At 65.4% G+C, this 57671-nt stretch carries 54 protein-coding genes, 1 tRNA gene and 2 pseudogenes; 23 read left to right on the forward strand and 34 right to left on the reverse strand.

Going from position 1 to position 57671, the window contains the following annotated elements:
• Nucleotides 1-2195 (reverse strand): annotated as a pseudogene (locus M2432_RS19075) (hypothetical protein); the annotation flags it as partial.
• Nucleotides 2196-2297: 102 nt separating this feature from the next.
• A complete protein-coding gene (locus M2432_RS19080; RefSeq protein WP_280828400.1) occupies nucleotides 2298-2654 on the reverse strand; it encodes a hypothetical protein in 357 nt (118 codons plus the stop codon).
• Nucleotides 2655-2862: 208 nt separating this feature from the next.
• Here M2432_RS19080 and M2432_RS19085 point away from each other — a divergent pair, with 208 nt between their 5' ends.
• The 7 genes from M2432_RS19085 (at nucleotide 2863) to M2432_RS19115 (ending at nucleotide 11514) form a co-directional block, all read left to right on the forward strand.
• Nucleotides 2863-3540 (forward strand): RDD family protein, encoded by a 678-nt coding sequence (locus M2432_RS19085; protein WP_280828401.1) that lies wholly within the window; start codon nucleotides 2863-2865, stop codon nucleotides 3538-3540.
• Entirely contained in the window at nucleotides 3540-7985 is a 4446-nt protein-coding gene (locus tag M2432_RS19090) for an FtsK/SpoIIIE domain-containing protein (RefSeq protein ID WP_280828402.1), read from the forward strand. The genes M2432_RS19085 and M2432_RS19090 overlap by 1 nt, the downstream gene beginning before the upstream one ends.
• Before the next feature lie 13 nt (nucleotides 7986-7998).
• Nucleotides 7999-8265 (forward strand): WXG100 family type VII secretion target, encoded by a 267-nt coding sequence (locus tag M2432_RS19095; protein WP_280828403.1) that lies wholly within the window; start codon nucleotides 7999-8001, stop codon nucleotides 8263-8265.
• 261 nt (nucleotides 8266-8526) lie between these two features.
• A complete protein-coding gene (locus M2432_RS19100) occupies nucleotides 8527-9309 on the forward strand; it encodes a hypothetical protein (protein ID WP_280828404.1) in 783 nt (260 codons plus the stop codon).
• Nucleotides 9310-10224, forward strand: a complete 915-nt coding sequence (locus M2432_RS19105) for a DUF6777 domain-containing protein (RefSeq protein WP_280828405.1) — start codon at nucleotides 9310-9312, stop codon at nucleotides 10222-10224.
• Nucleotides 10225-10358: 134 nt separating this feature from the next.
• Complete coding sequence (locus tag M2432_RS19110) at nucleotides 10359-10631, forward strand: WXG100 family type VII secretion target (protein ID WP_280828406.1); 273 nt, start codon at nucleotides 10359-10361, stop codon at nucleotides 10629-10631.
• 40 nt (nucleotides 10632-10671) lie between these two features.
• Nucleotides 10672-11514 carry a CHAP domain-containing protein gene (locus M2432_RS19115; protein WP_280828407.1) on the forward strand — a complete coding sequence of 281 codons (843 nt, stop codon included), beginning with the start codon at nucleotides 10672-10674 and terminating at the stop codon, nucleotides 11512-11514.
• 37 nt (nucleotides 11515-11551) lie between these two features.
• Here M2432_RS19115 and M2432_RS19120 read toward each other — a convergent pair whose 3' ends face one another.
• The 3 genes from M2432_RS19120 to M2432_RS19130 are packed head-to-tail and all read right to left on the reverse strand — an operon-like array spanning nucleotide 11552 to nucleotide 14612.
• The gene (locus tag M2432_RS19120) at nucleotides 11552-12907 is read right to left on the reverse strand and encodes a hypothetical protein (protein ID WP_280828408.1); all 1356 of its coding nucleotides are present in this window, start codon (nucleotides 12905-12907) and stop codon (nucleotides 11552-11554) included.
• The gene (locus M2432_RS19125; RefSeq protein WP_280828409.1) at nucleotides 12904-13914 is read right to left on the reverse strand and encodes a PP2C family serine/threonine-protein phosphatase; all 1011 of its coding nucleotides are present in this window, start codon (nucleotides 13912-13914) and stop codon (nucleotides 12904-12906) included. The genes M2432_RS19120 and M2432_RS19125 overlap by 4 nt, the downstream gene beginning before the upstream one ends.
• Nucleotides 13911-14612, reverse strand: coding sequence for a VWA domain-containing protein (locus M2432_RS19130; RefSeq protein WP_280828410.1), 702 nt, complete (start codon nucleotides 14610-14612; stop codon nucleotides 13911-13913). Before M2432_RS19130 ends, M2432_RS19125 begins: the two co-directional genes overlap by 4 nt.
• A 233-nt stretch (nucleotides 14613-14845) precedes the next feature.
• On the opposite strand from M2432_RS19130, the gene M2432_RS19135 reads away from it, so the two are divergent.
• Nucleotides 14846-15205 carry a hypothetical protein gene (locus M2432_RS19135; RefSeq protein WP_280828411.1) on the forward strand — a complete coding sequence of 120 codons (360 nt, stop codon included), beginning with the start codon at nucleotides 14846-14848 and terminating at the stop codon, nucleotides 15203-15205.
• A 105-nt stretch (nucleotides 15206-15310) separates the two neighbouring features.
• Entirely contained in the window at nucleotides 15311-17029 is a 1719-nt protein-coding gene (locus tag M2432_RS19140; RefSeq protein ID WP_280828412.1) for a hypothetical protein, read from the forward strand.
• Between the two features lie 52 nt (nucleotides 17030-17081).
• Here the strand turns inward: M2432_RS19140 and M2432_RS19145 are convergent.
• Nucleotides 17082-17264: pseudogene (locus M2432_RS19145) on the reverse strand (DDE-type integrase/transposase/recombinase); the annotation flags it as partial.
• Nucleotides 17265-17829: 565 nt separating this feature from the next.
• On the opposite strand from M2432_RS19145, the gene M2432_RS19150 reads away from it, so the two are divergent.
• The gene (locus M2432_RS19150; protein ID WP_280828413.1) at nucleotides 17830-18246 is read left to right on the forward strand and encodes a tyrosine-type recombinase/integrase; all 417 of its coding nucleotides are present in this window, start codon (nucleotides 17830-17832) and stop codon (nucleotides 18244-18246) included.
• 40 nt (nucleotides 18247-18286) lie between these two features.
• Here the strand turns inward: M2432_RS19150 and M2432_RS19155 are convergent.
• A tRNA-Tyr gene (locus M2432_RS19155) sits at nucleotides 18287-18369 on the reverse strand.
• A gap of 114 nt (nucleotides 18370-18483) precedes the next feature.
• Here M2432_RS19155 and M2432_RS19160 point away from each other — a divergent pair.
• Together M2432_RS19160 and M2432_RS19165 are read left to right on the forward strand one after the other, a co-directional pair.
• Complete coding sequence (locus M2432_RS19160) at nucleotides 18484-18975, forward strand: YajQ family cyclic di-GMP-binding protein (protein WP_280828414.1); 492 nt, start codon at nucleotides 18484-18486, stop codon at nucleotides 18973-18975.
• 64 nt (nucleotides 18976-19039) lie between these two features.
• The gene (locus tag M2432_RS19165; protein WP_280828415.1) at nucleotides 19040-20065 is read left to right on the forward strand and encodes an NAD(P)H-dependent glycerol-3-phosphate dehydrogenase; all 1026 of its coding nucleotides are present in this window, start codon (nucleotides 19040-19042) and stop codon (nucleotides 20063-20065) included.
• 23 nt (nucleotides 20066-20088) lie between these two features.
• Here the strand turns inward: M2432_RS19165 and M2432_RS19170 are convergent, their stop codons facing one another.
• From M2432_RS19170 to M2432_RS19185, 4 genes are all read right to left on the reverse strand, one after another.
• The gene (locus M2432_RS19170; protein ID WP_280828416.1) at nucleotides 20089-20634 is read right to left on the reverse strand and encodes a hypothetical protein; all 546 of its coding nucleotides are present in this window, start codon (nucleotides 20632-20634) and stop codon (nucleotides 20089-20091) included.
• A 67-nt stretch (nucleotides 20635-20701) separates the two neighbouring features.
• On the reverse strand, nucleotides 20702-21016 hold the full coding sequence (locus tag M2432_RS19175; protein ID WP_280828417.1) for a hypothetical protein: 315 nt from the start codon (nucleotides 21014-21016) through the stop codon (nucleotides 20702-20704).
• Nucleotides 21017-21166: 150 nt separating this feature from the next.
• Nucleotides 21167-22693 (reverse strand): HAMP domain-containing sensor histidine kinase, encoded by a 1527-nt coding sequence (locus M2432_RS19180; RefSeq protein ID WP_280828418.1) that lies wholly within the window; start codon nucleotides 22691-22693, stop codon nucleotides 21167-21169.
• Between the two features lie 29 nt (nucleotides 22694-22722).
• Entirely contained in the window at nucleotides 22723-23505 is a 783-nt protein-coding gene (locus M2432_RS19185) for a response regulator transcription factor (protein WP_280828419.1), read from the reverse strand.
• Nucleotides 23506-23967: 462 nt separating this feature from the next.
• Here M2432_RS19185 and M2432_RS19190 point away from each other — a divergent pair, with 462 nt between their 5' ends.
• Complete coding sequence (locus M2432_RS19190; RefSeq protein WP_280828420.1) at nucleotides 23968-26145, forward strand: bifunctional SulP family inorganic anion transporter/carbonic anhydrase; 2178 nt, start codon at nucleotides 23968-23970, stop codon at nucleotides 26143-26145.
• Nucleotides 26146-26339: 194 nt separating this feature from the next.
• Here M2432_RS19190 and htpX read toward each other — a convergent pair whose 3' ends face one another.
• Both htpX and grcC1 read right to left on the reverse strand, forming a co-directional pair.
• Complete coding sequence (gene htpX, locus M2432_RS19195; protein ID WP_280828421.1) at nucleotides 26340-27203, reverse strand: zinc metalloprotease HtpX; 864 nt, start codon at nucleotides 27201-27203, stop codon at nucleotides 26340-26342.
• 76 nt (nucleotides 27204-27279) lie between these two features.
• Entirely contained in the window at nucleotides 27280-28287 is a 1008-nt protein-coding gene (grcC1, locus tag M2432_RS19200; RefSeq protein WP_280828422.1) for a nonaprenyl/(2E,6E)-farnesyl/geranylgeranyl diphosphat synthase, read from the reverse strand.
• 21 nt (nucleotides 28288-28308) lie between these two features.
• Between grcC1 and menJ the strand changes: the two genes are divergently transcribed.
• Nucleotides 28309-29529 (forward strand): menaquinone reductase, encoded by a 1221-nt coding sequence (gene menJ, locus M2432_RS19205; protein WP_280828423.1) that lies wholly within the window; start codon nucleotides 28309-28311, stop codon nucleotides 29527-29529.
• 77 nt (nucleotides 29530-29606) lie between these two features.
• Here menJ and M2432_RS19210 read toward each other — a convergent pair whose 3' ends face one another.
• The 3 genes from M2432_RS19210 to M2432_RS19220 all read right to left on the reverse strand — a co-directional run bounded on the left by M2432_RS19210 (nucleotide 29607) and on the right by M2432_RS19220 (nucleotide 31574).
• On the reverse strand, nucleotides 29607-29888 hold the full coding sequence (locus M2432_RS19210) for a pyrimidine/purine nucleoside phosphorylase (RefSeq protein WP_348536320.1): 282 nt from the start codon (nucleotides 29886-29888) through the stop codon (nucleotides 29607-29609).
• A 61-nt stretch (nucleotides 29889-29949) separates the two neighbouring features.
• Nucleotides 29950-30891 carry a GTP-binding protein gene (locus tag M2432_RS19215; RefSeq protein ID WP_280828425.1) on the reverse strand — a complete coding sequence of 314 codons (942 nt, stop codon included), beginning with the start codon at nucleotides 30889-30891 and terminating at the stop codon, nucleotides 29950-29952.
• On the reverse strand, nucleotides 30888-31574 hold the full coding sequence (locus M2432_RS19220) for a demethylmenaquinone methyltransferase (protein ID WP_280828426.1): 687 nt from the start codon (nucleotides 31572-31574) through the stop codon (nucleotides 30888-30890). Before M2432_RS19220 ends, M2432_RS19215 begins: the two co-directional genes overlap by 4 nt.
• Nucleotides 31575-31659: 85 nt before the next feature.
• Here M2432_RS19220 and M2432_RS19225 point away from each other — a divergent pair, with 85 nt between their 5' ends.
• On the forward strand, nucleotides 31660-32484 hold the full coding sequence (locus M2432_RS19225) for an SDR family oxidoreductase (RefSeq protein WP_280828427.1): 825 nt from the start codon (nucleotides 31660-31662) through the stop codon (nucleotides 32482-32484).
• A gap of 1429 nt (nucleotides 32485-33913) precedes the next feature.
• Here M2432_RS19225 and M2432_RS19230 read toward each other — a convergent pair.
• The 11 genes from M2432_RS19230 to M2432_RS19280 form a co-directional block, all read right to left on the reverse strand.
• Entirely contained in the window at nucleotides 33914-35041 is a 1128-nt protein-coding gene (locus M2432_RS19230) for a glycosyltransferase family 1 protein (RefSeq protein WP_280828428.1), read from the reverse strand.
• Nucleotides 35042-35103: 62 nt separating this feature from the next.
• The gene (locus M2432_RS19235; RefSeq protein WP_280828547.1) at nucleotides 35104-35550 is read right to left on the reverse strand and encodes a DUF3592 domain-containing protein; all 447 of its coding nucleotides are present in this window, start codon (nucleotides 35548-35550) and stop codon (nucleotides 35104-35106) included.
• Between the two features lie 56 nt (nucleotides 35551-35606).
• Complete coding sequence (gene menD, locus M2432_RS19240; RefSeq protein ID WP_280828429.1) at nucleotides 35607-37253, reverse strand: 2-succinyl-5-enolpyruvyl-6-hydroxy-3-cyclohexene-1-carboxylic-acid synthase; 1647 nt, start codon at nucleotides 37251-37253, stop codon at nucleotides 35607-35609.
• Nucleotides 37254-37265: 12 nt separating this feature from the next.
• The gene (locus M2432_RS19245; RefSeq protein ID WP_280828430.1) at nucleotides 37266-38051 is read right to left on the reverse strand and encodes an alpha/beta hydrolase; all 786 of its coding nucleotides are present in this window, start codon (nucleotides 38049-38051) and stop codon (nucleotides 37266-37268) included.
• 80 nt (nucleotides 38052-38131) lie between these two features.
• A complete protein-coding gene (locus M2432_RS19250; protein ID WP_280828431.1) occupies nucleotides 38132-38845 on the reverse strand; it encodes a DJ-1/PfpI family protein in 714 nt (237 codons plus the stop codon).
• 10 nt (nucleotides 38846-38855) lie between these two features.
• Nucleotides 38856-39824 (reverse strand): GlxA family transcriptional regulator, encoded by a 969-nt coding sequence (locus tag M2432_RS19255; RefSeq protein ID WP_280828432.1) that lies wholly within the window; start codon nucleotides 39822-39824, stop codon nucleotides 38856-38858.
• Nucleotides 39825-40074: 250 nt separating this feature from the next.
• Entirely contained in the window at nucleotides 40075-41217 is a 1143-nt protein-coding gene (locus M2432_RS19260) for a glycoside hydrolase family 18 protein (RefSeq protein ID WP_280828433.1), read from the reverse strand.
• A gap of 212 nt (nucleotides 41218-41429) precedes the next feature.
• Nucleotides 41430-42392, reverse strand: a complete 963-nt coding sequence (locus M2432_RS19265; RefSeq protein ID WP_280828548.1) for an o-succinylbenzoate synthase — start codon at nucleotides 42390-42392, stop codon at nucleotides 41430-41432.
• Nucleotides 42376-43941, reverse strand: coding sequence for a long-chain-fatty-acid--CoA ligase (locus M2432_RS19270; RefSeq protein WP_280828434.1), 1566 nt, complete (start codon nucleotides 43939-43941; stop codon nucleotides 42376-42378). The genes M2432_RS19265 and M2432_RS19270 overlap by 17 nt, the downstream gene beginning before the upstream one ends.
• A 29-nt stretch (nucleotides 43942-43970) precedes the next feature.
• A complete protein-coding gene (locus M2432_RS19275) occupies nucleotides 43971-45590 on the reverse strand; it encodes an amidohydrolase (RefSeq protein ID WP_280828435.1) in 1620 nt (539 codons plus the stop codon).
• Nucleotides 45591-45598: 8 nt separating this feature from the next.
• Complete coding sequence (locus tag M2432_RS19280) at nucleotides 45599-45835, reverse strand: hypothetical protein (protein ID WP_280828436.1); 237 nt, start codon at nucleotides 45833-45835, stop codon at nucleotides 45599-45601.
• 159 nt (nucleotides 45836-45994) lie between these two features.
• On the opposite strand from M2432_RS19280, the gene fadD8 reads away from it, so the two are divergent.
• Complete coding sequence (gene fadD8, locus M2432_RS19285; protein ID WP_280828437.1) at nucleotides 45995-47605, forward strand: fatty-acid--CoA ligase FadD8; 1611 nt, start codon at nucleotides 45995-45997, stop codon at nucleotides 47603-47605.
• A gap of 87 nt (nucleotides 47606-47692) precedes the next feature.
• On the opposite strand, the gene M2432_RS19290 is transcribed toward fadD8, so the two are convergent.
• On the reverse strand, nucleotides 47693-48364 hold the full coding sequence (locus M2432_RS19290; protein WP_280828438.1) for an FCD domain-containing protein: 672 nt from the start codon (nucleotides 48362-48364) through the stop codon (nucleotides 47693-47695).
• A 167-nt stretch (nucleotides 48365-48531) separates the two neighbouring features.
• On the opposite strand from M2432_RS19290, the gene M2432_RS19295 reads away from it, so the two are divergent.
• Nucleotides 48532-49674 (forward strand): MFS transporter, encoded by a 1143-nt coding sequence (locus tag M2432_RS19295; protein ID WP_280828549.1) that lies wholly within the window; start codon nucleotides 48532-48534, stop codon nucleotides 49672-49674.
• Here the strand turns inward: M2432_RS19295 and M2432_RS19300 are convergent.
• Complete coding sequence (locus tag M2432_RS19300) at nucleotides 49671-50414, reverse strand: hypothetical protein (protein WP_280828439.1); 744 nt, start codon at nucleotides 50412-50414, stop codon at nucleotides 49671-49673. The genes M2432_RS19295 and M2432_RS19300 overlap by 4 nt on opposite strands.
• 66 nt (nucleotides 50415-50480) lie before the next feature.
• Between M2432_RS19300 and M2432_RS19305 the strand changes: the two genes are divergently transcribed.
• Complete coding sequence (locus tag M2432_RS19305) at nucleotides 50481-50933, forward strand: nitroreductase family deazaflavin-dependent oxidoreductase (protein WP_280828440.1); 453 nt, start codon at nucleotides 50481-50483, stop codon at nucleotides 50931-50933.
• Here M2432_RS19305 and M2432_RS19310 read toward each other — a convergent pair.
• Nucleotides 50930-51187: a hypothetical protein gene (locus M2432_RS19310; protein WP_348536321.1), complete on the reverse strand. Its 258-nt coding sequence runs from the start codon at nucleotides 51185-51187 to the stop codon at nucleotides 50930-50932. The two genes, M2432_RS19305 and M2432_RS19310, sit on opposite strands and share 4 nt — an antisense overlap.
• Before the next feature lie 28 nt (nucleotides 51188-51215).
• On the opposite strand from M2432_RS19310, the gene M2432_RS19315 reads away from it, so the two are divergent.
• A complete protein-coding gene (locus tag M2432_RS19315; protein WP_280828442.1) occupies nucleotides 51216-52133 on the forward strand; it encodes a 1,4-dihydroxy-2-naphthoyl-CoA synthase in 918 nt (305 codons plus the stop codon).
• On the opposite strand, the gene modA is transcribed toward M2432_RS19315, so the two are convergent.
• Entirely contained in the window at nucleotides 52124-52894 is a 771-nt protein-coding gene (gene modA, locus M2432_RS19320) for a molybdate ABC transporter substrate-binding protein (protein ID WP_280828443.1), read from the reverse strand. The genes M2432_RS19315 and modA overlap by 10 nt on opposite strands.
• Nucleotides 52895-53029: 135 nt before the next feature.
• Between modA and M2432_RS19325 the strand changes: the two genes are divergently transcribed.
• The 4 genes from M2432_RS19325 to M2432_RS19340 are packed head-to-tail and all read left to right on the forward strand — an operon-like array spanning nucleotide 53030 to nucleotide 55469.
• Complete coding sequence (locus tag M2432_RS19325) at nucleotides 53030-53506, forward strand: DUF4383 domain-containing protein (protein WP_280828444.1); 477 nt, start codon at nucleotides 53030-53032, stop codon at nucleotides 53504-53506.
• A 20-nt stretch (nucleotides 53507-53526) separates the two neighbouring features.
• The gene (gene bluB / locus M2432_RS19330; RefSeq protein ID WP_280828445.1) at nucleotides 53527-54192 is read left to right on the forward strand and encodes a 5,6-dimethylbenzimidazole synthase; all 666 of its coding nucleotides are present in this window, start codon (nucleotides 53527-53529) and stop codon (nucleotides 54190-54192) included.
• Between the two features lie 10 nt (nucleotides 54193-54202).
• Nucleotides 54203-55075 (forward strand): SDR family oxidoreductase, encoded by an 873-nt coding sequence (locus M2432_RS19335; protein WP_280828446.1) that lies wholly within the window; start codon nucleotides 54203-54205, stop codon nucleotides 55073-55075.
• A 4-nt stretch (nucleotides 55076-55079) separates the two neighbouring features.
• Entirely contained in the window at nucleotides 55080-55469 is a 390-nt protein-coding gene (locus M2432_RS19340; protein WP_280828447.1) for a VOC family protein, read from the forward strand.
• Nucleotides 55470-55554: 85 nt separating this feature from the next.
• Here the strand turns inward: M2432_RS19340 and M2432_RS19345 are convergent, their stop codons facing one another.
• From M2432_RS19345 to M2432_RS19355, 3 genes are read right to left on the reverse strand one after another with little or no spacing between them, the layout of a single operon-like run.
• Nucleotides 55555-55863 carry a DUF3349 domain-containing protein gene (locus tag M2432_RS19345; protein ID WP_280828448.1) on the reverse strand — a complete coding sequence of 103 codons (309 nt, stop codon included), beginning with the start codon at nucleotides 55861-55863 and terminating at the stop codon, nucleotides 55555-55557.
• An 11-nt stretch (nucleotides 55864-55874) separates the two neighbouring features.
• The gene (locus M2432_RS19350; protein ID WP_280828449.1) at nucleotides 55875-56162 is read right to left on the reverse strand and encodes a hypothetical protein; all 288 of its coding nucleotides are present in this window, start codon (nucleotides 56160-56162) and stop codon (nucleotides 55875-55877) included.
• Nucleotides 56163-56213: 51 nt separating this feature from the next.
• Nucleotides 56214-57452, reverse strand: coding sequence for an inorganic phosphate transporter (locus M2432_RS19355; RefSeq protein WP_280828450.1), 1239 nt, complete (start codon nucleotides 57450-57452; stop codon nucleotides 56214-56216).
• Nucleotides 57453-57671 lie beyond the last annotated feature (219 nt).

The following is a 57671-nucleotide window of genomic DNA, read 5'->3' on the forward strand; positions in this document are numbered from 1 at the left end:
TGCTTCTGCTTGTCCTGCTCAGCCTGCTGCTGCGCCGCCTGCTGCTTCTGCTTGTCCTGCTCAGCCTGCTGCTGCGCCGCCTGCTGCTTCTGCTTGTCCTGCTCAGCCTGCTGCTGCGCCGCCTGCTGCTTCTGCTTATCCCGCTCAGCCTGCTTGGCGTCCTCGACCTTCTTGGCGTCCGCTGCAGCCTTGTCGGCGTCGTCGGCGGCCTTCTTCGCATCCGCAGCAGCCTTGTTGGCTTCTTCGGCGGCCTTCCTCGCGTCCTCGACCTTCTTGGCGTCCGCCGCGTTCTTGGCGTCCTCAACAGCCTTGTCGGCGTCCGCGGCAGCCTTCTTGGCGTCCTCGGCGTTCTTGGCCTGCTGTTCGGCCAGCTGCCTCTTGGCCGCAGCGTCGTCGGCAGCCTTCGCATCCTCGGCGGCCTTCTTATCCTTGGCCACTTGAGCCGCGGCTTCCTGCGCCGCCGCAGCGCGCTCCATCGCCTGTTTTGCGGCAGCTGCCTGGTCAGCGGCCGCGCGATCGGCCGCGTCTTTGGCGGCCTGATCCTGTGCCGCAGCCGCGCGCGATGCCGCGTCGCGCTTTGCGTTCAGCTCCTGCAACGCATTCAGGGCATCAAGCTCGGCGCGCGCCCGCTGTTCGCGCATCTGCAGCACTTGGGCCTTGTCCGTGTCAGACAGACCAGCAAGATCGTGGCCGTGTTGTCGCTCGACCCGCACTTCCACGGTCGATCCGAGGGCTCCGGCTCCGCCGGGGACCCCACCCAACGCCATGATGGCGCTCAGGCCTTGCGCTATCTGGCCTGCGGCACCCACGGCGCCGGACACCTGATTGAGGACATCCAACGGATTCGTCGGCGGCCCCTGCAATGGCTCCGACATATCAAGCTGCCCATTGCGCACGAAGGCAATCGGTTCGCCCAGGACCGGACCATCGCCGCCAGCGGCTGACTGCCGATCCATCGCTTCCTCGATGATCCGCGAGTTGTTCTTCCACGGAGAGAACGACAGCGCGCTGCTCCCGTCACCCGCCGCTGACGGCGCGGCGCCGTCCGGTACCCCACTTTGCGATGTGTTGGCCGGTGCGGCCCCCGGCCCGAAATCGTCCGGTTTGACCCCCTGGCCCGGTAGCACCGGCAGATACTTGCCCGAGTTGCTCTCAGCGAGCTCGCGCATTGCGACGGTCTTTGCCGTCGGTCGGTAGTTGACAGCCACCGACACCGCCGCCGCTGAGAACCCGACCACCACCAATGCGGCCGCAGCAGCGCTGCCCAGCAACAGGATTCGTGACCGCGCCGCAGGAGCGGCAACATCATCGAATTCCGCCGCGTCGGGCGTCGCACTCAGCGGCGTCATAGGTGTCTGCATCGGCACCGCATGGCCGTCATCGACGTAATTGCCGGCGTCGACGTAGTTGCCGGCGTCGTGGTCCAGCAGCGCGGAATCGTCGCCGGCATCGGCCAACGAGTACGCGAGATGCGAACCCGCGACCGGGCTGGGTGCTGTCGTCAGCACGTTCGGCGTCAGATCAATGGGCGAGACGGCAGTGGGCCCGGTCGATTCCGGCTGGTTCGAACGAGCCAAGGCGGCACCCAGGGCGATGGCGAACACGGCATCTGCGAGCGGGTGCATCGGAACCGGTGACTGCTGTGCCAGCAGGGTCGCGGCCACGGTGGGCGTTGCCGAGGTGTCCACCAGCACCACCGTCTCAGCCCCGCCCGGCTCCTCGCGCAACCGGTCCATCACCGTGGCACAGGCCGATTCCGCGCTGCCCGCCGCCACCGGCTCCACCGCGACCAGGGACGTCGTCGCCGCGTCAGCGCCCACAATGCTCAGCGCGACTTTCTCATCGGTGACCAACACCAGGGCGGAGGTATCAGCGCCGGTGACACCTCGCGCCAGCGCTGTGGCGGCCTGTGCCTCCGACACCAGGGAAACCCCGACGACGCCTCGCTCCAGCAGCCCCGCCCGAAGCCGGCCCGCGGCTGCCGCATCCTGCCAGCAAATCCGGGTCGCTACCAGGCGGTGACCGGCCTCGGCCAGCTGATGATGCGTGCCGGCGATGGTCGTCTCGAGAAGGTCATCGGCACCGTCGGCGAGGTCAACAACAGATTGGTCGATGACGCTGTTCGAACCCGACGCGTCCACCAGCACCAGTCGCGCGGACGTGCCCACGACCGACACCCCCAGAGCAACGTCCATCAACTTCTCCTTGGTAAACCGCGATCAGCCGGCGGGGAGCCACAGCCTAGCCATCATCACATCCCGATAACGCCGGTTGTATCGACCGTTCGGCTGACACAGTTACCCGGTAAAGACGTACAGCGCCAATACGACAACACCCACGACCAGGTAAATCAGGCTCACAGCCAGCGCCGCGTCGGCCGCCCCGCCATTGCGGTCACCCCCGCGCCTGGCCTGTCCCCGAGCAACAACGGCAAGCGGAATCGTCAGCGGGACAGCAAACAACCCGCAGAAAACCGCCAGCGCGAATGCCACCGACGCCATCAGGTTCGACGATTGCGCCGACGGCGCCGGATACGTTGCCGCACTTGATATTCCACCGATATTCGCCACCGGAACCGCGGCTCCGGACGGTGCCGGACCGCCCGCGGTGTACCCCACACCGAAGCGACTGGGCGGCAGTGCGGGATCAGCCACGGCATCCACCGGCCGACTCGACGTCCATCACGGCACGCTCCTAGATCCGCACGATTGTTGCGCACGACAGCGATCCGATCAATCATCCGTTTGACCGACATCGGTTCAGTGGGCTGAATGGCCCAGCGGTACTAGGGTTTCCCCGCGGGCTCGGGAGTCGACAGCCGTTCCGGCACGTCCCGCATCAGTGGGATGGAGTTTGCGGGTGATGCCTACCGGATCGGCAGCGGCCGGTACATCGTGTCCACAATGCGGGTCGACACTGCGCCCCAACGCTCCCTACTGCCCATCGTGTGGACGCGCCGTCACCAACCGGCAGATGCCCGCCGCCACGGCCCCGCCGGTCACTGCCAAGGCCACGGCGTCACCCGCGCCCGCCCCCGCTGACCACATTGTCGGGGTGCGCCGGGGTGTCCGCTGCTGCGGTTTCCTCCTCGATCTGTCGATCATCGTGAGCCCGGCATTGCCCTTGGCAACTGCCGGCGCAATCCTCGGCGTTCGCGAGGTCGTCCTCATCGTGGTGCCGGTGGCGTGCGTTGCGGTCTGGCTGTGGGTATCGATCTGGCAGGGCTACACCGGACTGTCGTTCGGCAAAGCGATGCTCGGCCTGCGCCTGATCCGAGCCGTCGACCAAAAACCACCCGGGTTCGCGGCCGGCACCCTGCGCAGCCTGATTTTTGCCGGCAGCGCAGGATTCGCCGCACTGCCGGTCATTGCGAGTGCGACACCGTGCGATGGCAGGCACGACAAGTCCTCTGGCCTGACCCTGATCGACGTCACCGTCGGCCACAATCCGCTCGGCGCCCGACAACAGACGGCACTGCGCAGAACCATTGACCGAAGCCTGAACAAAATCCAGTCGCCTGTACCGGTAGGACGCCCCTGATGCAGCTCAAGTTCATCCTGCGCCGAGAAGGCGGGACCGCCGCGCATGTGGCCGTGACCGCCGACGCCACCGCATCGGTCGGCGATCTGGCGATGGCGCTGACCATCGGCGACCCGGACCTGCGCCCGACGCAGCTGCCCACCAACCCCACACTCAAGCTCGAGCACAGCGCTTTCGACAGCGGTACGGCGGGACGCGTCATCGAACCCTCGCGCAGCCTCATCGATTCCGGCATGCGATCCGGCTCGACGGTCAGCCTTGCCCCGGCTACCCGCTCAGCGCTGGCCCCGTCCCGGCGCGGACGCTCCGTTGCCGTACTGCGGGTGTTGAGCGGCCCGGATGCCGGCCGCGAATTTCAGCTTCCGCCAGGCAATTCCGTCGTCGGCACCGCCCTCACGGGTGACGTGGCACTGACCGACCCGGCAGTCTCACCGGTACACGCGGCCATCACGGTCGGCGAAAGCATCGAAATCTCCAGCCTCGCAGGCCCATCCGATGTCGTCGTCAGTGGACGGCCCGTGCAACGCGCGCTCGTGGGCGTCACCGACGTCGTCCAACTGGGCAACACCTCGGTGGCCATAGTCCACACCGTGCGTGCCGGTGCGGCGCCGGCCGACAGCGTCGCCATCGAATTCAACCGCTCGCCGCGCGTCGTATCCCGTTTCCCCGTCAAACAATTCAGCGCACCCAAGCTGCCGCAGCGCCCCGAACCCGCGCATATCCCCTACATCTCGATGCTCGCCCCCCTGGCGCTGGGCGCTGTGATGCTGGTCTTCACACGAAGCCTGATCGCCGTGTTGTTCATCGCACTGAGCCCGCTGCTGATGGTGGGCATGTACGTCGACACCATCATGCAAACCAAGAAGAAGTACAAGCAGGAGGTGGATCGGTTCGCCGACGGCCTGCGCCAGCTGGCTGCCGATCTCACCGCGGCGCAGCGACTCGAGCGCGCCGTCCGCCTGGCGGAAGCACCTGCGCTCGGCGAGACCTTGGACGCCATCCACCGCCTCGGCCCCCTGATGTGGACGCACCGGCCCGAACACGGCGAATTCCTCTGTGTTCGACTGGGTTTGGGTGATGCCGAGTCTCGCTGCCAGATCGAGTCGCAGAACGACTACGACTCCGAAGAGCAGTACACCGACCAGCTGACCGCCCTCAAATCCGAGTTTGAGAACATCACCGAAGTCCCCATCGTCGCGAGCCTGCGCGAGTGCGGTGCACTTGGCCTTTGCGGTCCGCGAGGGGTCATCGACGGCGTGGCCCGCGGGATCATCATGCAACTCGTCGGGCTGCACTCGCCGGCCGAGCTGGCGATCGCGGCATTCGGTTCTCCGCAGTCACGAGCCTCGTGGGAATGGTTGGAGTGGTTGCCGCACGCCGGATCGGCGCACAGCCCGCTCGCCGGAAACCACCTCACCGAAAGCGCGAACAGCGGCATTGCCCTGCTGTCGCGGCTGGAGGAACTGGTCAAGCTGCGCAGCAACGACGACCGGGTGTCGGCCGGCTATGGGCTCATCGCCGCGGACACTACCGCCGAGCCCAACCCGGTCGGCCCATTGCCCGCCGTCGTCGTGCTGGTGGAAGACACCGCGCCGATCGACCGCGCGCGTCTGACCCGCCTGGCCGAACGCGGCGCGCCGGTCGGAGTGCACGTGATCTGGGTGGCCACGCAGGTCAGCAGCCTGCCTGCGGCGTGCCGCACCTACCTGCTGGTCGAGTCCGCATCCACCGGATCGACGGTCGGCGCGGTGCGTCACGGCACGCACAACTACCCTGTCGCATGCGACAGCCTCGACGTACCGGACGCGACACAGGTCGCGCTGCTGCTGGCACCCGTCGTCGACTCAGGGGCAGCGGTCGAGGACGCGACCGACCTGCCCCGATCGGTCAACTACCTCAGCCTCACCGGGACCAGCCTGGCCAGCGAACCGAACGTCATTGCGCGCCAATGGCTCTCCAGCGAGTCGGTCATCGCCAGGACCGGATCACCCAAGCCGCCGTCGGGGCCGGTGGGCCTGCGGGCACTGGTGGGATCGACCGGCACTCACGACTTCCACCTCGACCTGCGCGAACACGGCCCCCACGCACTCGTCGGCGGCACAACAGGTTCCGGCAAGAGCGAATTCCTGCAGACCTGGATCATGGGGATGGCGGCGGCCAGCAGCCCGGACCGGATCAACTTCCTGCTGGTCGACTACAAGGGCGGCACCGCGTTCGCCGAATGCGTCGAGCTGCCCCACACCGTCGGCCTGGTCACCGACCTGTCGCCGCATCTGGTGCGGCGGGCACTGACCTCGCTCGGCGCGGAGATCAAGCGACGCGAACACCTGCTGAACAGCAAGCGGGCCAAAGACCTTGCCTCCCTCGAACAGACCGGTGACCGGGAAACACCGCCCAGCCTGGTGATCATCGTCGACGAATTCGCGGCACTGGCCACCGAAGTGCCCGAGTTCGTCGACGGCGTCATCGATGTCGCGCAGCGCGGACGGTCGCTGGGCCTGCACCTGATCCTCGCGACGCAGCGCCCGGCCGGTGTCATCAAAGACAACTTGAGGGCCAACACCAACCTGCGAATCGCCTTGCGACTCAACGATGTCGACGACTCCGTCGACGTCATCGACGACAAGCAGGCCGCGTACTTCCCGCCCGAGATTCCTGGCCGCGCCGTCGCCAAGACCGGCCCCGGCCGGCTGACGACGTTTCAGTCGGGATACGTCGGTGGATGGTCCGGCGATCAGCCGGACCGTACGCCCATCGACATCTGCGAATTCGCGTTCGGCCGGCGTCGTCCGTGGAACACGACCATGCCCGGCGACCGGCGTAGCGCCGCAACAGGACCGACCGACATCGCTCGCATCGTCCGATCAGTCCGGGCCGCATCCGACAGCCTGCGCATCCCGGCGCCACGTAAGCCGTGGCTGCCGCCGCTGGCCGATGTCTATCCGTTGGAGACGCTGACCCGCCACGCCGCCAACGGCGACCTGGTGATCGGGCGCGCCGATATGCCGGCACTGCAGGCACAACCGGTCGGCGGCTTCAGCCCCGACCGCGACGGCAACATGGCGATCTTCGGCACCGGCGGCACCGGCAAGTCGACAGCCCTTCGCACCCTTGCGATCTCCGCCGCGTTGGCGCCCGGTGACGGTCCCGTGCATGTCTACGGTTTCGACTTCGGCTCGGGCAGTCTCAAGATGTTGGAGCCGCTGCCGCATGTGGGGGCCATCGTCAGCGCGGACGACGACGAACGCCTGGGACGAGTCCTGCGCCGCCTGACCGCGGTGATGGAGGAACGCAGCCGCGCCTTCGCCCGGGTACATGCGTCGAGCATCTCGGAGTACCGGAAGTTGGCCGACCCGGCCGAACCGAGGATTCTGTTGCTCGTCGACGGCATCACGGCATTCCGTGAAGCGTACGAACATATTTCGCACTCGCCGATCTACCCGATGTTCAGTCAACTCGCCTCCGACGGGCGCATGCTCGGCATCCACATCGTCGTCACCGGCGACCGGCCGGGCGCGCTGTCGATCCAGCTCGCCTCGACGATCCAGCGACGCCTGGTCCTACGGCTCGCGTCCGACGACGACTACAGCATGGTCAATGTGCCCAGCGACATCCTCAACGTCAATTCACCATGCGGACGCGGGGTCATGGACGGCCAAGAATTGCAGGTTGCGGTGTTCGGCGGTGATGCCAACGTCGCGGCGCAGGGCCGCGCCATCGAACAGCTGGCGACCGCGATGCGCGAAGCAGGCTTCAACGCCCCGGCGCCCATCGAGCGTCTGCCCGAGAACATTCCTCTCGACGGGCTGCCGGCGTCCGTCGCAGGTGTGCCGTCTGTCGGGCTCGCGTCCGAGACGTTGACTCCGATCGGTGTTGTGCCGCAAGGCGTCCTGATGGTGACGGGTCCGCCTGGCAGTGGCCGCAGCACAGCATTGCTGACATTGGCCGAGGCAGTGCGACGGACCAACCCCGGCATGCGGATCGTGTACATGTCGCCGACCCCGTCGGCGACGGCACGCCGGAGTGTGTGGAGCGAGACCGCGATCGGCCCCTCGGCGGTATACGACCGCGCGAGCAGCGTGATCTCGTCCGTCGAATTCGGGGGCGGCGGAACGAACCTGATGGTCGTTGTCGAGTCCGTGTCTGACTTCAGCGGCACCGAGGCAGAATCCGAGCTCGCCCGCATGGTCAAAACTCTTGCCGACGCTTCGGCTTTCGTGGTCGGCGAGTCGGAGGTTTCCACCTGGAACCAGGCGTACCTGCTGGCCCAGCCATTCAAGTCACCCCGGCGCGGGATCGTGCTGGTACCGGACGGCCACGAGGTGGACTCGCTGCTGAACACCTCCATCGGCATCGTGCGCCAGCGCGAATTCCCGCCGGGGCGTGGCGTTTTCGTGGAGAAGGGCCGAGGCGTATGGCTACAGATGGCACAGCCCGGGAGCTAGGAGAGGAGACGCTGTGGCATACTACGGGATCGAATCCGAGCAGATGGATCAGATGGGCCGACAGTTCGATTCGAAGGCCGCCGAGATTCAGTCGCTGGTCTCGCAACTCGGCCGAGCCCTTGAGGGTGTCGGCTGGTCCGGTCCCGACGCGGACCGCTTCAAAACAGACTGGCAGGGAAAGCACGCGACCGAGCTGAAGGCGGTCAGCGAGGCGTTGCGCACTGCGGCCCAATCCATCCGCCGCAATATGCAAGACCAGCAGTCGGCGAGCAACAGGTAGGTCGCGATGGCATTTTACGGCGCTGATCCCGCATCTCTGAGGCAGCTCGCGGTCCAATTCAACCGCACTGCAACCAATTTTGAAACCACGCTCAAGCCGCTTCAGTCACAGGTCAACAACCACCGCGCCTGGCAGGGCTCCGACGCGGACCGATTCCGATCCGAGTGGACCAACGTGTCACGGCCGCGAATTTCGTCCGCGGTTGACGCACTCCGCCGCGCCGCAGACGCACTGCGGCAGAACGCAGATGACCAGGAGCACGTGAGTAACGCCGGCAACGGTGGTGTGCACAGCACGGCTCCGGTAGGGACCAGCGAGTTGTACCGGCGCATCCACAACGACGACGACGGCACCAAAGACGGCATGCATGTCGAGAAGGTGACCGGCCCCGACGGAAAGACCCGCTTCATCGTCTACTTCGACGGCACCGCCACTCCGCGACACGAATGGTGGCGCAATGCCCCGGATCGCTTGGGGCTGTACGACAAAGACTACGTGCTCGGGCGGATCGACTCCGCGTTACGCGAGTCTGGATACGATCCCGACGGCAACCCCAAACCCGACATGATGCTGGTCGGGTTCAGCCAGGGCGGCATGGAAGCACAATCGGTACTCCACGAAAATCGGTACCACATAACGGATCTGGTGACCTATGGCGCACCGCTGATCTATGACGACAAATCCGGCATCAACACCATCCACCTACGCGCCGACGGCGATAACGTCCCAGGGACCGGAAATGCTCCAACGAGCAGCGTCTACCAAACCGACCCACACACCGGGCTGCCGGCCAACCCGCTCGAGTGGCCCCTGGGAAAACACGGTGATCCAGCCGTTTACACAAATGTCGGCCAGTCATTCGACGATTCGACGGATCCCGGCCTGGTCGAAAAGCAAAAGAGCCTCGAGAAGTTCCATGGAGCGAGCGTGGAGGTCGACGATCCCTACGCCGAGAACCAGGCTGCACAGAATGCCGCTCTGAAAAATGACCACCGCAGTCTCTTGGAAAAGGCCGCATCTCCCGGAACGGAGGTCCAGGCGTAGGTGACCAGTCCCCCGGCCGGCTGGATCGACCCGAATCCACCCAGCACCACCAACCCGCACGCCAAGGTCGTACTGACGATCGCGGGCGTAGCGCTGACGGCGGTCGTCATCGCGACACTCGTCGCCGTGGTCGTTCTCAGCCGGGGCATCTCATCGGACTCCGAATACGGAAGAAACACCGTCGTCCTGATCGGGGTGGATGCGGCGCCACCGGACGCGTTCACACCGTCTGCCGTCGTGGACGCAGTTACCGCGTCGGAGCACGCAGCGTCTGAGATCGCCACAATGACACAGCAATTGCCGACATCGACCGAGCGTGGGGTACGCGTCGTAGCGGGCACCCGGCCGGGCCTGTACGGCGCAACGGACCGAGCGTCCTCCTGCAACGCCGCAGCCGTGGCCAACTACCTGGACAGCCACTCCGATGAGGCACGAGTCTGGTCGCGCACGTTCAGCATTGAGCCGCAACAGGTTCCGGCCTACCTCAACACGCTCACACCGGTCGTCTTGAACGTCGACGCCTGGGTGACCGCGCACCGCTACGCCAACACTGGCAGCGTGCCATTCCAAACCGTGTTGCAGGCGGGCACCCCGGTGATGATCGACCCCGTCGGGGTACCCCGGGTGCATTGCAAGAGCGGCAGCCCCCTGAAGCCGCCTGCCAATACGAACCTCGCCAAACTCGACGACGTGCGGGGGATGGCGTGGCCGAACTATGCGCCGGAGAAAGTGGTTGCCGTCGCATACTCCGCGGGCGGGGCCGGCAGCCCCGTGTCCGAGTTCAGCGTCCTCGACCTGGGCAGTGCCGAGGAGATCATCCGCAAAGTCGGAGGCACCATCGATCTCGGCTCCGCGCCCGACACTGGCCGACTGCCCGATCCCGCAACCATCAACATTCCGACCACAATCCGCTAGGCCGGCTGCCATAGATGGACAACCCCTTGTCGGTTGTTCGGATGAATCGAACCGCGATGCTCGCCGGGGAACGAAGTTTGCCCTAGTGTGCAACACAGCCCACCGTCAGCGCTTCACCACCGGAAGGAAAACCCATGGCCCAGTTGGGAATGGATGCGGATGCAGTCGAAAATGCGGCCCGCCAACTGAAGGCGCAAGCCGACCAGATCGGTAGCCTGCTCGCCCAGATCGACAAGACGGTGAACGGGCTGAGCTCGATCTGGCACGGCCAGGACGCCACCCAGTTCGTCACCCAGTGGTGGCCTCAGCACAAGAAGTCTCTGGCAGCCGCGCAGAGCGCGATCGCCGGACTCGGCCAGTCGGCACAGAACAACGCCACCGAACAGCGCCAGGTGTCCGGCCGCTAACGCCGCACCCGACTACGCGATAGCTCGGAGGGAGTGACCCATGGCCGAACTGGGGATGGACGCGGGCCTCGTCGAACAGGCGGGGCGCCAGCTGAAAAGCCACGCAGCGTCGATCCAGAGCCTGATCGCCCAAGTCGACAAGACCGTCAACGGTCTCGCGTCGATCTGGCAGGGCCAGGACGCCACGCAGTTCGTCACCCAGTGGTGGCCGCAACACAAGAAGTCGTTGCAAGCGGCCCAGCAGCAAGTTGACGGGCTGGGTCAGTCAGCGCTGAACAACGCCTCCGAGCAGCGCCAGGCCAGCAGTGGTGGATCTGGTGGGGCCGTCAGCTCGGCTTCGCCGGCGCATGCCGCCAGCCCGGCGAGTTCCTCCGGCGCTTCCGCTGCCACAGCGGCCGGGTCGACCGCTCCCGCAGCTGGCGCCCGGAGCGAGGCGGTGGACCGCTTCGTCCAATCGCACAAGACCAGGATGGACGCCGACGGCAACGGCGCCTGGTGTTATGACATCTACAAGTACTACAGCCACGACGTGGCTGGGGCTCCCCTGTCCATCGGAAGCGGGACCAGCGCGAACGCGTCCGATATTTACAACATGTACAGCACAAATGGGGCGTCCAAGTACTACGACCAGATTCCGGCCAGTAGCGGGCACCCAGAACCAGGCGACATCATTGTTTATGGTTCGACGAAGGACAACAGCTACGGCCATGTCGCATTGGTGACAGGAGTCGACGGGTCCGGGTATTCCGTTCTGCAACAGGGCAAAGTGGTGAATGGGCAACCCATGCCATCAGACCCCTACACCCAGCGCTATGGCTATAGCAGCACAGCAAGTGGCCCGGTACTCGGGTATTTGCGACCGAAACAGGTCGCCAGCGCATAGGCCGAACACCCTCTATCTGCCAAGGTAATTCAGAGGATCACCCTGGCGTCGGTCCGAACCGTAGTACGCCAAGGGCATGCGCCGCGACCTCAGTCGGCGGCCCACTCAAGATGATCCACACGATGATCGCCGTCACGATCAAAACCGTGACCGCAAAAATCAGCAGCGCGGTGAGTACCACCTTGGGCCGCTGCCACGCGGGTGGCGGCGGCGCGGGCCTGGCCGGCTGCCGAATCGGTCCTGTCGCAGCGGGATTGATCTTCTTCGGCGCGGCCTGACCGCGGTTGGCCGGCAGCGGTCCGGTCCGGTTCGGTGACGCGAGTCGCTGCGGACCCGACGCCCCGGGCGCCCAGGCCTGGCGTTGCCGTCGCGCCTCGCGCTCGTCGTCGATCGCGCACCACGGGCACTGCCCGCAGGACTCGGGAATCTGGTGCTCATTGCGCTGGCACGTCCGCAACCGCATCCGCAGCAACGCCTGCCGCCATTCCCCCGCGGACGGTCGCAGATTGGGATCGGTGAGGCCCATGGTGAACGCGCGGGTGAACAGCTGCTGGATGTTGACGGGCAGAAAACCGATGGGCGGCGCGAGCGGATGAGTGCGGAACAGCGATGCCGGTCCGCCTGCCCAATACCCGGCTTTGGCGAGTGTCAGTGCGTCCGGCTGATCGCCCTCGCCCGTCCACGTTCCGCGCATGAAGGGGTGGTTGCCCGCGAGCAGCAACTGGTGAATGTGGATCGCCAACGCAAAGAGATCCGACGGCTTTTCCCGAGCTTCGGTGCGCAGGTCGCATCCGGCCAACTCCGGCGCTGTGAACTCCGGCCGGCCCACCGCGCACAGGAACTGATCGCCGGAGACATCGGTGAATTGCATTGAGTCGCAGTCGACCAACGTCACCTCGGTGGTGTCGGCCACCAGGATGTTGCGCTCCTGGAAGTCGCCGATCACCGCGTCCACCCGGTGCACGGCCTGCACGGCCAGGCAGAGGTTGGCCGCGACGTTCACCAGGTGTCCCCACGTCGCGTTCTTGGTCCACTGCGGAGCGTTGGGCAGCGGTTCCACCCGGTTCGACGGATTGCTCATGATGTGAATTTCGACCGACGTCGCGGTGTCGATCTTCGGCATGACATAGCCGATGGGCCCACTGTCGTCGGAAATCAGGTGCATCGGCCACGTCAGCACCACCAGACCGTCCGCCTGGACGGCACCCGGTGGGGTCGCATGCACCATGGCGGCAACCTTGCCCAGCTTGGTCGACAGATCAGCCAGGTCCGGATGGAACACCTTGGCGACCCAGCCCGGCTTGCCCGCGACGCCGTACACGGTGCCTTCACCGGCCCGGGCGAGGACCGATGACACCGTCACCGGTTCGCCGGTGTCCAGCCGAACGATCATTTCTGCCGCCGTCCACGAAACCACTGCCGCTTGGTGACGACCGACTCGGTGTCGGTCTGCCTCGGCGTCCGCACAATCCTCGGCGGGGGGCTGGTCGTGATGGGGGTGGTCGTTTCCACGTCATCACTCGGTATCGGCACCGTGCGGTCGGAACTCACCCCCGGGGTGGGCAATCCGCCAGGTACGCGTGAAGCCACTTGTCGCACTTGGGGTTCCAACGCCCGCCCTGGTTCCCGCCGAACCGCTGCCAGCACCATGGTCTTGTCGTCACCGGTCTGATCGTCTTCGATACCGTTGAGCAAAGCCTCGAAATTCGCCGCACTGGCCCCATTACGAACGTGCTCCCACGAACCTCGGAAGAACGGCTCATACGGGTCACCGGTGGCGATGTTGGTGATCTTGTAGCTCATCCCGTCAGTGCTGAGTGCGAACGCGGTAACGCCGGTTTGTGTTGTCGTACGGAAGGATTCGTCGAACGCCCGCTCGGATTGCAGAAACCAAGTGGTATTCGCGTACTCGTCCTTTGGCTCAATCAGCAATGTGGCCACCCGGCCGGCGCTCTCCGAAGCAATGACTCCGTCGCCGATCTGGCCAAAGACCGACAGCCCCCGGTCAGCGATCGCGACCGCCAATGTCGTTGACAGCAGCGAAACGTCGAGTCCGAGCGAGTCCGCCTGGGAGTTCACGCGCTCGACGGCTCCGTCGAACAACCAACGCATCAAGGCCTCACCGCGGTCCGCCTTCCCCGTCCGGAAATCCCTGATGAAACCGGGATCGGAGGCGTCGCGGAGAACGCTCTGACAAGCGGCGTAGGAGCCCCAGGCCGATGTCCCGCTGACCGACCCCGCCCCGTCGGCTACCGCCGCGACGATGAAGTCTCCGGCGACGGCGTAGCCGAACGCGTCGTCGCAGCCGAGTCCTTTGCGCACGTGCATGGACCCGGCCACGGAAGCACCACACGTAGCCCACACCCAGCTGCCGCGTTCGGCGGCGGCGGGTGAACTCACGCGCTGGTCCAGCCGCTGACCGGCGGTAGCGGAATCTGGGTTCCCATCGAGCCCAACGACTCGTCACTGCGGGCGAACTCGGTCGAGTTGGACACATTGCTCAACGACGCAGAAAGCCACTCGAACAGCGCCTCATACTTGAGGCCATCCAGAGGGGCGGGGCTGCGTTGCAACGACATTCGGGTGAGTTGCTGATAGTCGACGTAGGGTCCGGCACCGACGGCGAAAATCGTTACACCGCGCGCTGTTTCGACGGCATTGAGCCGGGCGATGGCCTCGTCGAGGCCCTCGACGTTGGGGCGGCCATCGGTCAGCAGCAGGATCCACGGCCGGTAGTACTGCAATCCGGCCGCCTTGTAGGCGTATTTCCGGTCCTCCAGAATGTCCAACGCCAAATGGACTCCCGCCGCAAGGTTGGTGGTGCCGGCCGCGGTGAACCCGACCGGCTGCAGGCTGCGGGCCTCCTGCATCGGAACCAGCACCGTGGCGACGGTGCCGAACGTGACCACAGCCACCTCAACCCGCTTGCTGGCCAGTGGATCCCGATGCAGGTAATCGGTGAACGCCGCAAACCCGCGCTCCAACGCTGCGATCGGCTCGCCCTGCATCGATCCCGACACATCGGCCAGCACCACGCAGGCGACACGAGGATCGGGGTTGGCGTCGTTCAGCTCGACTGCCCATGCCCAGTCAGACACCTGGCGAAACCTCCTTGACCACGCAGCTGTTGCAACGCGGATTCTCTCATCAGGACGCCTGCGACTCATGCAGAATCCCCGCGCCGTCATTCTGACCGACGCGCGGGACCGCAAACCGTGTCGGTTGAACGTATGAATCGTGAGGGCGTGAACCCTGACACCGGAGGAAAACGATCTACCGTGCCAAGATCACATCTGCAATTCGGGTCGGGGCTCATGAGAGGGCGATTCATTTGCCGGACGCACGTTTCAACCCGCCGCCGAATTGGCCTGTCCCGCTCGGCTGGACTCCCACACCGGATTGGGAGCCCGATCCTGGTTGGCCACCCGCGCCGGCCGGCTGGCAGTTCTGGTTGGCAGCCGAGTCCGAACCGGCGCCGACGCCCATCCCTCCGGTCGAAATCCCGTGGGCGCAGGCGCCTACCCCGCCGCCTGAACAACCCTGGTCGGCAACGCCTGGGCCCGCACCAGAGCAGCCCTGGGCGGCCCGACCGGATCAATCCCGCCGACGCATCGGCCTGCTGATAGCCGCCGTGATCGCGGTGGCAGCTCTGGTCGGGGTGCCGGTCATGGTCAACTACTTCAACCCCTAGGTCGGCCATTCGGACGACATTCCTGATGCCGACAATCGCCGTAGACTCCCCTCGAGCTAACGAGGCGCCTTCTGCGCCGTTGACGGCCAGAGGCAGGTACCGCATATGACTGACATCCACGCTGACGCATCACCGACGGCGACCCCGACGAACCCCGACCGCCGCGCGAACACTGTGTGCGCGGGAGTCGCCGCGGTACTGCTGATCACAGCCCCCATGTTCCCGTGGAACCTGAGGTTCGGGGTCGGCGTGCCCGACAGCGCGGGATCGTTGTTCGTCGGGCTCGCAGCCGTCACCGTACTGGCTCTCGGCGCGGTGACCGCGTCGTTCACCGAACGGCGCACCCGTCAGCTGGCAAAGATTCGTTTGGCTCTGTGCGCTCCATACCTGTTGTTCACAGGCGCGTTCGTCGGTTACGCGATCGTGGAGGCAATCCGCCTGGGCGGCACCGGGACGGTCCCACCTGGCGTCGGCCCCGGCGTATGGATCGGCGCCGCTGGTGCCCTGCTTGCCGCCCAGGCGTGGCCGACAGCCTCCGACGTCAATCACGGTTGGACGCGCGCGGCGCGGATCGTCGGCATCGCGTCGATGGTGTTGGCCGCGCTGGCGGTGGTGTTCAACCTCTACTGGAGCACTCGGTACCTCTTCGACGGTGACTCCGAGTTCGCAGCCGAGCGAATCACAGCGATCACCACCGCGGTGGTTTACGGCATCGTGTCGCTGGTCATCGTGATTGCCGCATCGCGATGGACGTTGAACCCTGATTCCTCATCACGCCTGGCGACGGTTGCGCTGGGCGCCTCCACACTGGCTGCCGGCGCCCTGGTGTGGGGCCTCGACTCCGGCCGCGACATCGACGCCTACCACGGCATCGCGCAACTCACGATGACGACGAAAGTCGGTTTCGAGGGCTATCTTGCCTGGGTTGTTGCCGCCGCGATGTTCGCACCAGTCACCCTGAACATGGTTCTCAGTCACCCCGTCGACCTGACTGCGCTGCGTGAGTCGGCGCGAAAATGCCTGGCACTCATCGCCGTCGGCTGTTTCGGTGGCGCCGTTCTACGCATCGCGGGGGCTGTCGCCGCCCTCAACCTGGACCTGAAGAGCACCACCTACGACACGACTGCATTGGTCATCTTCGACGTCGTCACCGCCGCTCTCGCGCTGTTTCTCCGATTCGGTTTGCGGGATGCCCGGGTGTCCTCGAAACTGACGGTCGGACTCGCCGGAATTCTATTGGCGCTGACCATTTCTCGAGTGATCGTCGGCGTCCTCCTCGTTCCGCGCATCCCGTTCGTCAGCGCGACCAAAGCCGACAACCCGGTGTTCGGTAACACCCTTTCCCAGCAGATAACCAGTACGTTCGACGTCGTCTTGTGCTGGCTGGCGTTCGCGATCGTGATGGCGACCCTCCTCAACAGCCGCAGATTTGCGCCTCGATCGCCTGGTGACTCCGACGCGCCGCCTGCGATCACGGAAGCGCACGCGACCGCCACCGCCGTCATGGCGGCCACTCCGTCGGCTCCGCTGGTCGGCGCGGCTACCACTGATGCGACCCATCCGGTGGCGGTGGCCGGTGCCGCGGCCGGCGCGACGCAGGTGCTTGCGGCACCGACCCAGCAGCTGGCCACCTCCGCACCGCCGCGAATCTTCCGCCAGGAAGCCGAGTCCACCAAACAACTCGATGCCGCGACACCCGGCACCGAATCCACTCAGAAGATCAGGGCAGCCCAGTTACTTGCTGAATCGACGCAGCGATTTGCAGCCGGCACAACGTATTCGGGACCGCGACACTACTCGCACGAGCCATCCCAGGACAACTGACGCCAACCGGTGGATGCAACACCGGTCTTTTGGAGCAACAGTAGATTTTCGTTGAATGATTCAGGGCGGCCACCGCCAGTGAGGACTTCATCCGCGAGTCGATCGAGTAGCCCACGATTCTGTTGGAGTAGACGTCCTTCATCGCGCAGAGGTAGAGCTGGCCTTCATCGGTCCGGTGCTCGGTGATATCGGTCAGCCACACCTGGTCGGCGGCCGATGCGCTGAACTGACGCCTCCATGAGCAAGGCAACGAAGCGTGGAACCGCCTCATCTCAGCCTTCGAGGAACTCGTTCACATGGCGGCACTGTGCGGCCAGCTCCTGGACCGTCAACAGACCAACCAGGCAGAGAACGAGAAAGAGTCCCAGGCATGAAGCGCAATCGCAGGGCCGGGGTCGAGGACCGCTGGACCAAGACCGTGCGCGACGAAGAAGGCAACACACAGAAGGTGCCCAGCGCCAGACACGGCAAGGGACTGCGATGGATAGCCCGCTCCGTGGACGACGAAGGCCGGGAGCATACCAAGAGTTTCGACCGCAAGGTCGACGCGCAGCGGTGGCTCGACAAGCAGGTTTCCGACCAGGTGGCCGGCACGTGGACGGACCCGGCCCTGTCCACAGTGTCGTTCGGGATGATGGCGCAGCGGTGGATGTCCACGAAGGCGACCAGGGCACCCAAGACCGTCGCCGGATACCGGTCTCTACTAGACACCGTGGTGCTGCCACGGTGGAAGAACACGCCGCTCCGCCCGCCGGATAAGGGTCCGCCGGTCGGTCACCTACGTTCGCAAGACCGGTCTGGTGGAAGGCCCGACAAAGAACCACACGGCCCGCACGGTGCCCGTACCCGCATTCGTCGCACGGCTACTCGAAACCGAGGTCGCCGACCGCGAGGGCACCGCGCTGGTATTCGAGTCGGCGCGCGGCGGCGGGTACCTGACGCTCGGGCAGGCACGGCATTCGTTCATCAAGGCGGTGACGGCGGTCGGCGGGGCCGACGGGGTGCGGTTGCACGACCTGCGGCACACCTGCGCCTCGCTGGCGAGCTCGTCGGGCGCGAACATCAAGGTCGTTCAGAAGCTGCTCGGCCACAAATCGGCGGTGCTGACTCTCGACAGATACGGCCAGCTGTTCCCCGACGACCTCGACACCGTGGCCGCCGCTTTCGACGCCGCCGCTGAAATTACTGCGGACTGGCTGCGGACTGGCGTGTCCTGAGACGAAGTCAGGCCCCCTCGAAAGGGGGGCCTGACCAGTGTGGCAGGTACAGGATTCGAACCTGTGTAGGCTTCCGCCGACGGATTTACAGTCCGCTCCCATTGGCCACTCGGGCAACCTGCCGGGTTTGTCACCGCCCCGGTAACCGGGTTTGGCGCGAGTAGCAGAGTACAACGAAGATGTACCGAACACGAAAACGAGTCCCCGACCAGGGGCGCGCACACGGAGGGCAATCCAATGGCGGATTCATCGTTCGACATCGTCAGCAAGGTCGACCGGCAGGAAGTCGACAACGCGCTGAACCAGGCTGCCAAGGAACTGTCCACCCGTTTCGACTTCCGCGGCACCGACACCACCATCGAATGGAAGGGTGACGAGGCCATCGAACTGGTCAGCTCGACCGAGGAGCGCGTCAAGGCCGCCGTCGACGTGTTCAAGGAGAAGCTGGTGCGTCGCGACATCTCGATGAAGGCCTTCGACGCCGGCGATCCGCAGGCCAGCGGCAAGACCTACAAGGTGTCCGGCACCCTGCAGCAGGGCATCAGCAGCGAGCAGGCCAAGAAGATCACCAAGATCATTCGCGACGACGGCCCCAAGGGCGTCAAGGCGCAGATCCAGGGCGACGAGATTCGGGTGTCCAGCAAGAAGCGTGACGACCTGCAGGCCGTCATCGCGCTGCTCAAGGGTGCTGATCTGGACGTGGCGCTGCAGTTCGTCAACTACCGCTGAATCGGCTGCGCGCAACGCAGCAAATCGCCGCGAGTACGAGGCCTCGGCGCATAACCTGATCGCCATGGCAACGGCGCAGCGCGAACCCACGGTAGTCGTCCTCGGCGGAGGGTCGTGGGGCACCACGGTCGCCGCCATCTGTGCGCGCCGCGGCCCGACACTGCAGTGGGTGCGGTCCGCAGAGACCGCTGCCGACATCAACGAAAAGCATTGCAACACCCGGTATTTGGGTAACGAAGTGATGCTGCCCAAGTCCCTGCGCGCAACCACCGACTTCTCCGAGGCAGCCAATCGCGCCGATGTCATCGTGATGGGCGTGCCGTCGCACGGGTTCCGCGGGGTGCTGGTCGAGTTGGCAAAGGAACTGCGCCCGTGGGTACCGGTGGTGTCGCTGGTGAAGGGTCTGGAGCAGGGCTCCAACCTACGCATGAGCGAGATCGTCGATGAGGTACTCCCCGGGCACCCGGCCGGAATTCTGGCCGGGCCCAACATCGCCCGTGAAGTCGCCGAGGGTTACGCGGCGGCGGCGGTGCTGGCCATGCCGGACCAACACCTGGCGGCCAACTTGGCAACGTTGTTCCGTACCAAGCGTTTTCGCACGTACACCACTGATGACGTGGTGGGTGTAGAGATGGCCGGTGCGCTGAAGAACGTGTACGCGATTGCGGTCGGCATGGGCTATTCGCTGGGCATCGGCGAGAACACGCGGGCGTTGGTGATGGCCCGCGCGGTGGCCGAGATGTCCCGGCTGGGCGTGGCCATGGGCGGCAAGCGTGACACCTTCGCCGGACTGGCCGGTATGGGCGATCTGATCGTGACATGCACCAGCCAGCGCAGCCGCAACCGTCACGTCGGCGAGCAACTCGGCCAGGGCAAGACCATCGACGAGATCATCGCCTCGATGAACCAGGTAGCCGAGGGAGTTAAAGCCGCCAGCGTAATCATGGAATTCGCCGACAAACACGGCCTCAACATGCCCATTGCCCGCGAGGTGGATCGCGTGGTGAACCACGGCGCAACCGTCGAAGACGCCTATGCCGGGCTGGCCGCCGAGAAGCCCGGGCACGAGGTACACGGCTCAGGTTTCTAGGCCGTACTAGTTGGCCGCCGGACTCAGTTGGCGAAAGGGCTTCGGTCTTTCGGCCTGTCCAGCAACGGGTTTGACGGGTTGGCGATGAAGCTGCCCGCCGGGCTGAGGACGAACCCGGACTGGTCGAAGCTGTTGACGCAGGCCGTCATGACCCCGTCGGTACCGCAGCTGACGTTGCGGAAGCTGATCCGCGACCCGGCGGGCAACGTTCGCACCGGGCCGTCCATCTCACCCATGTAGATCGGCCGGTCGATGACCGAGAACTGCGGCGCGCCGACCTGGCCTCCGCTGACCATGTTGGCCCCGCCGGGAGCCGCCGGAAGTGCGCCGCTGCAGCCGTATTCACCGCTGTTGCGTCGGATCAGGCAGGTCACTCCGCCAGGAGCCATGAACGTGTAGAAAGTGCCGTCCTTGCCGGCGAAGTCCGAAGGCTTGACCGGCGTGAACCCGTTGAGGTTCGGAGCGGGCGGCGACGGCGGAGGGTCATCCTGCGGGTCAGCACTGGCGACGGCAGGGGCGGTCAGCACCACGCCCGCTGCAACCAGGCCGATCACCAATCTGTTGAGCACAGCCACACCCTAGACCTCACGCGGGCGCCGCACGCGGGTCCGCGATCGGTCCACGCCGAAAATCGGGTCAGCCCTTGCACTCCAGGTCGACGTACACGGTGGTGTAGAGCTTCACCGTTTCGGTGTTGCCGCGCGGCCGGGCCTGCAACTCGGTGATGTCGCGACCCGGGCGCACTGCGCTGACGGTGCACTTGTCGATCGAGCTGTTCCCGACCTTGGACTGGATGACCTTGTAGCCCTCGGACTGCAGGTGATTGATGGTCTCCACCGCACTGGCACCCGGGGCGACCGCGTGTGGGTAGTCGGCAGCGGCCGGCGCAGCCAGAGCCACACCCACGGAAACTACGGCAGCAATACCGGCACCGATGGCGGCGTTCCTCATGGCTTTTCCTCCGTAAATCCAGGGCCGAATCCGTGCGAATTGGTTAACTCCAGGATAACGAGAGATGACGGCAAGGATCGCCTTCTCATGTCGAACACATACAAATATCCGCATGAATGGCCGGCTGAAACTCAGGCCGTATTCATATATTCATTCCGGCTCGTGCGGCGCATGCAATTCGCTCACCATGACATACTTCCCGGGCTCTCGAACCAGCGGCAGCCGTACGGTGAAAACCGTTCCAGCCGAGTTGGATTCGACAGATACCGTGCCATCGTGCGCGTGCACCACCGAGGCCACGATAGCCAGCCCCAGGCCCGTGCTGCCCAATTCCCGAGAGCGGGATTGGTCGGCACGGACAAATCTGTTGAACAAAATCGGCAACAGCTCAGTGTCAATTCCAGGACCGTCATCGGCGACGGTGAGTTCGACATATCCGGGGCTGGGTGTCAATTTCGTAGTGACCGTCACTCCGGCCGGTGTATGCACGCGGGCATTTGCCAGCAGATTGCCCACCACCTGATGCAACCGGGCCGGGTCACCGCGCACCCACAGCGGCACATCCGGAATCCGGGTGCGCCAGTGGTGCTCCGGCGAGGACACCGCGGTGTCATTGACGACGTTGATCAGCAGTTCGCACAGATCGACGTCGGCGGACTCCAGGTCCTGGCGCTCTTCCAGACGGGACAACAGCAGCAGGTCCTCGACCAGGCCGGTCATCCGCTGCGCCTCGGCCTCGATGCGGGCCAGTGCATATTCGGTGGTCGGCGGTAATGCCGCGCTGTCCTGCCGGGTCAGCTCGGCGTAGCCGCGGATGGCCGCCAGCGGGGTGCGTAACTCGTGGCTGGCGTCGGTGAGAAACTGCCTGGTCCGACGGTCCGATGCGGCGATCTGAGCCAGCGCACTGTCGACGTTGTCCAGCAGTTGGTTGAGGGTGTGGCCGACGATTCCGACCTCGTTGCCGGGGTCGGTGTCCTGCTCGCCGACGCGCTCGGTGATGCGGTGGTCCTCGGTGTCGATCTCGCGGGCGGCCACTTTGGCCGCGGTCGAGGCGACCCGTCGCAGTGGCCGCAGCGCATAGCGGACCACCAGCACGCTTCCCGTTGCGGTCAGGACCAGTGCCGCGATGGTGATGATCGCGACCATCACGGTCTTGCGGGCCACCACACTGTTGGCGCGGGCCAGGGACACCCCGGACACCAGGACGTCGCCGCCGCCGGCGTCCTGCCCAGCCAGGCGATACCAGCCCAGCTCGGGCAGCTTCACCGTGCGCGGGGCGAGGTTGGCCCACCGCTGGGCACCAACCGCCTCGGAGACTCCGGCCGGTGTCGGCTCAGGCTCACCGTCCGGGAACACCGCCGACTGCACCACCGCGCCGTCGTGCAGCACCGCGATCAGGTTCCCGGGTGCCTGGCCGGCGAACGCCGTCAGACCATCGGCTCCGGCGTCGATGGGATGAGCGGGATCACCCCGCTTGATCTGGAGCCGGTCGTACGAATGCCCGAGCGCATCGAGCGACCTGGCGAGCTCGCCGTCGCTCATGGCCGAGACGTAGGAGTGCAGGCTGTACACCGACAACGCCCCGACGGTCAGCAGCACCACACTGACCACGGCCGTGACACCCAGCACCAACTGCCTGCGGACAGTGCGGGGGCGCCACCACCGGCTCCGATTCATGAACGCCTCATCGGGGGCTCACTACCGGTTCAGTCCTCCGGTCCGGCCGGGCGCAGCATGTACCCCACGCCCCGGACGGTCTGGATCATGGGCTCGCGACCGGTGTCGATCTTTTTGCGCAGGTAGGAGATGTACAGGTCGACGATGCTTGACTTGCCACCGAACCCGTAGTTCCACACGCGGTCCAGAATCTCAGCCCGGCTGATCGCCCGTCGCGGATTGCGCATCAAATAGCGCAGCAGTTCGAACTCGGTGACCGTCAGGGCGATGGGCTCACTGGCCCGCGTGACCTCGCGACTAGCCCCGTTGAGCACCATGTCACCAACTTTGAGCACTTCGTCGGACTGCGGTGCCAGCTGGCTGGAACGACGCAGCAGTCCCCGTAGCCGGGCCACGAGTTCTTCCAGGCTGAACGGCTTGGTCATGTAATCGTCGGCGCCGGCGGTCAGCCCCGACACCCGGTCCATCACCGAGTCGCGCGCGGTGAGGAACAGCGTTGGGGTGTACCCCTCCGCTTCTCGCACACGCTGCAGCAACTGCAGGCCATCGGTGTCCGGCAGCATGATGTCCAGCACCACGAGGTCGGGTTCCATCTCGTTGAACTTGGCCACCGCATCGCGACCGTTGTGCGCGACCTCGACTGTCCAGCCCTCGTAGTGCAGCGCCATCTTGACCAGGTTGGTCAGCGCCGGCTCGTCATCGACCAGCAACACCCGGATGGGTGATCCGTCGGCGCGCTCGATACGCGGCAGCTGGCCCAGGACAGCCGCGCGCGGGTGACGTTCACGGGGAGGTACCGACATTGTGGTCATACCTCCATTCTCCGGAGCTCACAGATGGTTGTCACAGTGTTCATACCGACTTCAAATAATAGTCGTAGATATGACGCGGGTCACCCCCGTCAACTATGCGATCCCTTTCGAGAATCGTTGCCATACAGAGATTTTGGGTCGGCAATTAACGCCGCATAACCGAGTGATCCGCACCGTGCGGAGCACCTTCCAGGTGCCCTACGACGCACTCACCGAGCCGATGACCGAAAAATTTGCGTTCTCTATGCGTCCGCCGCGCTGCCTTGACCGCCCTAGAAAGCGATAAATATTCTCGCCCTTAGCAATTGGCATCAATTGCCATCAATGCTGTCAGCACAACGCGGAAATACGTTGTGCCAATATGCATTTCATCGACAAAGACGTCGGCGGACCACACGGACACAGGCAGGCGATCCACCTGCAGGTCGTCCCCGAAGATGGACCGGAGAACGGAAACTTCCCATGCAGCAAACCGCTTCACTGGCAAGCAGATTGCGCCCAATACTGCGCTACGACCTACCCGCTTCCCTGGTGGTGTTCCTGGTGGCTCTGCCACTATCGCTGGGCATCGCCGTGGCATCCAACGCCCCGGTGCTGGCCGGCATCATCGCCGCCATCGTCGGCGGCATCGTCGCCGGGGCACTCGGCGGGTCTCCGTTGCAGGTCAGCGGGCCGGCCGCCGGTCTGACCGTGGTGGTCGCCGGTCTGGTTGCCGAGTTCGGCTGGGTCGGGACGTGCGCCATCACTGTCGGCGCCGGCATCCTGCAGATCCTGTTCGGGTTGAGCCGGGTGGCTCGGGCTGCGCTGGCCATCTCCCCCGTCGTGGTGCACGCCATGCTGGCCGGTATCGGCATCACCATTGCGCTGCAGCAGCTGCACGTGCTGCTGGGCGGAACCTCCAACAGCTCCGCGTGGGACAACATCGAAGAGCTGCCTGCGCAGCTGACCAACATCCACGGCCCCGGTTTCCTGCTGGGCATGCTGGTCATCATCACTCTGGTCTGCTGGCGCTGGGTGCCGGCGCCGATCAACAGGATCCCCGGCCCGCTGGTCGCCATCGCCGGTGTGACGCTGCTGTCGGTCGTGCTTTCCTTCGACGTCAAGCGCATCCAGCTCAACGGCTCGCTGCTGGATTCGCTGACTCTGCCCGCGCTCCCCACAAACGACTGGGACGGCGTCATCGCCGGTGTGCTGACGGTGGCCCTGATCGCCAGCGTTGAGAGCCTGCTGTCGGCCGTGTCCGTGGATCGTATGCACAACGGCCCGCGCACCAACTTCGACCGCGAACTGCTCGGCCAGGGAACCGCCAACGTCGTCTCGGGCGCCATCGGCGGCCTGCCGGTCACCGGCGTCATCGTCCGCAGTGCCACCAACGTCAACGCAGGCGCCAAGACCCGGGCCTCGACCATCATGCACGGCGTCTGGATCCTGGTGTTCGCGGTGCCGTTCGCCGGCCTGGTCCAGCTGATCCCGACGGCGGCGCTGGCCGGCCTGTTGATCGTCATCGGCTGCCAGTTGGTCAAGCGTGCCCACATCGAAACTGCCCTTCGCACAGGCGATATCGCGGTCTACACGGTCACCGTCTTGGGCGTGGTGTTCCTGAATCTACTGGAGGGTGTGCTGATCGGGCTGGGCCTGGCCGTGGCGTTGACGGTCTGGCGTGTGGTGAAGGCCAAGATGCACGCCGAACCCGTCGGGGACAACCGGTGGCTGGTGGTCATCGAAGGATCGGTGTCCTTCCTGTCGCTACCGCGACTGACATCGGTGCTGGCATCGGTACCGGCCGGCACTGATGTCACGGTCGAACTATCGGTCGACTTCATCGACCACGCGGCGCACGAGACCATCGACGAGTGGAAGCGCCAGCATGAGATCGGCGGCGGCAGTGTCGACATCCACGAGCACGGCACTGTCGAGATGCACAGCGCCACCGCCGGCCCGCCGGCCCGCGCGTTCAACCCGTTCGACAAGCGCTCCGGCGTCTTCCCGTGGAAGTCACAACCGCAGTCGACCTCGGTGATGGACGGCCTGGCCACCTACCACCGCCGCACCGCCCCGGTGCTGCGTCCGCACATGCAGGACTTGGCCCACAGCCAGAAGCCCGAGACACTGTTCCTGACCTGCGCGGATTCGCGGATCGTGCCCAACGTCATCACCAGCAGCGGCCCCGGCGACCTGTTCACCGTCCGCAATGTCGGCAACCTGATCCCGGACGGGCGGGCCGACGCTTCGGTCGAAGCGGCCATCGCGTTTGCCGTTGACGTCCTTCATGTTTCATCGATCGTGGTGTGCGGCCACTCCAGCTGCGGCGCTATGACCGCGGTTCTCGGCGGCAACAACACCGCCGACGAACACCTGCACCAGTGGCTTTCCCATGGCGATTCGGCGCTGAGCGCCTTCGATCAGGGCCGGCACCCGGTGGCGCAGGCCGCGGCAAACGAGGGCTTCGGCGTCGTCGACCAGTTGTCTATGGTGAACGTCGCGGTCCAGGTGCGGACGCTGGCCGAGCACCCGGTGGTGCGGAGCAAGCACCGCGTCGGCGAACTCGAGGTGATCGGGCTGTTCTACGACATCGGGACCGCCGCGGCGCTGCGGGTTACCGCGTCGGGCATCAACCGCCTGGTCGACGCTTCCGACTAGCCACGCCTTGTCGCTGACGCTGAATCCAGGGCCACAAACCGCGAGAGCGGACGGCCCTGGATACAGCGTCAACAGCGGCGTTCGCTAACCGCAGCAGAAGCCCGTCAGAGGTATCTCGGTATGCAGGTGCCGAGATCGGCGAAATGGCCGCTTTTACTCGACCTTTGCGGCCCGTTTGTCCGTTTGGCGGAACACTAACCGCGGGCCATGCGCTCCAGGCGGGCGATGCGGTCCTCGATCGGCGGGTGTGTGGAGAACAACTTGCCGATGCGCTCGCCGGACCGGAACGGGTTGGCGATCATCAGGTGTGCCTGCTCGGCCAGCTGGGGCTCGGGCGGCAGTGGCGCCCGCTGCACCCCCGAACTGATCTTGCCCAGCGCACTGGCCAAAGCCAGCGGATCGCCGGTCAATTCGGCCCCGGACTGGTCGGCCTGGTATTCCCGCGAACGTGACACCGCCAGCCGGATGATCGTCGCAGCAAGCGGTCCGAGAAGCGATATCAACAGCAGCACAAAGGGATTGGCCCGGTCGTCACGGTCGTTGCCGACGAAGCCGATGAAATACGCGACGTTGACCAGCGCAGTGACCACCGACGCCATGGCGCCGGCGACACACGAGATCAAGATGTCGCGGTTGTACACGTGCGAGAGTTCGTGCCCCAGCACCGCACGTAGTTCGCGCTCGGTCAGGATGTCCAGGATTCCGGTAGTGCAGCACACCGCGGCGTTGCGCGGGTTACGACCGGTGGCGAACGCGTTGGGTGCTGCGGTGTCGCTGATGTACAGCCGGGGCATGGGCTGACGAGCAGTGGTGGCCAACTCCCGCACGATCCGGTGCATCGCCGGCGCCTGCATCTCGCTGACCGGTTGGGCGTGCATGGCCCGCAGCGCCATCTTGTCGCTGTTGAAGTAGACGTAGGCATTCATACCGACGGCGAACAGCGCGGACAGGATCATGATGTTCTTGCCGAACAGCGAGCCCAAGAACACGATCAGCGCAGAAAAGCCGACCAGCAGCGCGAACGTCTTCGCAGTGTTCGCATGTGGGTGCCACGTCATCCGCTACCTCCAGGAACGTCAGAAGTCTTCGCCGATTTCAACGTCTGACGGAAGCCATCAGGTTCCAGAACGGCGGTCAGCCGTGCCGGTTGGCGGTGTAGTCGACCAGGTTGGCCAGCGCCAGCCGGCCCGGCAGATCGGGAAGATCTGCCAGCTCAGCGCGGGCTTCGTCGGCGTACCGCTTGACCGTTCGCTTGGCCTCGACCATGCCCTGTGACGCGCGCAGCAGCGTCAGTGCTTCAACCAGGTCGGCATCATTGTCGACCGGTCCGGCCAGCAGCACCCGCAGCCGATCGGTGTCCGGCCCGCTGTCGCGCAAGGCGTACAGCACCGGCAGGGTGTGGACGCCTTCGCGCAGGTCAGTGCCCGGAACCTTGCCCGACTCATCGGGCTCGCTGTCGATGTCGATGATGTCGTCGGAAATCTGGAAAGCGGTGCCGACAATGCCGCCCAGCCGACTGAGCCGTTCGATCTGGTCCTCATCGGCACCGGAGAACGTCGCCCCGAACCGTCCGGACGCCGAGATGAGGCAGGCCGTCTTCTCGTACACCACCTTCAGGTAGTGCTCGACCTCGTCGGCACCCTCTGCAGCACCGCGGGTTTCTCGCATCTGCCCGGTGACCAGCTGAGCAAAGGTCTCGGCGATGATCCGCACCGCATCCGGCCCCAGCCGCGACACCAGTCGAGAAGCAGTCGCGAAGAGGTAGTCACCGGCCAGGATGGCGATGTTGTTGCCCCAGCGCGCGTTGGCGCTGTCGGCGCCGCGCCGCATCTGGGCCTCGTCCATGACGTCGTCGTGGTAGAGCGTCGCCAGGTGCACCAGCTCGATCACCGCACCGGCGATCGATACGGACTCATCGCCAGGGTGCGGGCCCAGCGACGCCGACAGCACCGTGAACAACGGCCGGAAGCGCTTTCCGCCGGCCTGGAACAGATGCTGAACCGCCTCCGACATGAGTTCGTCGGCTTTACCGAGTTCGGTCGCCATCAGTTCTTCGATGCGCGCCACCGAATCACGGACCTCTGCGGCGAAGACGGCATCGCCGAAGTCCACGCCCGCGACCACCGTCGCTGGTGTCTTCATGGGTCCAACATACTGGGCGGCATGGTCGTACACGCGGATGTGGTCGTCGTTGGCGCCGGGCCCGCCGGGTCAGCAGCTGCTGCGTGGGCGGCTCGGGCCGGCCGCGACGTGCTGGTGATCGATTCCGCGCAGTTCCCCCGGGACAAGCCGTGCGGTGACGGGTTAACACCGCGCGCCATCGCTGAACTGCGTCGCTTGGGACTGACCGACTGGCTGGACGGACGAATCTGCCACCACGGCCTGCGGATGGCCGGGTTCGGCGCCGACGTACAGGTGCCCTGGCCGGGGCCGTCGTTCCCGCCGGTCAGCAGCGCAGTACCGCGTACCGAGTTGGACGACCGCATTCGCCAGGTCGCGCACGATGCCGGGGCCCGGATGCTACTGGGCGCCAAAGCTGTTGAGGTACAGCATGATTCGTCCGGTCGAGTACGCACGTTGCAGCTCGACGACGGCCAAGAAGTGGACTTGACCGAATTGATCGTGGCCGACGGTGCCCGCTCGACCCTGGGCCGTGTGCTGGGCCGGGTCTGGCATCAGGAAACGGTCTACGGAGTTGCCATCCGCGCCTATCTGAAGACCCCGCGGGCCGCTGAGCCGTGGATCACCTCGCACCTGGAATTGCGCTCGCCGCAGGGCGAGGTGCTGCCCGGCTACGGCTGGATTTTCCCGCTGGGCAACGGAGAGGTGAACATCGGCGTGGGCGCGCTCGCCACCGAGAAACGTCCCGCCGACGCCGCGCTGCGCCCGCTGCTGAACTACTACACCGATCTGCGCCGCGAGGAATGGGGCTTCGACGGCGCACCGCGGGCGGCACGTTCGGCCCTGCTGCCGATGGGTGGCGCCGTTTCCGGTGTGGCCGGACCCAATTGGATGCTGATCGGCGATGCGGCCGCGTGCGTGAACCCGCTCAACGGCGAGGGCATCGACTACGGGCTGGAGACCGGACGACTGGCTGCCGAACTTGTGGGCTCGGGTGATCTGAGTGCGGTGTGGCCGGCGGTACTTCGAGAGCATTACGCGGCTGGGTTTTCGGTGGCCCGCCGACTGGCCATCCTGTTGACGCTGCCACGGTTCCTGCCCCTGGCCGGCCCCGTGGCGATGCGTTCGCAGTTCCTGATGAATCTCGCGGTGCGCGCGATGGGAAACCTGGTGACCGATGAGGACGACGACTGGGTGGCGCGCGTCTGGCGACGCGCCGGTGCCGGTTCCCGACGACTCGATCAGCGTAAGCCGTTCAGTTGAGCTGGCGCCGAAACGTGAAGCAGATCGCGAGATTTCAGTGATTTCTCGCGATCAACTGCCCACTCAGCGTCGGAAAGTCAGCGGTATTCACACAGGTAAGCCGTCTCGACCTCGGTGCGCACTCCGAACTTGCTGTCGGCAGGGACAGTGAATTGTGTTCCGGCAGCGAAGGTTTCCCACTCGTCACGGCCGGGCAGCTTGACGGTCAGCGCACCGGAGACCACATGCATGATCTCAAGACTGGACGTACCGAACTCGTACTCGCCCACAGCCATGACGCCGACGGTCGCCGGTCCCTCCGGCATCGTGAAAGCGATCGATGCAACGTTGCCGTCGAAATACTCATTGACCTTGAACAACACAACTCCTCGAACTTGAAAACTGGGTCAGGATATCTGGGCCCCAGACCCCTGCAGCCACCTACACCACATATTTGAGTACGCCGAGCATCGCGTCCTCATCGGCCGGCTCACGCGCGCACCGCTCCAACGCAGTCAGCACCTCCGAGTCGTCCATCCCGGTGCCGATACACACCAACTGAGTGCCCGTCCCGCGACGCTTCTGCAGCCGCAGCGAACTGCCTACCAGCTGCAGCAGGTATCGGTGGCCCTCGCCGAAATCAACGAAACCCTTTGCCCGGTAAAGACCCTCGGGTCGCTGACGGATAGCCTCCAGGAACACCCGCGGGTTCAGCGGATTGTCGGAGGTGAATTCGACGGTCTGGAACGCAGCGTGCTCGTGGTCATGATCGTCGTGCAGCAACTCATCGAGCGACATCTGCGCGGCCGGCGTCCGCGGTGCCGGCGGGTCTATCAGCAGCTCAGGGTCGACCCGGGCAAAGTTGATGGGCAGTAACGGAATTCGCGGTGCCAGCCGGCCTATCATCTCCGCCAGCGCATCCGCGTCACGAGCGTCGTCGACTTTGTTGAGCACCACCAGATCGGCCACCCGGACCGCATGTTCCAATTCGTCCGGCGGGTTGGCGGCGTCGACCACCAACACCAGGCCCACGTAGTGAAACCGCTTGTCGCCTGCGGTGATCAGCGTCCGGGCCAAAGCCGACGGTTCCGCGACACCGCTGGCCTCCACCACGATCAGGTCCAACGCCGGACGCACAGTGGCCAGCTTGCCCAGCATCTCGGCGGCTTCATCGTCGTCGACCGCGCAGCAGATGCACCCGTTGGACAGCGATGCCATCGCATCGACCTGCCCCGCAACCAGCATGGCGTCGATGTTCACCGCGCCGAAGTCGTTGACCAGCGCGCCGATCCGCACGCCACGACCATTGCGCAGCAAGTGGTTCAGCAGCGTCGTCTTGCCGGAGCCGAGGAACCCGGCGACAGCCAGGACGGGAACACTCAAGGCTTGACGGCGACGTGCAATGCGACGATCCCGCCGGTCAGGTTGCGCCACCGCACTTGTTCCCAACCGGCCCCGCCGATACGCCGGGCCAGGTCGTCCTGGTCTGGCCAGGCCCTGATCGACTCGGCCAGATAGACGTAGGCCTCAGGGTTCGACGACACCGCGGTGGCCATGGCCGGCAGCGCCCGCATCAGGTACTCCTTGTAGACCGTCGCGAACAGGCCGTTGGTCGGGGTGGAGAACTCACACACCACCAGCCGCCCACCGGGCCGGGTCACCCGGGCCATTTCGCGCAGGCCGGCGCTGAAGTCCACCACGTTGCGCAGCCCGAAGCTGATGGTCACCGCATCGAACACCCCGTCGTCAAAGGGCAGCTTTGTGGCGTCCCCCGCCACCTTCGGCACGTCCCGCGCTGCGCCGGCGGCCAGCATGCCGACGGAGAAGTCGCACGCCACACACCAGGCGCCCGAAGCTGCCAGTTCGACTGTCGACACTGCGGTACCGGCAGCCAGGTCCAGCACCTTGTCGCCGGGGCCTATGTCCAGCGCCGCTCTGGTCTGCCGACGCCAGAACCGGTCCTGTCCCAGTGACAGCACGGTGTTGGTGATGTCGTAGCGGCGGGCCACCCCGTCGAACATCGACGCAACCTCGTGCGGATCCTTCTCCAATGACGCGCGGCTCACCGGGTCGACGCTACCGGTTCGTCTTGCTCCTCACGTGTGCGGCGGCCGCGGGAATGGATGAGCCACCGCGGGAGCTGTAACCGCCATGAGTGAAAAGGTCTGGTTCATCACTGGGGCATCGCGGGGTTTCGGACGGGAATGGACGATCGCAGCGCTGGAGCGCGGCGACAAAGTGGCCGCGACGGCGCGTGAGCTGTCGACGCTGGACGATCTGGCGCAGCGGTACGGTGACGCGCTGTTGCCGATCAAGCTCGATGTCACCGACCGCGACGCCGACTTCGCCGCGGTCAAGACGGCACACGACCATTTCGGCCGGCTCGACGTCGTGGTCAACAACGCCGGCTACGGCCAGTTCGGCTTCATCGAAGAACTGACCGAGAGCGAGGCTCGGGACCAGATCGAGACCAACGTGTTCGGTGCGCTCTGGATCACCCAGGCGGCGCTGCCGTATCTGCGGGCGCAGGGCAGCGGGCACATCATCCAGGTCTCCTCGATCGGCGGCATCAGCGCGTTCCCGGGCCTCGGCGCCTACCACGCGTCCAAGTGGGCGCTGGAAGGTTTCTCTCAGTCCCTGGCCGCCGAGGTCGAGCGGTTCGGCATCCACGTCACACTGATCGAGCCGGGCGGGTTCTCGACTGACTGGGGCGGCGCCTCGGCCAAGCGGACCGCCGAACTGGCGGCCTACGACGGGTTGCGTGCTGACGTGGCTCGCTGGCGGGGCGAGCTCAACGCGGTGCCGGGCGATCCGCACGCGTCCGCAGCCGCAGTACTGCAGATTGTTGACGCCGAAAAGCCGCCACTGCGGGTGTTTTTCGGCAGCGCGCCGCTGGCTCTGGCCAAAGCCGACTACGAAAGCCGGCTGAGCACCTGGGAAGAGTGGCAGCCGGTGTCCGAACTGGCCCAGGGCTGACTCCGCGCGCGATGGTGTGTGTCGACGGGCCTGCTCTCATGGTTGCGATTGAGGCACCGCTCGGACGGGTGGTGCGCGCGGCGAGAGGCGCTGACCCGACGCACTTCGTTGAGGTTAAGGAGTCAACGAAGTGTCAGGCCAGCGGCGATGCCTCTAGGTTCTCCATCTCAGAGCAAGTAGCACCGCGTTTGTGAACAACGTTTCACAGGTGAAAGCTCCGATCTTTGAGACCAAGCTGTCGAATGCGTACACACTGGTCTGTTCCGTCAAGCCACAGCAAGAATCGGGAGGGTAAGGGCAATAGGTGCGCGACTGTGCTCGTAGGGACCGTAACGGGGTTGCCAACCGAGATGGAACGGCCCTGCCAGTGCAGGATGCCCGGATTCTTCCGGAGGTTTACCAACCAACTTGTCTTTGGCCCATAGGTGAGCGGAACGACAAATTCTGACGGTTGTTCGACAGCTCGTACGGGTGTGGTGTACCTGTGGCCAGCGCGGCGGCCGCTCACCTCAATGACCGCGAAGATGCTGTGCGGGCGGCCAGCGCGACCTAGCCGGGTGACCATTTTGTTGGCGAAGCGTTTGTTGCGGTTGCGTTTGGCATCAATCACGGCCTGATCACCCCTGCGCATTCCCGCCGCAATACGCATACGACGAACGAGACCGAATGCAAGCAGGGCGACTGCTATAGCCACTACCCGCTTTCGCGAGGCCGACATGCCCGCCACCTTACGGGTTGCGCAAGCCAGCCCGGAATGTCCGGGTCAGAGCCTTGTGAAACGACCCGAAACTGCTCAGCGAGAAATCTCGGCCGCCAAACAGTCGGCAACGCTTGTCGGCCGGAGACGACAACTCCAACCCCGGTCTGGGATCAAGCGAACGATGAGCCGAGTTGATCGGCGATCCGAGTCAGTGGCGGCAGATCAGCCACTGGTCTCCGCAAGGCGCGCCGAAGCCGGGCCACAAAGACCACGGTCCGCCTTCGTAATCCGGATTCGGCCACAGTGTGGGACTCGGCGGAGGTTGATCCACTACAGACGGCACTGGTGGCGGTGAAGGCTGCGCCGCAGCTACGCCAGCGCCGCTCGTAAGACCTGTGGCGCTCGAAACTGCAACCACCAGAAACACAGCGCGCTTGTGAAATTTCATCGCGCCTCCGCAAGTCCGGCAACGAAATCCTCTGCCAGCCTCCAGGCTATGCCGCGCCCGCCACAGCGATGGCGAAATGTTGCAGTCAATGCAGAGCAATCGCCGGGTGTGTGCTCTGCCACTGGCAGGTGTCTGATGCGCGTGCCGCCTGGCGGTCGAGCCGCCCCGACCGCCACACCTTTCCCGCAGTGGACGCAGAACGGGACGCGCCCCCCCCGGTAATTCGCCGAATGGCCAATTCTCGCAAGGAATTTCGAAGAATGTGGCCTTTCGAGGACCAGTTACGCAGCCAGCGCGCGCCGTTCGCCCAGCACCGCCTCGTAGTGCCCCAGCAGCTCCTCGCAGACCGCGGGCCAGGTGCGGCTCAGCACGCTGCGCCGCGCGGCCACCGAATAACGGGGCCGTTCAGCCAGCAGGTGATCGACCGCCGCGGGCAGCGACGACTCGAATTTCGGCACGGCCAATAGCATCCCGGTGTGCATGGGGGTCACCAGATCACGCGGACCGCCGGCGTCGGGGGCGATCACCGGCACTCCGGAGGCCATGGCTTCCTGCACCGTCTGGCAGAACGTCTCGTGCTCTCCGGCGTGGACGAAGACGTCCATGCTGGCGTATGCCGCAGCCAGCTCCTGGCCGTACAGCGCACCGGTGAAAACTGCTGTGGGCAGCAATGTTTGGAGCTTTGCCCGGTCGATACCGTCGCCGACGATCACGAGCTGAAGGTCATCGCGGGCAGCCAACACCGCCAGCCGCTCGACGTGCTTCTCCGGCGCCAACCGCCCGACGAATCCAACCACCGACTTGCCCTCCGGCGACCAGGACGCGCGCAACGCCGCGCTGCGCGCCGAGGGCACGAATCCGGTCACGTCAACCCCTCGCCCCCAGCGGTGAACCCGCGGAACACGGTGGGCAACAAGGTTTTCCATCGACGACGTAGATGGCGCCAGGGTACGGTCGGCGCGCGAGTGCAGGTGCCGGGTCCAGGCCCAGGCCGTGCTCGACATCGCGCCGACGCCATAGCTCTCGGCGAAACCTGCGATATCGGTCTGGAACACCGCGACCGTCGGCACCTTCAGGTAGCGGGCCGCATGTAGTCCGCCGTAGCCCAGCAGAGCCGGCGAGGCCAGATGCACCACGTCGGGGTCAAAACCCCGCAGTACTCGCACCATTCGAGGCCGCGGCACCCCCAGCGGCAGCGACGTGACCTTGGGGAACATCCGCGACGGCACCCGGTGCACCCGGATCCCGTCGTGCAAGCGGTCGGCGGGCTCCTGGCCGCGCGGAGTATCCGGTGCAATCACCAGGGCTTCATGGCCGGTGCGGCGCAGATGCTCAAGCACCCGCAGCACCGAGTTGGTGACGCCGTTGACATTTGGCAGGAAGGACTCGGCCACAATTGCAACGCGCACACCAGCAGCGTGTCATCGTCGCCTGACAGCAAGGTTGCCGACAGGCGGACGGGAGGCAACCGCTAGCGTTCCAGCCGACGCTCCGCCAATGCCAGTGCGACCAGCATCACAGCGGCCACCAGCCAGCCGACCACTGCAATCGACCCCGCCGGGATGATCGCCAGTGAGGCATTGCGGTTCTGGACCCTGACCAGGTCGGGGTTGTCCCGGTCGTATTCGACGTAGATGCGCATGCCGGTTTCCAGCTCCGACGGGTACAGCACCCCGAGCTCGGGTCGGTAGGTCACCCGATTGGGCGTCACGAACTCGATGGTGGAGCGACGCGGACCGGCGGACAGCACCTCGGCAGCGGCGACGCCCTTGTTGTGCTCGATCTGCTGATCATTGCGCCAGGCGCCGAGCACCAGCAGCACCGACTGCAACGTCACCAGGCAGGCCAGCAGCACCACGCCCACGCGCATCCTGCGGATGACGCGCTGCGAACGGGTTTCGTTGCCCTCGCCGAACATGTGCGGAATCAGGCTGTCCCGCAAGGCATTTGCCCAACTGATCAGTCCCGACGGGATCACGAAGTGACCTTGATGGCGGCCCGGATCGACGCGTGCAGGGCGCGCAACGTCGAACGGTCGGCCTTGACCTCCAGCACCCGCATGCCTTCGAACGGCTCAAGTAGCGCGGTGGCCAGCTCAGCGGCCTCCACCTGCCGGCATTCGACGTGGTAGGCCCGGCACAGCGCCGCAACGTCGACGTCGTGCGGGGTGCCGAAAATGCGTGACGATACGTCTGAAAACCGCGGATCGCCCTGCTCCAGCAATTCGAAGATCCCGCCGCCGTTGTCGTTCGACACGACGATGGTCAAGGCCTTCGGCGTCGGCTCAGTAGGACCGATCAGCAACCCCGAGCTGTCATGCACGAACGTCAGGTCACCGATCAGCGCGACGGTTCGGCCGGCCCCGGCACGTTCGTGCGCCAGCGCCGCCCCGATTGCAGTGGACACCGTGCCGTCGATGCCGGCCACTCCGCGGTTTGACCGCACAGCTATGCCATGCGAGTTCAGGCCGACCAGCGCGGCGTCGCGGACCGGGTTGGACGCACCGAGGACCAGCTGATCGCCCGGCTGCAGGCCGTCGGCGACCGCGGCGGCCACGTGCAGCCCCGTTGTCAGTGGGTGTGCCCGGAGCTGGTCACGCACCGCGTTCTCAGCGCGGGCGTTGGCCTCCGCGCAGCGGCTCAGCCAGGCCGGATCAGGCGTGCCGCTGGTGACGGCCCGGGTGCCGGTGGCCTGCGAGTTGCCGGACACGTCGGGCCACCGCGGGCCGGTGGTCAGCGCGTAGACGGGCACCGCAGGGTTGGCCAGCAGAGCTGACACCGGACGGTGCAGGGTGGGCCGGCCCAGCATGATCACCTGCTCGGGCTCGACGAGCGCCAACGCAAGCGGGTGCAGCGGGTTGTCGGCCGCGGGTGCGGTGGCTTCGGCGACCGTCGGCAGGTGCGTCAGGTTGGGATGGACCCCCGCGCCATGCCCTGCGATGACGACGGTGTCGGGCGTCAGGTCGATCTCCAGCGGCTGATCGAACGTCACCGGCGGGGTGTAGGTCCAGGGCTTACCGTCCGGGCGGCCCGCGGGGGCATACGGAGCATCGGGGCCGGCATCGGGCACCAATGGCTCCCGCAATGGGATGTCGAACTGCACCGGGCCGGCGTTGGCTGTACGAGAACCCTTGGCGGCCACCAGAACCCGACATGTTGCCGACCGCCATTGGGCGTTGCACGCGGCCAGATCGACATTCGCCTCGGCCAAGCCCAGGCTGATGGTGGCCCGCACCTGATTGCCGAAGTAGCCCAGTTGCTCCATGGTCTGGTTGGCACCGGTGCCGAGCAGTTCATACGGCCGGTTGGCACTCAGCACGATCAACGGCACCCGCGCGTAGTTGGCCTCGATGACGGCCGGGCCCAGATTGGCCACCGCGGTGCCCGAGGTCATGGCGATGCACACCGGAGCGCCCGCCGACACTGCCAGACCGATCGCGAGGTAACCGGCGGTCCGTTCGTCGATCCGGACGTGCAGGCGCAGCTGCCCGGCACGGTCGGCATCGGCCAGGGCAAAGGCCAGCGGCGCGTTACGCGAACCGGGGCATAGCACCACGTCCCGCACGCCACCGCGAATGAGCTCGTCCACGACGACGCGTGCCTGAACGGTCGACGGGTTCATATCCACAGCGTGTCACACCGGGTTGGCCGCGAAGAACTCCAGTGCTGCGGCGTTCACCTGGTCTGCGCGTTCGACGAATCCGAGGTGCCCGGCGTCGACGATCTCCAGGTAGCTGCCATTGGGGAAGGCGTCAGCCACCTCGCGGGACAGGTGCGGGGGCAACACGGTGTCGTCGGCGAACCCGATCGCCAGCACCGGCGTTGCGACCTGCAGATAGGCCGGCAACCGGTTGGTGGCCGGTGCGACGTCCAACTGCGCCCGCGAACCGGGTGTGCCCTTGGTCGGCCACATGGAGAAGATTTCGATCCAGTCCTTGACTGCCTGGTCGTCGTTGAGGGTCTTCGGCGAAAAGTTCTCGATCAGACGGTTTCGCACGTCCACAGCAACGGGCAGCTGAACACCGGAGTCCAGCAGCTGACGCTCGGCGTCGCGGAAGAATCGGCGGGTGCGGTCCTCACGGCCGCGGGTGGCCATCAGAACCGCTGCGGACACCAACTCGGGCCGGGCTACCATGAGTTCCTGGGCGATGAACGACCCCATCGACACCGAGACAATGCGCACTGGACCGCCGCCGACCTTTTCGATCAGCGCCGCGGTGTCGGCCACCATCTGCTCGAGGGCGAACCCACTGGCGTTCTCGGTTTCGCCGACGCCCCGGTTGTCGAAGGTGATGCAGCGGTAGCCCGCCCGCTGAAACGCCGGTACCTGGTGCAGGTGCCAGGTGCGTCCCGCACCGCCCCTACCAGCGATGAACAGCACGGGCTGGCCGGTACCACGTTCGTCGAATGCCAAATTCACCCGGCCGAGGTTACTGGACCCGTGATTTGGGCGCGTTTGATCAGGCTCAGCAAGACGCAGCGCGCTGAGATTGCGGGGACTCAGCGGCGGGAACGGACCTTGTTGAGGGCCTGGTCCCACAGCAGCAACGCGCTGGCCTTGAGTTGGGCGGGTTTGAGCAGCTCGCGCGACATCAGCGCGGTCGCGCCAGCTTTGGTCGAGGCGGAGGCCTTCGACATGTGTCCGGAGTCGAACGGCGGCTGCGGGTCGTACTCCATGGACAGCTGGATGGCCTTGGCCCGTTCCTCGCCGCCGATCTGCCCGGCCAGCCACAGGCCGAGGTCTATCCCGGCCGAGACACCTGCGCAGGTGACGACGTGATCGCCGGACTGCACGATTCGCTCATCGCCGACCGCCTCGACGCCGAACGCTTTCAGCACCGGCACCGCGGCCCAGTGGGACGTGGCCCGCTTACCGTCGAGCAGCCCGGCGGCGGCGAGAATCAGCGAGCCCGAACACACCGACGCCGTCCAGGTACTGCTCTGGTGGGCACGACGCACCCAGTCGAGCACCTTCTGATCCCGGGCGTGCTCCATGGTGCTGAACCCGCCCGGGATCAGGATGATGTCCGGCGTCGGGGTCTCGTCGAACGAATGGGTGGCGCCGACGAGCAACACGGCGGAGTCGGCCGGGATCGGGCCGGGCTCGTGCCAGACGAACCGGACCTCGGCGTCGGGCAGATAGCGAAGCGACTCATAGGGGCCGATGAAATCCAGGGCGGTGAATCCCGGGTACAACACGATGGCGATCTGCATGAATTCTCCTCTAAGCGAACGTTTTACGGTACTGATCCGGCGAAACTCCAACTCGCCGAACGAAACTGCGACGCAGGGTCTCGGCGCTGCCAAATCCGCAGCGGGCCGCGATGGCAGTGACGGGATCGTCGGTCTCGGTCAGTTGGCGACGCGCCGCGTCGGTGCGGATCCGCTCGACGTAAACCCCAGGCGGCTCACCGACTTCGGCCTTGAAGGTGCGGGTGAAGTGCCGCGCGCTCATCGCGGCTCGCTGGGCTAGTTCCGGAATGCTGTGTGTACCACCGGGTTCTGCCTCGATGAGTTCCTGCACATCACGAATCGGCTCACGTTTGGCGCGGGGCATCCACACCGGAGGCGCGAACTGCGTCTGGCCGCCGGTCCGACGTAGATACAGCACCAGCCAACGGGCCACCTCTTGCGCGATGTCGGTGCCATAGTCTTCTTCGACCAGGGCCAACGCCAGGTCGATGCCCGCCGTCACTCCCGCCGCGGTCCACACCTTTTCAGAACTTCGGATGAAGATCGGATCGGGATCGACTGTGATACTTGAGAATTCGCTGGCCAGCCTCGCGGCCTCAGACCAATGCGTAGTGGCCTGGCAGCCGTCGAGCAGGCCGGCCTGCGCGGCCAGGAACGCGCCGGTGCAGACGCTGACGACCCGACGCGCGTTCGCTGCGGCGGATCGGATCCAGTCGATGACGGCGGGGTTGGCTCGGGCCAGGTCGGCACCCATACCGCCCGGCAGCACGATGGTGTCGATCGCCTGGCCGGGGTCAGGCGGCGGCTTGGCCACGAACTCCAACCCGGTCATGGTCGCGACCGGACCGCCGTCGATCGAGGTCAGGATCGGCGCGTAGCCCTCGTCGCCGTGCCCTTTGGCAGCCAGGTGCAGCGTGGCGCCGGTGAACACGTCAAATGGGCCGACCACGTCGAGGGCTTGCACCCCCGGATAGCCGAGCAGCACCACCGATCGCTTCACGGTTTCATCGTGGTCCGCCGACGGGATGGCGTCTAGGCCATGTACCCCTCAGATTAGGACAGGTATCAGACGCCGGGACGCCGCTGCGGGCCATGAACCAGTACACGTACCGCGCTGAGTGGTCACCGGAACGCAGAGCATATCTCGCCGGCTGCCTGGAATTCCCCCGACTCTAGATCCTTTGTAGCACAACGATTTTTGCAAACCAGTGCCATAATTCGACCAGCGGGTAGCGGCAACCGGGGGCGGGTCATTCGAGAGTGTCGTGCAAGGCGGTTGACATGTATTCCGCGAGTCGGAATTGGTCGGTTTTGTCGGCTCCTAGCTCCCACAACATTAGGCCGCCGAGGTGGTAGCCGCGGCGTATCTCTCCGACCGAGTCGGTCACATACGCCGCCTTGGCAAACACGTCGCCAGCCATGTTCGGCGATATCCAGACCCGCTCGCTCGCGGAATACATCGATGACGAACAGGAGAGGTCGTCGAACAGGGGCGGGCCAACGTAGTTGTCCATCACGTCCTGGTAAGTGAGGATCCCTGGCGTGTAGGTGCCGGGCCCGGGTCCGCTATAGGACTGGTACAGGCCACTGTTCGTCGCATCCACGCCGGCATATGAATGCGCGTAGGCCGGTATCCCAATCACCAGTTTCCGCGGTTGCACGCCTGCGCCGATGAGTCCCGTTATCGACTGGTCGATGTTGTGGTCCGGGCGCGGCGCGTGGGGCGAGCCAAACAGCGGCGCATTGAAATTCGTCACGTCACCTTGCGGGTTGGTACGAGGTTCGTGAAAGTTGTATGCCATTACGTTGAACCAGTCGACGCTCTCCTGCACCGCGGATACATCGACTGAGCCCGCCGTCTTCGTCGCGCGGATCGCCATCGTCGAGAAAAATTGCCGGTTCTGCTGGCAACCGGCAGCATTCAACTGTGTGCGCAGGTCGTGCATCAGCAGGGTGACGTTCGCCTCGTCCTGAGGGCCGGGAAATTCCCAGTCCACGTCGATGCCGTCGAACAGCGGCGGATCGCGCAGGATGAACTGCTCCAGACAGGATTTGACGAATGCTTCGCGTAGGCGGGGATCGGCTGCGATCGCGGAGAAGACGGTTTGGTTACCGGTCTTCTGCTGCGAATTGTTCGATCCGCCGACGCTAATCATGAGATGCAGGTTGGGATACGTCTGCTTCAGAGCAGCGAGCTTAGGGAAGTTCGCGGTTTCGTCTTTCGGTTCAGGTGTCGTTACCTCCCACACGGCGCCATTCCAGGCAAAGCCACCGAAGCAATAGATCAGATGCGTCAGTTGATCGCCGGGTGCGTTGGCAATGTCGTATCGGCGTTCCTTGTTGGTCGCGTAGCCCGGAAGGTATCCGGCCACGACGTAGCTCTGGCCAGTCATCGTCCCTCCATCCCCGTGACCACGATTCGAAACGCAGTCGGTGTCCACATCGAACGCGGTTCGTCCGCAGTCCGGAATTGGTTATCCGCCAGCGCATTCCAGAGTCATGCACCATGAGGCCCTATTGCATGTCGATTGGGTGATTCGAGCAATAGTGCGGTCCGCTGAACGGACCAGAGCACCACTGCCGTTGGCGCCGATGCTCGGCGGCATCAAATCAGCGGGTAGCACTCCCGGATCCGGTTGATCCACCAGTCCCGACGCTCGGCCTGCGCCGCCAGGGACGCCAGCCGCGCCGGGTCCGGCGTCACGGCAGCGACCGGCAAGAAGCCATCGGACAGGGCCAGCGCTTCCACTACGTCCTCGACGAACAACCCACCGGTACCCAAACCGCAGGCATGCTCCAGCGAGGGCAGGCAGCCTGCCGCCAGCAGTCCGCGCGACATGCCGACCGCCGAATCCAGCGCGCTGGACACCACGACCGGGATGTCGATCTGTTCTGCGATCTCCAGCAGCCGGCTGACCCCGCCGAGCGGCGCGACCTTGACCACCGCGACATCGGCTGCGCGCTCACGCACCACTCGCAACGGGTCCGAGGCCTTGCGGATCGACTCGTCAGCGGCCACCGGAACGTCGACCAGAGCACGCAATTCGGCCAACTCGGCCACGGTGGCGCACGGCTGCTCAAGGTACTCCAACGGCCCCGACGCGGTCAGCGCCTGCGCCGCAGCCACCGCCTCGGGCACCGTCCACCCTCCGTTGGCATCGACCCGAACCACTGGCACCGCCTTGCGCACCGCCTCGACGCGCGCGACGTCGTCCGCCAGCGTCTGCCCCCGCTCGGCGACCTTCACCTTCGCCGTTCGTGCGCCCGGGAACCGGGCCAGCACCTCGGGCACTCGGGCAGCCGCGACAGCGGGGACCGTGGCATTGATCGGAACCTGCTCACGTACCGGCGTGGGCGCGGGCTCGTATGCCGCCTCGATTCCGGCCGCCAGCCAGTGCGCCGCTTCGGCCGGGCCGTACTCCAGGAAAGCCCCGAACTCGCCCCAGGCGCAAGGCCCGTCGATCAGCGCGACTTCACGCACATCGATACCGCGGAAGCGCACCCGCATGGGCAACGCCACGACGTGCAGGCGCTCCAGCAGGTCCGCGAGGTCACACGGTGGAGCGATCTCGACCCTCCCAGTACGGCTTTCGCAAATCCTTCTTCATGATCTTGCCCGTCGGGTTACGGGGCAGCGCGTCCACGATGTCGACGGTCTTGGGGCACTTGTACCCGGCCAGATGTTCCCGCGCGTAGGCTATCAATTCCGAATCGGACACCGGAAACTCAGTGGCTACAACGGCTTTCACCGATTCGCCCCACTTCTGGTCAGGCACGCCGATCACCGCGACCTCGGTCACTGCGGGATGCTCGGCCAGCACCCGCTCGACCTCCAGCGAATAGATGTTCTCGCCGCCGGAGATGATCATGTCCTTGAGCCGGTCCTCGACGAACACATAGCCGCCCTCGTCCACGCGGCCGATATCGCCGGTGCGGAACCAACCGTCAGCTGTGACCGCTTCTGCGGTGGCGTCCGGCCGGTTGTGATAACCCTTCATCAATTGCGGTGTGCGGAACCACAATTCGCCTTGTTCGCCGGGCGGCACGTCCTCGCAGGTGTCGGGGTCGACGACGCGTAACTCGGCCTCCGGGATCAGCGACCCAGCGCTGAGCAGACGCTCCTCACTGGCGGTGCGGTGGTCGTCCGGATCGAGCCGCGTCACCACGCCGCACAGCTCGGTCAGGCCGTACACTTGCATGAAATCGGTGTTGGGCCAAGCCTCCAGCGCGGATCGCAGCAGAGGCAACGGCATTGGCGCCGCGCCATACGCATAGGTCTTGAGCCCACCGAACAACTTCACCGCGTCAGGCCCGGAGTCGAGCACCTTGGCCAGCACCGCGGGCACCAGGAAGGTGCGGTTGGCCCCGGCCAGGATGCCGCCGGCCAGCGTCATCCCGTCTACGTCGCGGGTCATGTAGCTGGCGAGCCCATGGTGAATACCGACCTGAACATACGAGGTGCCCCCGACGTGGAAAAGCGGCATGGCCACCAGGACCTTGTCACCTTCGTCGAAAGTCCAACCGTGATAGGCATTTATGGTGTGGGCGATCATGTTCGACTGGGTCAGCGCCACCCCCTTGGGCCGGCCGGTGGTGCCCGACGAATACATGATCACGCAGACATCGTCAGGCTGAACCTCCGGAGCCCGATCGACCGGCTGCGCACCCGCCAGCAGCGCCTCGTATTCGTCGCCCTCACCGCCGTCCGGGGTGACCGTGACAATGTGTTCGACGGTGTTCAGCTTGTCGGTGATGGCGTCGATCGCCGGTCGCAGCTCGGTTCCGACGATGAGAACCTTTGCGCCACAGTCATTGATGACGAAGTCCAGCTCGTCTGCAGCCAACCGGAAATTGATGACGGAGTTGGCTGCACCCAACAGCGATACCGCAAGCGTCAGCTCGACACCGGCCGGATGGTTCTTGTCCAGAAAAGCCACGACGTCACCGCGCCGAACTCCCCATGCGCTCAGCGCCCCGGCCAGCCGCCGAATCCGGTCGTACCACTGCGACCAGGTCCAGGTGCGATCCAGATAGGTGATGGCCTCGGCGTCCGGGGTGGCCGCCGACCAGTGGGCGACCCGCTCGGCCAGAAACTTCGGCTCGGGTAATTCAGTCATCCGCTGAGCCTGCCATGCCAGCCGAGCCGTCATTCAGGTTTGCCATAAACTTGCTGTCCTGCAAGGTATGTCGCGACCACGTCCAGCTCAGCGATCCGCTGGGCCGGCACGGTACGCGGATCAGCCGACAGCACCACCAGGTCAGCGTACTTGCCGACCTGCAGTGACCCGGCGATATCGTCGGCGAACAGCTGCCAGGCAGCGTCGATGGTCTGGGCCCGAATCGCCCGCTCCACGGTTAGCCGCTGGTCGGGAGCCAGCACTCGCCCACTGGGCGCCGTCCGGGTGACGGCGACGCTGATGTTGCGCAGCGGCTCCTCCGGGGTCACCGGCGGATCGTTGTGCAGCGAGATCCGCATGCCGGTGGCCACGGCCGAGCCCGCCGGCATCCATTGCTCACCGCGCTCTCCGAACAATCCGTCGACGATGACGTCACCCCAGTAGTGGATGTGGTCGACAAAGAAGCTGCAGGTCACCCCGAGGTCATGCGCTCGCTGTAGCTGCTCGGCGGTGATCGCGCCGACATGTTCCAGCCGCAGCCTATGGTCTTGGCGTGGATGTTGTTGCAGCACTTGCTCATACACATCCAGGATGGTGTCGACGCCGGCGTCGCCGTGGACGTGGCAGGCCATCTGCCAGCCCTGGGGGAAGTACGTCCCGACGATCTCCGTCAACTGCTCGCGGGTGTAGTTCGCGTGACCACAGGAGCCCGGGACCACTCCGATGGAACGGGTGGCGTCGGTATCCAGGTATGGGAACGTCAGGTCGATGTTGCCGATCCACGGCGACCCGTCGACCCAGACCTTGATGCCGGCCTGACGCAGCACGTCATCACCGTTGTCCGGGGACGCATCGGTATGCAGATGTTCGTTGGACATCTCGTAGGTGCGCAGCCGGACCGTGAGAGAGTCGCGGAACTGGTCCAACAGCGGGCGGAACATCGGATCGAACGCCATCTCCGAGCACATGGTCAGCCCGGCCCGGTTCAGCCGCGCGCATTCAGCGGCGAGCAACTGCGGGTACTCGGCCGGGTCGATGACCTCGGCCAGCAGCGGGAACACCGCCGCCGACTCTTCGGCGGTGCCGTCCAGGTTGCCCTGAGCGTCGCGGCCGTACTTGGCGCCCTTGGGGTCCGGGGTGTCGCGATTCAACCCGACCTCGCCGGCCGCCACCGAGTTGAAGAACGCCTTGTGCCCCGAGTTGTGCAGGATCACCAGTGGAGAATCGGGTGCCTGAGCGTCCAGCCATGACAGCGTCGGTTCGGGCAGGCCGGTTTGCAGCAGCCCGTCCCAGCCCATGAAGTAGGCACCGTCCTGACCGCCGCGCTCGATTCCGGCGCTGATGGCAGCGAGGACGTCGGCCGCGGCCGTCATGGTGACTGGTCGGATATCGCCGATCCGTCCGGACAGGATCACCGCTTCCATCAGCGGATGGCCATGAGCCTCCACCAATCCCGGCATCACACAGCCGGCGCCGAGGTGGACGGTGCGGGTGTCCGGACCGATGCACGGCTCGATCTCGGCGGGCTCGCCCACGGCAACGATGCGTCCGCCTGCCACCGCCAGCGCTCCTGCCGTGGGCCGACTGTCATCGACGGTCAGCACGGTGCCGAAAAAGACAAGGTCCGCAACCACACCGGCACTGGACATTTCGGCTCCTATCGAGGTCCCCAGCGGCCCCGGCCCGGCCTCCGTGCGTTCCACTCGTCGATTGTCGACGGCAACCAACCCTTGTGCGGGCCGATCTGCGCATCGGGCGGTGGCAACTGGACCCGCGACAGCGAATGCACGCCTTTCAAACCGAGGTGCCGCGCCACCTCGGCGCGGCCCAGAAACCGGGGAATGTCCCTCGCCTGGCCCTCGGTGGTAGACGCTGCAGAACACTGGTCACTCATTGTGCTGACTCCTTGGCACTGCGCTCGGACGACCTGACAGGGATATGCGGCCCGACGAGCGGCGAACGCTAATGGATAACAAAAGCGTCCGACACACAGGATCAAACAATTTTGGGGAGCCGGGCGACACAGACTAGAACACGTTCTAGTCTTTAGGTCATGACTGACGAGCTGCTGCGCCATCCCCTGCATTCCGGGCACTTCACAGTGGGCGCGCTCCAGCGCAACAAAGACAAGCCGGTGCTGTTCCTGGGTGATACCACGCTGACCGGTGGCCAGCTCGCCGATCGCATCAGCCAGTACATTCAGGCCTTCGAGGCGCTGGGCGCAGGGAGCGGGAGCGCCACCGGGCTGCTGTCACTCAACCGCCCCGAGGTGCTGATGATCATCGGCGCGGGACAGACCCAGGGCTTCCGGCGCACTGCACTACACCCTCTCGGCTCACTCGACGATCACGCGTACGTTCTGACCGATGCCGGAGTTACCTCGCTGATCATCGACCCGACACCCGCATTCGTCGAGCGGGCCCTGGGGCTGCTGGACAAAGTGCCGTCGCTGCAGCAGGTGCTGACCATCGGACCGGTCCCTGAGGCCCTGGCCGGCCTGGGCGACAAAGCCAAGGACCTGGCCGCCGAGGCCGCCAAGTTCGAGCCGAAGCGATTGAAGGCTGCAGACCTGGCCCCTGACCACATCGGTGGCCTGACCTACACCGGCGGCACCACCGGCAAGCCCAAGGGCGTCATCGGCACCACGCAGTCGATCACCACCATGACCACCATTCAGCTGGCCGAATGGGAATGGCCGGAGAACCCGCGCTTTTTGATGTGCACACCGCTGTCGCATGCCGGGGCGGCGTTCTTCGTGCCGACCATCGTCAAGGGCGGCGAGCTGATCGTGCTGACCAAATTCGACCCGGCCGAGGTACTGCGGGTGATCGAGGAGCAGAAGATCACCGCCACCATGCTGGTGCCGTCCATGATCTACGCGCTGATGGACCACCCGGATTCGCACACGCGCGACCTCTCATCGCTGGAGACCGTGTACTACGGCGCCTCGGCGATGAACCCGGTGCGCCTGGCCGAGGCCATCCGCCGGTTCGGCCCGATCTTCGCCCAGTACTACGGCCAGTCCGAAGCCCCGATGGTGATCACCTACCTGGGCAAGAACGAGCACGACGAGAAGCGCCTGACATCCTGCGGTCGACCCACACTGTTCTGCAGGACGGCACTGCTCGATTCCGACGGCAACCAGGTGCCTCAGGGTGAGGTCGGCGAGATCTGTGTGTCCGGCCCGCTGCTGTCCGGCGGCTACTGGAACCTGCCGGAGGCCACCGCGGACACCTTCAAAGACGGCTGGATGCACACCGGCGACCTGGCCCGTGAAGACGAGGACGGGTTCTGGTACATCGTCGACCGGACCAAGGACATGATCGTCACCGGCGGCTTCAACGTGTTCCCGCGTGAGGTGGAAGACGTTGTGGCCGAACATCCTTCGATCGCGCAGGTATGCGTGGTGGGCACCCCGGACGAGAAGTGGGGCGAAGCGGTGACCGCGGTCGTGGTGCTGCGCCCGGACGCCGACAGCTCCGAAGATGCCGTCGCCACCATGACCGCCGAGATTCAGGCTGCCGTCAAGGAGCGCAAGGGTTCGGTGCAGTCGCCCAAGCAGGTCGTCGTGGTCGAGTCGGTGCCCGTGACGGCGCTGGGCAAGCCAGACAAGAAGGCTGTGCGGGCACAGTTCTGGGCCGGCGCGGAGCGTGCCGTCGGCTAGTTCTTGCGCGAGAACGACGAAATGCCTGCTTCCGGATGCTCCGGGGCAGCCATTTCGTCGATTTGGGCGGGGGATTAAGGCGGTCGACTACTCAGACAATCGAGCCAACAGTCGGTCGAACAACTCTGCGGCCGCCTGGGCCGCCTGCTCGGCGTCTCCCGCCTCGATATGTTCGAGTAGCCGGTGGTGGTCCTCAAACTCGGTCTCGACCGGAGTCTCGTTCATCACGGCCACGCTGGCGGTGATGACCTCGATGAGCCCGAGGTACAGCTCGATCAACATGGCATTGCGCGACACGCGCATCACCGCGCAATGGAATTCGGTGTCGGCTTGCACGAATTCGTCGTGATGGCCGGCCCGTTGCTGGTCGTCACGGCCGCGCAACAGCTCACGCAGTCCGGCGATGTCGTCGGCGGTGCGGTGAGTGGCGGCCAGCCGCGCACCCTCGACCTCCAAGCCCCGGCGTACCTGCAGCACATCACGCAGTTCGGTGTTGCACATCCGCCGCAGCGCGCCGGACACCTCGCTGGTGGCCCGCACATAGGTGCCATCACCCTGACGCACCTCGAACAGGCCGGCGTGTGCCAGGGCACGGACGGCTTCGCGCACCGTGTTGCGCCCCACGCCAAGGACGTCGACGAGGTCGCTCTCATTCGGAATGCGGTGCCCGACCGGCCACTCACCACTGGTCACCGAACTGCGGAGCTGTTCGATGACCTGCTCGACCAGGCCCGTGCGGCGCGTTGTGCTCAGCGGCACACGAATATCCTTTCATCCAATCATAGGATGTATGGCACCATATCACCGTGAGCGCCGATACGAAGGAACCAAACCCGACCCACTATGAGGACGGGTTGGCCCTCGAGCTCGATGGCGCCATCGAGGTCCCCACCGCGTCGACCCCGACCCGCGTCGCCGGCGGCGTCATGCTGGCCGCGGCCGTCGTCCTCATTGCGCTGAACCTGCGACCAGCCGTCACCAGCGTCGCTCCACTGCTCGGCGAAATGCGCGCCGCACTCGGGGTGTCCTCGGTCTGGGCCGGTGTGCTCACCACGCTGCCTGTGTTGTGTTTCTCCGGTGCCGGGTTCGCCGCTCCGCTGCTGGCCAAGCGCCTCGGTCTCGGCCGCACGGTGTCACTTGCCATGGTGGCGCTCGCCGCCGGACTGGCAGTGCGCCCACACGGCGGCGGATACCTGATGCTCGGTGCAACGCTGGTCGCCTGCTCGGGTATCGCGTTGGCGAACGTGCTGATCCCGGTGGTGATCAAGAGTTCATTCCCGGCCCGGGTCGGCCTGATGACCGGCATCTACACCAGCGCCCTGCAGGCCGGCGGCGCGCTGGGCGCAGCGATCACCCCGGCCGTCGAGCAGCCACTGGGCGGCTGGCGACCGGCGTTGGCCGAGTGGGCGGTGCTGGCCGCACTGGCCCTGCTGCTGTGGATTCCCGCGGCCCGTCGGCACCGCTCTGATTGGGCCACCACCAACGGCAACACCACTGGCCGGCGCTCGCTGCTGCGCAACCGCCTGGCCTGGACGGTCACCCTGTACATGGGCAGCCAGTCGCTGCTGGCGTACATCATGATGGGTTGGCTGCCACAGATTTTCATCGACAGCGGCATGGACAAGACCACAGCTGGGGTGATGTCCGGAGTGATGTCGCTGATCGGTGTGCCTGTCGCACTGATCATTTCGCCGCTGGCCGCACGCAGCTCCAGCCAGAGTTGGTGGAACGCCGGCATGGGCGTGCTGGGCATCGGCGGCACCATCGGACTGATGGTCGCCCCGACGGTGGCCCCGGTGCTGTGGAGTTCGCTGATCGGCATCGGCATGAGTGCGTTCTCACTGGCACTGACGGTCATTGCGCTACGTGCTCGCAGTGCCCAGGACACCGCCCAATTATCCGGAATGGCACAGGGATTCGGCTATCTGCTGGCCAGCACCGGACCGTTCCTGTTCGGCCTGTTGCACGACCTGTACGGCGGCTGGAACGTGCCGTACGTGTTGTTCTTTGCGGTGTATGCAGTGCAGTTGACGGCCGGCTGGGCCGCCGGCCGCAACCGGTACGTCTAGTACTGCGGCGGGTAGCCCGGGTATCCGCCGGGGCCAGCAGGACCAACCGGACCGGGATAGCCTCCCGGACCGACCATGCCAACCGGGGGCGGCTTGTACTCGCACCACTCTTTGGTCTGCTTCAGCAGCGCGAGAACCATTGTGGCTCCGGCAAACAGGATGGGGCCCAGGGTCCGCACCGCAGACATCCCCATCATAGTTCCCATCGCGCTCGAGTACTCGCTACCGAGTTTGGCGTGCAAGGCACCAGTCATGGCGAGCACTGCGAGGAAGCTGATGACGCAGATCACGATCACTGCCGCACACCCGACGATGACCGTCATCCGGCCGGCCAACGACCGTCGAAGCAGCAAGACGCCGCCGGCCAGAAGCACGACCGCCACAACGGTATCCCCCACTGCGACAACGGTCGTGACACCTATCCACCCCGACAGCGGAGAATCACCACCGTCGTAGCGTTGTTGGGACAATGAAGTCAGCTCGCTGACCGCATACCACGCCACGCACGCACCGACGAAGGTCGACAGGGCGCCGAGGATGCTCAGCACCGCCGCGGTGATCGCAGTGCCACCCGGCGGCGAGAAAACCGGCGCTCCATACCCAGGCTGAAAACCGTACGGCTGCTGCGGGTAGGGCACGTTCGGCGGCATGCCCCCGTAGGGATTGCCGCCGTAGGGATAACCCGGGCCCGGCGGGTACTGGTTGGCCATCGAAACCCCCTCGTCAAGCTGGGCGGACATTACATCGCGGCACCGCCGCAAATTACATCGCGGCACCGCCGCAGTGGCACGTCTACCCTCGGAAACATGAGCCAAAACAACGACGCGAACCTCAAACCACCATGGTGGCTCAAGCCCGTGAACAAGGTGCTCATGACGGTAATGAAAGTTGTACCGATCAAGGGTCCGGTAGTGCTCACCGTGCCCGGCCGCACGTCGGGTGAACCCCGGTCGACGCCCATCACCCCGATGGTGATTGACGGGCAACGCTACGTGGTCGGCGGTTTGCCGAAGGCCGACTGGGTGCGTAACGCGCGGGCGGCCGGCGCCGGTACGGTCACCCAAGGCCGGCACAAGCAACAGGTCGGGATCGTCGAGGTACCGGCCGAGCAGGCCCGCCCACTGCTGCGGCAGTTCCCGGTCCTGGTGCCGAGCGGTGTCGGATTCATGAAGAACGTCGGGCTGGTTACGGGCCCCAACCCCGACGAGTTCGAGGCACTGGCCGGTCGGTGCGCAGTGTTCCGGCTGGACCCTACCTAGAGGTGCGGAGCCTGCTTGATCTTGCTGTCCGGGGTGCCTCCGGTCTGGCAGTAGGCCTGCACCGCAATCCGTGTTCCGGTGATCTCCAGATTCGTTGCCTCTTTGCCTCTTTCGTCCTTGAGGAGCTTGGCCACCGCAGCATCCTGCTGAGACAGCTCGGCACCCAAGAAGTTCTTACAGGTGGTGTCACCGCCCGTCTGCGCCGGTGAACACCCGGCCAGCACCAGCCCAGCCCCCAAGACCACTGCAGTCACCAATCGCCTCATAGCTAAAGTCAAACACGTGAGCCAAGCGAATCCGTTCGACCCCGCGTTGTGGGAGGCCGTCACCGCACTCGGTGAGCTGACCGACATCACCTACCACCGGCACGTCCTCGACGGAAAGCCACAGCCGACGGTCCGGATCGCATTCGACCGGCCCGAAGTGCGCAACGCATTCCGGCCGCATACCGTCGACGAGCTCTACCGCGCCCTGGACCACGCCCGGATGTCACCTGATGTGGGCGTCATCCTGCTGACCGGCAACGGCCCGTCGGAGAAGGACGGCGGCTGGGCGTTCTGCTCGGGTGGCGATCAGCGCATCCGGGGCCGGGCCGGCTATCAGTACGCAAGCGGCGAAACCGCGGACACCGTTGATCCGGCTCGCGCCGGACGCCTCCACATCCTCGAGGTGCAACGGCTCATTCGGTTCATGCCCAAGCCGGTGATCTGCCTGGTCAACGGTTGGGCCGCCGGCGGTGGACACAGCCTGCACGTGGTGTGCGACCTGACGTTGGCCAGCCGTGAGCACGCCCGGTTCAAGCAGACCGACGCCGACGTCGGCAGCTTCGACGGCGGCTACGGCAGCGCCTACCTGGCCCGACAGGCCGGGCAAAAATTCGCCCGCGAGATCTTTTTCCTGGGCCGCGCCTACACCGCCGAACAGATGCAAGCGATGGGCGCCGTCAACGAGGTCGTCGACCACGCGGATCTGGAAAATGTTGCGCTGCAATGGGCTTCGGAGATAAACGGCAAGTCGCCACAGGCCATCCGGATGCTCAAATTTGCCTTCAACCTGCTCGATGACGGCCTGGTCGGCCAGCAGGTGTTCGCCGGTGAGGCCACCCGACTGGCGTACATGACCGATGAGGCCGTCGAGGGTCGGGACGCCTTCCTGGAAAAGCGCGATCCGGACTGGAGTCAGTTCCCGCGTTATTTCTGACCGGGCGGCTCGCCGAACCCGGACTCAGCCAACACCGGCCGGCTCGTCTCATCGGTGACCTCGCGGATGAATTTCTTCGACAGCTCCGCCTCGTCGGTGCTCTTGAGCAGACCGATCTCGCATACCGACTTGGCAGCGGCGGCTTCGGGAAAATCCACCCAGCTGACATGCGCGCCTGCGGTGATCGCCTCGGAGGCGAACACCACCCCGGCGTCGGCCTTGCCGGTCACCACTTTGCGCACGACGTCCTCCGAAGTCACTTCCTCGCTGACCGGCTGTAACCGCACACCGGTCTTGCCCTCGATCGTGCGGGTCAACGTTGCGCAGGTCATCTGGGCAGCGCAGAGCGACACCCGCACACCAGGGGCAGCCAGGTCGGCGAAACTCACCAGGTGCAACGGGTTTCCCGGCGGGGTGACGATCACCAGCCGGCTGGTCGCGAATGGCTCCGGTGCACCCTGAATGAGCCCGGCATCGACCACCGACGTCATCTGCTCGACCGCACCCGAGACGAAGACATCCGCACCGGCGCCGGCTGCCAGCTCACTGGCCAAATCTGTCGATCCGGCGAAGATGAACTCGACCGACGTACCGGGATTATCCTCCTCGAACTTCTTGCCGATGACGGTCATGCTGTGGATCATGGTCGACGTCGCGTAGACGGTGATCGCCGTCGGTTCCCGGGGCTTGCTCTCACATGCGGTCAGCAGCGTCGAACCCGCTGCGACAACCGCAAGCACACCCCTGATTCGCGCTCCCATCACCGCAAACAGTACCGACTGCCGGGTCCGATCGGCACTGTCCCGTCGGCCGAGACTGTGCGGTTTGCCACTAATGGCCTGTGTATCCGCTTGCGGACGGCCCCGCCGCGGGGACTGGGCGGCAGACTTGAGCCGATGATTCCGGGAACGCGCCTCCGCATCGGCCGATGGGTGCTGTTGGCCGAGGGGATCGTCATGGGAGTTTTCGGCGGTGCCGGCCTGGCCTGGTCGATGGCCAATCCGCAGTTCGGAGCCGAAGGTGCGCCGATTTTGTGGCTGCACGTGACGCCGATGCACTGTGCCCTGATGTTGGGCGCCGGAGTGCTGACCCTTTTCGCCTCGTTGGGGCGCACCGCTGTGCTGTTCAGCCGCATCGCCTCCGTCGGCTGGCTGGTGCTGACGATCGTGTGCATATCGGCCGCTGCCAGTCATACACCCGGGCCGCTCGGCTTCGACACCCGCGACAGCCTGCTCTACGGCATCCTGGCGTTGTACAACCTGGCGCTGGTGCTGTGGTTCACCGTCGGTGTCAAACACCATGCGCCTCCTGCGCAACACCAGACTCCCGCCCGTCTAGCCAAGCGCAACCCCGATACCGTCCCCAGCAGCTGAGCACTGTTAGCCTCCCCGGGGTGAGTGAGCCGGCATATTCCGATACTGAACGCGCGGCCGTGTACCGCGTCATGTCCGAGCGCCGGGACATGCGGCGCTTCACGCCGAATTCTCAAGTGCCCGAAGATGTTCTGCGCCGTATCCTGGAAGCCGCACACACGGCACCCAGCGTCGGGCTGATGCAACCGTGGCGCTTTGTGCGGATCACCGACCAGACCCTGCGCAACAAGATCAAGGACCTGGTCGACGTCGAACGGCTTCATACGGCGGCCGCACTCGGCCCGCGCGAGGCCGAATTCCTCGCCTTGAAGGTAGAAGGTATCGGCGACTGCGCGGAACTGCTGGTGGTGGCGCTGGGCGATCAACGCGAGCAACACATCTTCGGCCGCCGCACCATGCCGCACATGGATCTGGCCTCGGTGTCCTGTGCAATCCAGAACATGTGGCTGGCCGCGCGTGCGGAAGGCCTTGGGATGGGCTGGGTTTCGCTGTTCGAGCCGTCCGACCTAGCCCAATTGCTGGGTATGCCGGAGGGCGCTGACCCGATCGCGGTGCTGTGTCTGGGGCCGGTGCCCGAGTTCCCGGACCGCCCCGAGTTGGAAATCGTGGGCTGGACGACGGCCCGCCCGCTAGATGAACTCGTCTACACCGACACCTGGCCCGCGACCGGATCTGGGGCGTCCTAAGCTCGCAGGGGTGAGTAGGAATCCGCTTCGGCGAATCGCCGATGGTCTGTTGCTGGCAGCGATGCGTCCCCCGCTGATCGACCGGATACCCGGCGGCCCCGAGGTCGATCTGGCTGGCAAACGCATCGTGCTGACCGGTGCGTCGTCGGGCATCGGCGCGGCGGCCGCGGCCAAGCTTGCCCACGCCGGAGCCACCGTGGTGATCGTGGCCCGTCGGGCCGAACTGTTGGACACCGTCGCGGCCCGGATCACCACCGCCGGTGGAGACGCGATCGCCCGCGCATGCGACCTGTCCGACATGGACGCTATCGACACGCTGGTGGCCGACGTGCAAGCAGAACTCGGCGGCGTCGACATCCTGATCAACAACGCCGGCCGGTCGATCCGACGGCCGCTGGCCGAGTCACTGGAGCGCTGGCACGACGTCGAGCGCACCATGACCCTGAACTACTACTCACCGCTTCGACTGGTCCGCGGGTTAGCGCCGGGCATGCTGGAGCGCGGTGACGGGCACATCATCAACGTGTCCAGCTGGGGCGTGATGAACGAATCCTCGCCCCTGTTCTCGGTGTACAACGCCTCCAAAGCGGCGCTGACCGCGGTCAGCCGGGTCATCGAAACCGAGTGGGGCGAAGCCGGAGTGCACTCGACGACGCTGTTCTACCCGCTGGTCAAGACGCCGATGATCGCACCGACCCGGGAATACGACGGACTGCCGGGATTGTCCGCCGACGAGGCGGCGGACTGGATGGTCACCGCCGCGCGCACCAGGCCGGTCCGCATCGCGCCGCGGATGGCGGTGACCGCGCACGCGCTCAACAGCGTCGTGCCCGCCGCTGTTGATTCGGTGATGAAACGTCAACGCGTACAACCGGTTCGGTGACCGGGTGGAGATTCTCGCCAGCCGGATGCTGATCCGGCCCGCCGATTACCCGGCCTCACTGGCGTTCTACCGGGACGCCCTGGGGCTGGCCATCGCCCGCGACTACGGCGCCGGCACGGTGTTCTACGCCGGACAATCGCTGATCGAACTCGCCGGCCACGGCCGCCGAGCCGACGATGCGGGCGGGCCGTTCCCCGGGGCGCTGTGGCTGCAGGTGCGCGACGTGCGCGCGACCCAGGCCGAACTCGAGGCTCGCGGCGTACCGATTTCCCGTGCAGCACAACAAGAGCCGTGGGGGCTGCACGAAATGCACGTCGTCGATCCCGATGGGATCAGGCTGATCTTCGTGCAGGTGCCCGAGACGCATCCGCTGCGCCGCGACACCCGCAGTTGACGCAGAACGACGATCAAGCGGCTGGGAGCGAGCCACTTGATCGTCGTTCGATGATTGAGCCTGGGGCCCTGTCAGTAAGGTGCGGTCAGTTTGAGGGCGCTGCCAGCGGCCAGCCCACCAGCGCCAGCCGCGCTGACACCTGGTGGATTTCCTCGGGGTTGGGGGCCTGGTCGGTGACCTGCTGGATCGCGTCCTGAATCTCGGCCTCGGTGACCGGGGTTTCAACCTCGTTGGACCGGAGGATCAACCGGGCGACGTCGACCACTTGGTCCTCACTCAAGGTGCGCTTGAGCAACGCCAACACCGGGGAGTAGTCCTTCGGCGGCACACCCTCCGGGTAGCCGGCCCGCAGCCAGTTCAAAACACTCTCGAGCAATCCATTACCTTCGGTCATGTCTGGTCAGCTCACTTCTTCTTGTTGAGGAACGAGAACAGGTCAACGCCGGTGTGATGAGCGATCACGTCTTTGGTGATCCACAGGATGGCCAGCAGGACGATGGCCCCGACCAGGACGAACAGCGCTTGGCCGAGCAGCTTCAGCGCCGGATTGGGAGCGTGCACCGTGCCGTCGTCGCTAGTGCCGCCGGCCCCGTTGGAGTAGGCGACCAGCCCGCCGGCAAACACTGCCGGCAGACCTGCACCAAAGATCAGACCCAGGATCAGCACTCGGAAGATGGCTTCCAGATACGTCATCGAATGATTCCTTATTCTTCGCTGGAGAATTCGTCGCTATCGACCGCGGCGTCAGACGGACGCGGTGTCTTTGTCAGCTTTTGCGGCGGCGCGCACGTCGGCCGGAACCGTCGAGTTGGTCGACTCGTCCCATTCGGCGTTGACATTGTTGTGATCGACCTTCTGCTGCTGGGCGCGCCAGTACATGAATCCGGACAGCCCGACCAGGATCGCGAAGATCACGATGTCGCCGAGCATTGGAGTGCCGAGTTTGGCGATGGTGTGCGACAGCCAGAACGAGAGCGCACCGACCAGACCGGCGGCGGGCAGGGTGATCAACCAGGCTGCGGCCATCCGGCCCGCCACAGACCAACGCACCTGGCCGCCCGGCTTGCCGACGCCACTACCCAGGATGGAACCGGTGGCCACGTGCGTGGTGGACAGTGCCATACCCGCGACGCTGGAGGTCAGGATGACCGCGGCCGATGCGGATTCAGCGGAGAAGCCCTGCGGGGAGTCGATTTCCACCAGACCCTTGCCCAGAGTGCGGATGACCCGCCAACCGCCGATGTAGGTACCCGCGGCAATGGCCAGGGCGCAGCTACCGATGATCCAGAACGGCAGGCCGTCCTTCTTGACGTCACCGGTGAGGTGACCGCTGCTGATCAGCGCCAGCGCGATGACACCCATCGTCTTCTGTGCGTCACCGGTACCGTGCGCCAGAGACAGCAGCGAGGCAGTAGCGATCTGGCCCCAGCGGAAGCCTTCCTCGCGACGGGACTTCACCACGTTCTTCGTGATCTTGTAGACCAACCAGGTGCCGCTCATGGCGACCACACCCGCGATGAACGGCGAGGCGACCGCCGGAATCAGCACCTTGCTGCTCAGACCCTGCCAGTTCACGCCGGCCATGCCGGCTGCTGCGATGCCCGAACCGATCAGGCCGCCGAACAGCGCGTGCGACGAGCTGGACGGGATACCGAACAACCAGGTCAGTAGGTTCCACAGAATGCCGCCGATCAGACCGGCGAAGATCATCGTCAGCGCGACGGCTCCGTCGAGCTGGAGATGGCCCGTCTTGGGATCCTGAATCTTCAGCACGTTGGTCGCCACCGTGACGGCCACGTTGACCGATAGGAAGGCACCGACCAGGTTCAGGATGCCGGACAAGGCGACCGCCGCCTTCGGCTTGAGGGCCCCCGTCGCAATGGACGTGGCCATGGCATTTCCGGTGTCGTGAAATCCGTTGGTGAAGTCGAATGCCAGTGCCGTTGCTATCAACAGCACCAGGATGACCATCTGTCCGCTCATGGCGCTCATTCTGACCGAACGGCCGTGATTTTTTCTAGCTACGTCTAGCATCGGAGCTGACCCTGACCTGGGAAGATGCTGCATGAGCGAAGGTGTTCACGCAGAGTTCATTTCTGCGTCCAGACACGTTTGGCAGGCGAGGCAACCCACCCAATTTTGGACGCTAACGTAGCCGTGGTTGCGCATTTGACGCGACGATCTAGGATCGCGATGCTGATG

The sequence above is a fragment of the Mycobacterium sp. OTB74 genome, assembly GCF_029892685.1.
GTDB lineage: Bacteria > Actinomycetota > Actinomycetes > Mycobacteriales > Mycobacteriaceae > Mycobacterium.

Coding starts and splice junctions, on each gene's coding strand:
- M2432_RS19085 (WP_280828401.1), top strand. CDS start 2,863: ATGCCTACCGGATCGGCAGCGGCCGGTACATCGTGTCCACAATGCGGG.
- M2432_RS19090 (WP_280828402.1), top strand. CDS start 3,540: ATGCAGCTCAAGTTCATCCTGCGCCGAGAAGGCGGGACCGCCGCGCAT.
- M2432_RS19110 (WP_280828406.1), top strand. CDS start 10,359: ATGGCCCAGTTGGGAATGGATGCGGATGCAGTCGAAAATGCGGCCCGC.
- M2432_RS19115 (WP_280828407.1), top strand. CDS start 10,672: ATGGCCGAACTGGGGATGGACGCGGGCCTCGTCGAACAGGCGGGGCGC.
- M2432_RS19120 (WP_280828408.1), bottom strand. CDS start 12,907: ATGATCGTTCGGCTGGACACCGGCGAACCGGTGACGGTGTCATCGGTC.
- M2432_RS19140 (WP_280828412.1), top strand. CDS start 15,311: ATGACTGACATCCACGCTGACGCATCACCGACGGCGACCCCGACGAAC.
- M2432_RS19160 (WP_280828414.1), top strand. CDS start 18,484: ATGGCGGATTCATCGTTCGACATCGTCAGCAAGGTCGACCGGCAGGAA.
- M2432_RS19165 (WP_280828415.1), top strand. CDS start 19,040: ATGGCAACGGCGCAGCGCGAACCCACGGTAGTCGTCCTCGGCGGAGGG.
- M2432_RS19175 (WP_280828417.1), bottom strand. CDS start 21,016: ATGAGGAACGCCGCCATCGGTGCCGGTATTGCTGCCGTAGTTTCCGTG.
- M2432_RS19180 (WP_280828418.1), bottom strand. CDS start 22,693: ATGAATCGGAGCCGGTGGTGGCGCCCCCGCACTGTCCGCAGGCAGTTG.
- M2432_RS19185 (WP_280828419.1), bottom strand. CDS start 23,505: ATGACCACAATGTCGGTACCTCCCCGTGAACGTCACCCGCGCGCGGCT.
- M2432_RS19190 (WP_280828420.1), top strand. CDS start 23,968: ATGCAGCAAACCGCTTCACTGGCAAGCAGATTGCGCCCAATACTGCGC.
- htpX (WP_280828421.1), bottom strand. CDS start 27,203: ATGACGTGGCACCCACATGCGAACACTGCGAAGACGTTCGCGCTGCTG.
- grcC1 (WP_280828422.1), bottom strand. CDS start 28,287: ATGAAGACACCAGCGACGGTGGTCGCGGGCGTGGACTTCGGCGATGCC.
- menJ (WP_280828423.1), top strand. CDS start 28,309: ATGGTCGTACACGCGGATGTGGTCGTCGTTGGCGCCGGGCCCGCCGGG.
- M2432_RS19225 (WP_280828427.1), top strand. CDS start 31,660: ATGAGTGAAAAGGTCTGGTTCATCACTGGGGCATCGCGGGGTTTCGGA.
- M2432_RS19235 (WP_280828547.1), bottom strand. CDS start 35,550: ATGTTCGGCGAGGGCAACGAAACCCGTTCGCAGCGCGTCATCCGCAGG.
- menD (WP_280828429.1), bottom strand. CDS start 37,253: ATGAACCCGTCGACCGTTCAGGCACGCGTCGTCGTGGACGAGCTCATT.
- M2432_RS19250 (WP_280828431.1), bottom strand. CDS start 38,845: ATGCAGATCGCCATCGTGTTGTACCCGGGATTCACCGCCCTGGATTTC.
- M2432_RS19260 (WP_280828433.1), bottom strand. CDS start 41,217: ATGACTGGCCAGAGCTACGTCGTGGCCGGATACCTTCCGGGCTACGCG.
- M2432_RS19270 (WP_280828434.1), bottom strand. CDS start 43,941: ATGACTGAATTACCCGAGCCGAAGTTTCTGGCCGAGCGGGTCGCCCAC.
- M2432_RS19275 (WP_280828435.1), bottom strand. CDS start 45,590: ATGTCCAGTGCCGGTGTGGTTGCGGACCTTGTCTTTTTCGGCACCGTG.
- M2432_RS19280 (WP_280828436.1), bottom strand. CDS start 45,835: ATGAGTGACCAGTGTTCTGCAGCGTCTACCACCGAGGGCCAGGCGAGG.
- fadD8 (WP_280828437.1), top strand. CDS start 45,995: ATGACTGACGAGCTGCTGCGCCATCCCCTGCATTCCGGGCACTTCACA.
- M2432_RS19295 (WP_280828549.1), top strand. CDS start 48,532: ATGCTGGCCGCGGCCGTCGTCCTCATTGCGCTGAACCTGCGACCAGCC.
- M2432_RS19300 (WP_280828439.1), bottom strand. CDS start 50,414: ATGTCCGCCCAGCTTGACGAGGGGGTTTCGATGGCCAACCAGTACCCG.
- M2432_RS19305 (WP_280828440.1), top strand. CDS start 50,481: ATGAGCCAAAACAACGACGCGAACCTCAAACCACCATGGTGGCTCAAG.
- modA (WP_280828443.1), bottom strand. CDS start 52,894: ATGGGAGCGCGAATCAGGGGTGTGCTTGCGGTTGTCGCAGCGGGTTCG.
- M2432_RS19325 (WP_280828444.1), top strand. CDS start 53,030: ATGATTCCGGGAACGCGCCTCCGCATCGGCCGATGGGTGCTGTTGGCC.
- M2432_RS19345 (WP_280828448.1), bottom strand. CDS start 55,863: ATGACCGAAGGTAATGGATTGCTCGAGAGTGTTTTGAACTGGCTGCGG.
- M2432_RS19350 (WP_280828449.1), bottom strand. CDS start 56,162: ATGACGTATCTGGAAGCCATCTTCCGAGTGCTGATCCTGGGTCTGATC.
- M2432_RS19355 (WP_280828450.1), bottom strand. CDS start 57,452: ATGAGCGGACAGATGGTCATCCTGGTGCTGTTGATAGCAACGGCACTG.